Annotated in this window: 54 protein-coding genes (1 of these 54 cut by a window edge); 16 read left to right on the forward strand and 38 right to left on the reverse strand. The window is 71.4% G+C overall.

Going from position 1 to position 55,480, the window contains the following annotated elements:
• A protein-coding gene (locus MCBG_RS14585) for an ABC transporter permease (RefSeq protein ID WP_043326269.1) crosses the window boundary here: on the forward strand, positions 1–232 show its 3' end. It extends 623 nt beyond the left edge of the window; only the last 232 of its 855 coding nucleotides appear in the window; its start codon lies beyond the left edge, outside the window; the stop codon is at positions 230–232.
• Between the two features lie 51 nt (positions 233–283).
• On the opposite strand, the gene MCBG_RS14590 is transcribed toward MCBG_RS14585, so the two are convergent.
• From MCBG_RS14590 to MCBG_RS14610, 5 genes are all read right to left on the reverse strand, one after another.
• Complete coding sequence (locus MCBG_RS14590) at positions 284–3,493, reverse strand: ATP-binding protein (protein ID WP_043326271.1); 3,210 nt, start codon at positions 3,491–3,493, stop codon at positions 284–286.
• A gap of 43 nt (positions 3,494–3,536) precedes the next feature.
• Complete coding sequence (locus MCBG_RS14595; RefSeq protein WP_030501892.1) at positions 3,537–3,944, reverse strand: hypothetical protein; 408 nt, start codon at positions 3,942–3,944, stop codon at positions 3,537–3,539.
• Positions 3,941–4,201 (reverse strand): hypothetical protein, encoded by a 261-nt coding sequence (locus MCBG_RS14600; RefSeq protein ID WP_030501893.1) that lies wholly within the window; start codon positions 4,199–4,201, stop codon positions 3,941–3,943. Before MCBG_RS14600 ends, MCBG_RS14595 begins: the two co-directional genes overlap by 4 nt.
• On the reverse strand, positions 4,156–4,941 hold the full coding sequence (locus MCBG_RS14605; RefSeq protein WP_223201475.1) for a hypothetical protein: 786 nt from the start codon (positions 4,939–4,941) through the stop codon (positions 4,156–4,158). The genes MCBG_RS14600 and MCBG_RS14605 overlap by 46 nt, the downstream gene beginning before the upstream one ends.
• A gap of 138 nt (positions 4,942–5,079) precedes the next feature.
• Entirely contained in the window at positions 5,080–5,466 is a 387-nt protein-coding gene (locus MCBG_RS14610; RefSeq protein ID WP_223201222.1) for a globin family protein, read from the reverse strand.
• Between the two features lie 116 nt (positions 5,467–5,582).
• Between MCBG_RS14610 and MCBG_RS14615 the strand changes: the two genes are divergently transcribed.
• On the forward strand, positions 5,583–6,149 hold the full coding sequence (locus MCBG_RS14615; protein WP_043326273.1) for a snapalysin family zinc-dependent metalloprotease: 567 nt from the start codon (positions 5,583–5,585) through the stop codon (positions 6,147–6,149).
• A 27-nt stretch (positions 6,150–6,176) separates the two neighbouring features.
• Here the strand turns inward: MCBG_RS14615 and MCBG_RS14620 are convergent, their stop codons facing one another.
• From MCBG_RS14620 to MCBG_RS14640, 5 genes are all read right to left on the reverse strand, one after another.
• A complete protein-coding gene (locus MCBG_RS14620) occupies positions 6,177–7,265 on the reverse strand; it encodes a hypothetical protein (RefSeq protein WP_051611214.1) in 1,089 nt (362 codons plus the stop codon).
• Complete coding sequence (locus MCBG_RS14625) at positions 7,262–8,626, reverse strand: hypothetical protein (protein ID WP_223201223.1); 1,365 nt, start codon at positions 8,624–8,626, stop codon at positions 7,262–7,264. The genes MCBG_RS14620 and MCBG_RS14625 overlap by 4 nt, the downstream gene beginning before the upstream one ends.
• A complete protein-coding gene (locus MCBG_RS14630; RefSeq protein ID WP_043326275.1) occupies positions 8,623–8,928 on the reverse strand; it encodes a DUF6403 family protein in 306 nt (101 codons plus the stop codon). The genes MCBG_RS14625 and MCBG_RS14630 overlap by 4 nt, the downstream gene beginning before the upstream one ends.
• Positions 8,929–8,975: 47 nt before the next feature.
• Positions 8,976–9,218 (reverse strand): hypothetical protein, encoded by a 243-nt coding sequence (locus MCBG_RS14635; protein WP_043326278.1) that lies wholly within the window; start codon positions 9,216–9,218, stop codon positions 8,976–8,978.
• A 76-nt stretch (positions 9,219–9,294) separates the two neighbouring features.
• Entirely contained in the window at positions 9,295–10,587 is a 1,293-nt protein-coding gene (locus MCBG_RS14640; RefSeq protein ID WP_043326280.1) for an AAA family ATPase, read from the reverse strand.
• A gap of 73 nt (positions 10,588–10,660) precedes the next feature.
• On the opposite strand from MCBG_RS14640, the gene MCBG_RS14645 reads away from it, so the two are divergent.
• Positions 10,661–11,188, forward strand: coding sequence for a flavoprotein (locus tag MCBG_RS14645; RefSeq protein WP_043326282.1), 528 nt, complete (start codon positions 10,661–10,663; stop codon positions 11,186–11,188).
• Here the strand turns inward: MCBG_RS14645 and MCBG_RS14650 are convergent.
• From MCBG_RS14650 to MCBG_RS14665, 4 genes are read right to left on the reverse strand one after another with little or no spacing between them, the layout of a single operon-like run.
• Positions 11,185–11,565, reverse strand: a complete 381-nt coding sequence (locus MCBG_RS14650; RefSeq protein WP_043326284.1) for a GIY-YIG nuclease family protein — start codon at positions 11,563–11,565, stop codon at positions 11,185–11,187. The genes MCBG_RS14645 and MCBG_RS14650 overlap by 4 nt on opposite strands.
• A 19-nt stretch (positions 11,566–11,584) precedes the next feature.
• Entirely contained in the window at positions 11,585–11,839 is a 255-nt protein-coding gene (locus MCBG_RS14655) for a hypothetical protein (RefSeq protein WP_043326286.1), read from the reverse strand.
• Complete coding sequence (locus tag MCBG_RS14660; RefSeq protein ID WP_043326289.1) at positions 11,832–12,074, reverse strand: DivIVA domain-containing protein; 243 nt, start codon at positions 12,072–12,074, stop codon at positions 11,832–11,834. The genes MCBG_RS14655 and MCBG_RS14660 overlap by 8 nt, the downstream gene beginning before the upstream one ends.
• Positions 12,071–12,301: a hypothetical protein gene (locus MCBG_RS14665; protein ID WP_043326291.1), complete on the reverse strand. Its 231-nt coding sequence runs from the start codon at positions 12,299–12,301 to the stop codon at positions 12,071–12,073. The genes MCBG_RS14660 and MCBG_RS14665 overlap by 4 nt, the downstream gene beginning before the upstream one ends.
• 347 nt (positions 12,302–12,648) lie before the next feature.
• Here MCBG_RS14665 and MCBG_RS34080 point away from each other — a divergent pair, with 347 nt between their 5' ends.
• Together MCBG_RS34080 and MCBG_RS14675 are read left to right on the forward strand one after the other, a co-directional pair.
• Entirely contained in the window at positions 12,649–14,037 is a 1,389-nt protein-coding gene (locus MCBG_RS34080) for a helix-turn-helix domain-containing protein (RefSeq protein ID WP_051611216.1), read from the forward strand.
• Positions 14,037–14,588, forward strand: coding sequence for a GNAT family N-acetyltransferase (locus tag MCBG_RS14675; protein ID WP_043326293.1), 552 nt, complete (start codon positions 14,037–14,039; stop codon positions 14,586–14,588). Before MCBG_RS34080 ends, MCBG_RS14675 begins: the two co-directional genes overlap by 1 nt.
• Positions 14,589–14,913: 325 nt before the next feature.
• Here the strand turns inward: MCBG_RS14675 and MCBG_RS31790 are convergent, their stop codons facing one another.
• The 6 genes from MCBG_RS31790 to MCBG_RS35215 form a co-directional block, all read right to left on the reverse strand.
• The gene (locus MCBG_RS31790; RefSeq protein WP_084789527.1) at positions 14,914–15,348 is read right to left on the reverse strand and encodes a very short patch repair endonuclease; all 435 of its coding nucleotides are present in this window, start codon (positions 15,346–15,348) and stop codon (positions 14,914–14,916) included.
• Positions 15,349–15,376: 28 nt separating this feature from the next.
• Positions 15,377–16,555, reverse strand: a complete 1,179-nt coding sequence (locus tag MCBG_RS14680; RefSeq protein ID WP_051611218.1) for a DNA cytosine methyltransferase — start codon at positions 16,553–16,555, stop codon at positions 15,377–15,379.
• A gap of 125 nt (positions 16,556–16,680) precedes the next feature.
• The gene (locus tag MCBG_RS14685) at positions 16,681–17,676 is read right to left on the reverse strand and encodes a DUF4928 family protein (RefSeq protein WP_043326294.1); all 996 of its coding nucleotides are present in this window, start codon (positions 17,674–17,676) and stop codon (positions 16,681–16,683) included.
• A 119-nt stretch (positions 17,677–17,795) separates the two neighbouring features.
• Complete coding sequence (locus MCBG_RS14690) at positions 17,796–23,234, reverse strand: DEAD/DEAH box helicase (protein WP_181373809.1); 5,439 nt, start codon at positions 23,232–23,234, stop codon at positions 17,796–17,798.
• An 8-nt stretch (positions 23,235–23,242) separates the two neighbouring features.
• Positions 23,243–26,326 carry a hypothetical protein gene (locus MCBG_RS14695; RefSeq protein ID WP_043326296.1) on the reverse strand — a complete coding sequence of 1,028 codons (3,084 nt, stop codon included), beginning with the start codon at positions 26,324–26,326 and terminating at the stop codon, positions 23,243–23,245.
• A 662-nt stretch (positions 26,327–26,988) separates the two neighbouring features.
• Positions 26,989–27,330 carry an MMPL family transporter gene (locus MCBG_RS35215; protein ID WP_043326298.1) on the reverse strand — a complete coding sequence of 114 codons (342 nt, stop codon included), beginning with the start codon at positions 27,328–27,330 and terminating at the stop codon, positions 26,989–26,991.
• Positions 27,331–27,338: 8 nt separating this feature from the next.
• On the opposite strand from MCBG_RS35215, the gene MCBG_RS35220 reads away from it, so the two are divergent.
• On the forward strand, positions 27,339–27,518 hold the full coding sequence (locus tag MCBG_RS35220) for a hypothetical protein (protein ID WP_043326300.1): 180 nt from the start codon (positions 27,339–27,341) through the stop codon (positions 27,516–27,518).
• Positions 27,519–27,759: 241 nt separating this feature from the next.
• Here the strand turns inward: MCBG_RS35220 and MCBG_RS14710 are convergent, their stop codons facing one another.
• On the reverse strand, positions 27,760–28,251 hold the full coding sequence (locus MCBG_RS14710; RefSeq protein ID WP_223201224.1) for an anthrone oxygenase family protein: 492 nt from the start codon (positions 28,249–28,251) through the stop codon (positions 27,760–27,762).
• 226 nt (positions 28,252–28,477) lie between these two features.
• Between MCBG_RS14710 and MCBG_RS14715 the strand changes: the two genes are divergently transcribed.
• Together MCBG_RS14715 and MCBG_RS14720 are read left to right on the forward strand one after the other, a co-directional pair.
• The gene (locus tag MCBG_RS14715) at positions 28,478–29,650 is read left to right on the forward strand and encodes a sensor histidine kinase (protein WP_043326304.1); all 1,173 of its coding nucleotides are present in this window, start codon (positions 28,478–28,480) and stop codon (positions 29,648–29,650) included.
• A complete protein-coding gene (locus MCBG_RS14720; RefSeq protein WP_043326307.1) occupies positions 29,647–30,309 on the forward strand; it encodes a response regulator in 663 nt (220 codons plus the stop codon). The genes MCBG_RS14715 and MCBG_RS14720 overlap by 4 nt, the downstream gene beginning before the upstream one ends.
• Before the next feature lie 22 nt (positions 30,310–30,331).
• Here the strand turns inward: MCBG_RS14720 and MCBG_RS14725 are convergent, their stop codons facing one another.
• Positions 30,332–32,494, reverse strand: coding sequence for an MMPL family transporter (locus MCBG_RS14725; protein WP_043326308.1), 2,163 nt, complete (start codon positions 32,492–32,494; stop codon positions 30,332–30,334).
• Positions 32,495–33,080: 586 nt separating this feature from the next.
• Between MCBG_RS14725 and MCBG_RS14730 the strand changes: the two genes are divergently transcribed.
• Both MCBG_RS14730 and MCBG_RS14735 read left to right on the forward strand, forming a co-directional pair.
• A complete protein-coding gene (locus tag MCBG_RS14730; protein ID WP_043326310.1) occupies positions 33,081–33,446 on the forward strand; it encodes a VOC family protein in 366 nt (121 codons plus the stop codon).
• A gap of 32 nt (positions 33,447–33,478) precedes the next feature.
• Complete coding sequence (locus MCBG_RS14735; protein WP_043326312.1) at positions 33,479–34,213, forward strand: YqjF family protein; 735 nt, start codon at positions 33,479–33,481, stop codon at positions 34,211–34,213.
• A gap of 89 nt (positions 34,214–34,302) precedes the next feature.
• On the opposite strand, the gene yidD is transcribed toward MCBG_RS14735, so the two are convergent.
• Complete coding sequence (gene yidD / locus MCBG_RS14740) at positions 34,303–34,692, reverse strand: membrane protein insertion efficiency factor YidD (protein WP_223201225.1); 390 nt, start codon at positions 34,690–34,692, stop codon at positions 34,303–34,305.
• A gap of 103 nt (positions 34,693–34,795) precedes the next feature.
• Here yidD and MCBG_RS14745 point away from each other — a divergent pair, with 103 nt between their 5' ends.
• Entirely contained in the window at positions 34,796–35,656 is an 861-nt protein-coding gene (locus tag MCBG_RS14745) for an AraC family transcriptional regulator (RefSeq protein WP_043326315.1), read from the forward strand.
• On the opposite strand, the gene MCBG_RS14750 is transcribed toward MCBG_RS14745, so the two are convergent.
• Positions 35,653–36,825 carry a phosphotransferase family protein gene (locus MCBG_RS14750; RefSeq protein ID WP_043326317.1) on the reverse strand — a complete coding sequence of 391 codons (1,173 nt, stop codon included), beginning with the start codon at positions 36,823–36,825 and terminating at the stop codon, positions 35,653–35,655. The two genes, MCBG_RS14745 and MCBG_RS14750, sit on opposite strands and share 4 nt — an antisense overlap.
• Positions 36,826–36,867: 42 nt before the next feature.
• Positions 36,868–38,022: a hypothetical protein gene (locus MCBG_RS14755; protein WP_043326319.1), complete on the reverse strand. Its 1,155-nt coding sequence runs from the start codon at positions 38,020–38,022 to the stop codon at positions 36,868–36,870.
• A 245-nt stretch (positions 38,023–38,267) separates the two neighbouring features.
• On the opposite strand from MCBG_RS14755, the gene MCBG_RS14760 reads away from it, so the two are divergent.
• The gene (locus MCBG_RS14760; RefSeq protein ID WP_043326321.1) at positions 38,268–39,809 is read left to right on the forward strand and encodes a gluconokinase; all 1,542 of its coding nucleotides are present in this window, start codon (positions 38,268–38,270) and stop codon (positions 39,807–39,809) included.
• 22 nt (positions 39,810–39,831) lie between these two features.
• A complete protein-coding gene (locus MCBG_RS14765; protein ID WP_043326323.1) occupies positions 39,832–41,340 on the forward strand; it encodes a GntT/GntP/DsdX family permease in 1,509 nt (502 codons plus the stop codon).
• 4 nt (positions 41,341–41,344) lie between these two features.
• Here the strand turns inward: MCBG_RS14765 and MCBG_RS14770 are convergent, their stop codons facing one another.
• From MCBG_RS14770 to MCBG_RS14830, 13 genes are all read right to left on the reverse strand, one after another.
• Positions 41,345–41,629, reverse strand: a complete 285-nt coding sequence (locus MCBG_RS14770; protein WP_013474158.1) for a putative quinol monooxygenase — start codon at positions 41,627–41,629, stop codon at positions 41,345–41,347.
• 27 nt (positions 41,630–41,656) lie between these two features.
• Entirely contained in the window at positions 41,657–42,415 is a 759-nt protein-coding gene (locus tag MCBG_RS14775; RefSeq protein WP_043326325.1) for a MerR family transcriptional regulator, read from the reverse strand.
• Positions 42,416–42,525: 110 nt separating this feature from the next.
• Positions 42,526–43,158, reverse strand: a complete 633-nt coding sequence (locus MCBG_RS14780; RefSeq protein WP_043326326.1) for a hypothetical protein — start codon at positions 43,156–43,158, stop codon at positions 42,526–42,528.
• A 130-nt stretch (positions 43,159–43,288) separates the two neighbouring features.
• Complete coding sequence (locus MCBG_RS14785; protein ID WP_181373807.1) at positions 43,289–45,568, reverse strand: putative bifunctional diguanylate cyclase/phosphodiesterase; 2,280 nt, start codon at positions 45,566–45,568, stop codon at positions 43,289–43,291.
• Between the two features lie 146 nt (positions 45,569–45,714).
• Complete coding sequence (locus tag MCBG_RS14790; protein ID WP_043326328.1) at positions 45,715–47,220, reverse strand: hypothetical protein; 1,506 nt, start codon at positions 47,218–47,220, stop codon at positions 45,715–45,717.
• A complete protein-coding gene (locus MCBG_RS14795; protein ID WP_043326330.1) occupies positions 47,217–48,287 on the reverse strand; it encodes a hypothetical protein in 1,071 nt (356 codons plus the stop codon). The genes MCBG_RS14790 and MCBG_RS14795 overlap by 4 nt, the downstream gene beginning before the upstream one ends.
• 51 nt (positions 48,288–48,338) lie before the next feature.
• Positions 48,339–48,920 carry an IS5 family transposase gene (locus MCBG_RS14800; protein ID WP_051611226.1) on the reverse strand — a complete coding sequence of 194 codons (582 nt, stop codon included), beginning with the start codon at positions 48,918–48,920 and terminating at the stop codon, positions 48,339–48,341.
• Positions 48,921–48,930: 10 nt separating this feature from the next.
• Positions 48,931–49,467, reverse strand: coding sequence for an IS5 family transposase (locus MCBG_RS14805; RefSeq protein ID WP_369799363.1), 537 nt, complete (start codon positions 49,465–49,467; stop codon positions 48,931–48,933).
• Between the two features lie 419 nt (positions 49,468–49,886).
• The gene (locus tag MCBG_RS14810) at positions 49,887–50,120 is read right to left on the reverse strand and encodes a zinc-ribbon domain-containing protein (RefSeq protein WP_043326332.1); all 234 of its coding nucleotides are present in this window, start codon (positions 50,118–50,120) and stop codon (positions 49,887–49,889) included.
• Positions 50,121–50,198: 78 nt separating this feature from the next.
• Positions 50,199–51,026 (reverse strand): SRPBCC family protein, encoded by an 828-nt coding sequence (locus tag MCBG_RS14815; RefSeq protein ID WP_043326334.1) that lies wholly within the window; start codon positions 51,024–51,026, stop codon positions 50,199–50,201.
• Positions 51,019–51,579, reverse strand: a complete 561-nt coding sequence (locus MCBG_RS14820; RefSeq protein WP_043326336.1) for a winged helix-turn-helix domain-containing protein — start codon at positions 51,577–51,579, stop codon at positions 51,019–51,021. Before MCBG_RS14820 ends, MCBG_RS14815 begins: the two co-directional genes overlap by 8 nt.
• A gap of 91 nt (positions 51,580–51,670) precedes the next feature.
• On the reverse strand, positions 51,671–53,014 hold the full coding sequence (locus MCBG_RS14825; RefSeq protein ID WP_043326338.1) for a class I SAM-dependent methyltransferase: 1,344 nt from the start codon (positions 53,012–53,014) through the stop codon (positions 51,671–51,673).
• Entirely contained in the window at positions 53,011–54,396 is a 1,386-nt protein-coding gene (locus MCBG_RS14830) for an FAD-binding oxidoreductase (RefSeq protein WP_043326340.1), read from the reverse strand. Before MCBG_RS14830 ends, MCBG_RS14825 begins: the two co-directional genes overlap by 4 nt.
• Positions 54,397–54,487: 91 nt before the next feature.
• Between MCBG_RS14830 and MCBG_RS14835 the strand changes: the two genes are divergently transcribed.
• Genes MCBG_RS14835 through MCBG_RS34790 form a run of 3 tightly spaced genes read left to right on the forward strand, consistent with a single transcriptional unit; the run spans position 54,488 to position 55,464 of the window.
• Positions 54,488–54,958: an aminoacyl-tRNA deacylase gene (locus MCBG_RS14835; protein ID WP_043326342.1), complete on the forward strand. Its 471-nt coding sequence runs from the start codon at positions 54,488–54,490 to the stop codon at positions 54,956–54,958.
• A gap of 40 nt (positions 54,959–54,998) precedes the next feature.
• Entirely contained in the window at positions 54,999–55,283 is a 285-nt protein-coding gene (locus MCBG_RS14840) for a DUF427 domain-containing protein (RefSeq protein ID WP_043330617.1), read from the forward strand.
• Positions 55,284–55,341: 58 nt separating this feature from the next.
• Positions 55,342–55,464: a hypothetical protein gene (locus MCBG_RS34790; protein WP_255358605.1), complete on the forward strand. Its 123-nt coding sequence runs from the start codon at positions 55,342–55,344 to the stop codon at positions 55,462–55,464.
• Positions 55,465–55,480: the final 16 nt, after the last annotated feature.

A 55,480-nucleotide genomic window follows, 5' to 3' on the forward strand; every position in this document is an offset into this window, starting at 1 on the left:
GGTGCTGTTCCCGCTGACGTTCCTCAGCAACGTGTTCGTGGAACCGTCCACCATGCCCGGTTGGCTGCAGGCGTTCGTCAAGGTCAACCCGATCACCCACCTGGTCGGCGCGGTCCGCGCGGCGATGGCCGGCTCGATGGACGGCCCGAACACGATGTGGTTGCTGCTCTGGAGCGCCGGTTTCGTGGTCGTCTTCGGCACGCTGACCATGTACCGCTACAACCGCCACTGACCGCCCGCCGGGGTGGCGGGACCCGAACCCGCCACGCCGGCGTACGGCAGGTCAGAGCCGCCAGGACACCGGTTCGGGCGGCAGGTAGCGGCAGGCGCCGCCGGTGGTGACGGACTCACGCAGATGGGCGGCGAGCGCCGGATGCCGCTGGTCGATGCGGCGCAGCGTGTCCCGGATCCGCCCGGTCACCGCCTTGCGTGCCCGTTCGGCCTGGTCACCGAGGCGGCGGCTGCGCCCGGCCAGCCCGGCGGCGGTCCGCAGCTGGTCGAGCAGCGCGGCCCGCTCCGCGTCCAGCGCGGACAGCCGCCGCTCGTCGTGGCGTACGGCGGCCCGGTCGATCTCGTCGTCGAGCCGCCGCAGATGCCGGCGGTAGCGGGCCTTCGCCTCGTCGTCCAGCACCGGGTCGGCGCCGAGGCGGCGGGCCGCGACAAGTTCCGGGCCGGCGGCCGGGTCGAGCAGCTCGACGGCGGGCACGTCGGTGCCGGGCCGGCTCAACAGCAGCCGCAGGTCGTGCAGCCCTTTGGCGTCGGGTAGGTGCACCACCACACCGCCGTACCCGAGGCGCCACACCGGCCCGTCCGGGCGGAACTCCGGCGGAGCGGACACCGCCGGGCGAACAGCGGTCAGCGGAGAGACCGCCACCGCCGGAGGGTCCGCCCGGGCGGCGGCCAGCCGGCCGGGCACCTGTCTCATGCCCAGCGCCCGCGCCTCGGCCGCCGTCGCGGCGCGCAGCCGCCGCGCCTCGGCCGCGTCGCCCGGCCCGTCGCGCCCGGTCAGCGCGGCCGCCAGCCCGACCCGGGCCAGCACCGACCACGGGCGGGCGCCCAGCCGGTCGGCGGCGTCCCGGGCCGCCGTGTAACCGGCGACCGCGTCGTCCCACCGGCCGTCGGCCGCGTCCACCGCGGCCAGCCACAGGTCGACCGGGCCGGCGATGTCGCAGCCGAACAGCGCGGCCATCCACCGTCCCCGGTGCGGCGCCAGCGCCGCCCGCGCCTCGGCGCACCGGCCCGGGTCGCCGTCCACTGCCGCCGCCTGGGCCCGCAGCCGCAGCCACAGCGGCGACACCGACCGGGGGTACGTGGCGCCGGCGGCCTCGATCCCGGCGGTGAGCCCGCGTACGGCGGCCGGGTCGCCGCGTTCGGCGGCGGTGATCGCCCGGAGCAGCTCGGCCTGCGGGTGGCCGGCGCCCACCTTGTCGAGCAGGGCCTCGGCCTCGGCGACGCGGCCGTAGAGAAGCAGCACCGACCAGCGGATGTGGTGCGTCATGAAGGCGTGGTCGGAGTGTTCCGGCTCGGGGTGGCTCTCCACCTCGGCGAAGCACTCCTCGGCGGTGGCGAGGTCGCCCCGGAACGCGGCGATGATGCCGCTGTCCATGGTGGCCGCCATCCGCTGCCGGGGGACCTCGCCCTGCCGGGCGCCGGCCACGAACGAGGCCAGCTCCCGGCGGTATCCCGGGTCGCCCAGTTCCAGCAGCGCGACCCAGCGCAGCGCGGTGGCCCACAGCTCGGTCTCCCGGTCGCCGCCGCGGCGGGCCACCTCCCGGATCTCGGCGGTCACCTGGGCTCGCTCCTCGGCGGTCCCGAGGCCCCAGGTGGTGTCGTGGCGGGCCCACAGGCTGAACGTGAGCGCCTCGTCGTCGCTGCCGTGCCTCGCGAGCGTCTCGGTGGCGGTGATCAGGTCGGTGACCAGGCTACGCACGGACCGCTGCGGATCCGGCTCGCCGATCAACCGCCGGTACGCCTCGCGGACCAGGTCGTCGGCGTCGAGCCGGCGGCGGGTGGCCGAGTGCCGCCGGTGCGCGGTGAGCGCCACCCGGGTGAGCACGCCCGGGTCGTCGGCCTGCCGGGCCAGCGCGGCGGCCTCGGTCAGCAGCCGCTCGACCTCGTCGGCCGGGCCGATGTGGTGCAGCAGCCCGGCCAGTTCCAGCAGCAGCCGGACCCGCGGGACGGGCTCACCGGGAAGATCGAGCGCCCGCCGGTAGTGCCGGACCGACTCGTCCACGGCGAGCCGGCCGGCCGCGTCCCGGGCGGCTGTGACCAGCAGCTCACCGGCGCGTACCGGGTCCAGCTCGGCGCCGGCCAGCCACGCGTGCCGGGCCAGGTGGGCGGGGCTGAGCGCGCCGGCGAGCGCGCCGGACCTGTCCACGGCGCGGACGACGCCCGCGTGCCGGGCCCGCCGCGCGTCCGCGGCGAGCCCGTCGTAGAGCGTCTCGCGGACCAGGTCGTGCACGAAGACGAACCGCCCGCCGCCCCGGGGCAGCACCAGCCGGGCCGCGGCGGCGCGGCCGAGCATGCGGTCGACCTGGGCGACCGGAGCGGGTACGCAGGCCGCCACCGTCCCCCTGTCGAACTCGTGGCCGAGCACCGCGGCGACGGTGAGCGCCTCGACGACCGGGGCGGTCAACTGGTCGAGCCGGCGGCGCACCACCTCCCGGACGCCGGGCGCGATGGTGTCGGTGAGGCCGTCGGTGTGCCAGAGCCGGGCGGTCTGCTCGACGAAGAACGGGTTCCCGCCGGTGCGCCGGTGCACCTCGGCGACCAGATCGGCGCCCGGCTCGCGGCCGGCGGTGCGGGTCATCAGGGCGGCCACGTCGTCCCGGCCGAGGCCGGTGAGCGTGACCGTGGTGGCCTTCGCGCTCAGCGGCACCAGCAACGGGCGCAGCGGATGCTCGCCGGACTCGACCTCGGCGTCCCGGTAGGTGCCGACGAACAGCAGCCGCTCGAACCAGGTGTGCCGGGTGACGAACTGGAGCAGCCGGACCGACGCCGGGTCGGCCCAGTGCAGGTCGTCGAGGACCACCACGACCGGCCGGTGCTGCGCGACGGCGACGAGCGCCGCGGTCACCGCGTCGTGCCTGTCGAACTCGGCCCGGCCGCCGTCCCCCGCCTCGTCGCCGTCGTCCCCCGCTTCGTCGCCCTCTCCGGCGGGGCGCTCGCCGAGCAGCGCGGCCAGCCCGGCGTCGACCGCTTCGCGGGCGCCGGAGGGGTCGTCGGCGAAGCGGGCCAGCCGGCGCAGCACCTGAACCCAGGGCCAGTAGTCGGGGGCGGTGTCGGAGTCCCAGCACGCGGCGCCGAGCACGAGCGCGCCGCTTCGGCGGGCCTCGTCGGCGGCGGCCGAGACCAGGGTGGTCTTGCCGATGCCCGGCTCGCCGGTGACCAGGGCGAGGCCGCCGTGGCCCGCGGTCAGCCGGGCCACCTCGGCGCGCAACAGCGCCGCGGGGTGTTCCCGCCCGATGATCTGCTCGCCGAACCGCGGCTCCATGACCTCCCGACGCTAGTCGAGGGGTCCGACAAGACGACAGCGATCAGGTCCGCGCGTCGGTCACCACGTGCGCGCACGCCGGGCACGCCGACGGCCCCTGCTCGGCGAACCACCGGCAGGTACGCCGGATGGCGCACTTCGGCAGCGCCTCCTCGGCGGGCGGGGCGGTCTCGGCGTACGAGGCGGCCATCCGCGCGCCCAGCCCGCAGTGCGAGCCGGTCCAGAATCCGCAGGACGAGGTGACGCACGGACCGGCGAGCCGGACCCGTGCCTCGACCGGCTCGTCGGAGTCGCCGAGCCCGGCGAGCGCCACCTCGGCCGGTACGGCCGGGGTCACGTAGGCCACCCGGCCCGCCGGAGTGATCATGCCCAGGAACACCGTGGCGTTCGACGCCGGGGTGCTCGGGCACATCCGCTCCGGCGCGCCGGCCGGCCGGGCGGCGTCGGTCACCGCTGGATCCAGAACCCGATGTCGTTGATCTTCTGCCCGAGGTCCTGGGCGAACGGGCCGTCGATGACCCAGAGCCCGTACCACTCGGGGCGCAGCTTGATGTTGCCGTGGCCGACGGTCAGCGGGTTGGTCAGTTTCGCGTCGGCGGTACGCAGGGCGGCCAGGCCGGCCTTCTGGATCTCCGCGGCGATCAGCGTCTGCTGCTCGGCGCTCAGGTCGACACCGTCGACCACGAAGCGGAACTCGTTGCGGGCCATGTGCTTCCTCCGGTCACTCGTACGATTCGGGCCCAGCCCGCGACGCAGGCTGGTTCGGGGAAGGCCGCCCAACCCGGCGTGCGAGGCGGCTTCGGTGCGTTTCCCGGCGCCGGGCGAGCACCCCGGGCGGCGTGTTTCCGCCCCACCGGCCGGGGGGGGGCCGCGGCGTCGGCCCCCCCAGTTTCGCGGCAGGCCGCGACCGCGAAGGGCGGCCCTGCTCCGGCGCGCCCGGTGAACCCCGGCCGGTTCCGTCGGCGACCCGGATCGTGCCCGTCCGGGCCGGACCCGCACGTCCGGAAGTGGTGGTGCAGGCTGGCCAGCGTGGCCAGGTGGGTGGCGTCGCGCCGGCCGGCGGCGAACCCGGCGTGCAGCTCGTCGTCGCGGCGGTGCCGGATCGCGTGCAGCACCAGCGCGTCGCCGGCCGGCTCGACCCGGGCGACCACGTGCACCGGCGTACTCCAGGCCGGCGGCGAGTTCGCCGACCAGAAGGCGAGCCAGGCGGCGAGCCGGGCGTGGAAGTCGGTCTGGACGCCGACCGCGGGCGCGGAGCCGTCGGGCGCGCGCAGCGCGGCGGTGGCGATGCGGTCCCGGGCGATCAGCGGTGTCGCGGGACGGGCGGGAGCCGCCGCGGCGGCGGCTCCGGTGGAGGCGACGGCCAGGCCGGTCACTGTGACCGCCGAGGCTGCCGCCGCGCCGGCGAGCAGTCGCCGGCGGTCGAGCGGGTGTCCGTTGTCGTTCATCGTCGGCCCTTCGTCGACGGCAGTGGCCCGACGTTATCGACCGGAAGCGATCAGAAAAACACCCCGCGTGACGGGAGGCTGACAGGAAAACCGGGGATTCCCGGCGGCGTGAACGACCATTCCTGTGCTGGTGGGCGATCAGGCGTGCAGCAGTCCGGCGACGGCCCGCTGGGCGTCCACGAGCGCGGTCGGCGGCAGGTCGAGCGTCCAGAGCGCGGCGGCCAGGTAGTCCAGGACGCGCCAGCGCTGCTCCTCGCTCAACGGCGGTCGCCGCGCGCCGCCGAGGACCGGCCCGCCATCCGACCCGGTGCCGCCGGGGCTGCGCCACACACCGCCGAGCGCCGCGTCCAGCCGGTCGGTGAGCAGCGCCGCGAGCCGGCGGCGGTCGACCCCGATCAGGCACGGGGCCAGTTCCGCGTCCGCCGCGATCAGCCGCAGCCAGCGGTGCACCGCCTCGCGTACGGCGACCGGGCCGAGCCGGTCGCGCGGCTCGCGGGGACAGGTCACCAGCTCCGTGGTCCGCACGACAAGGGGTACGGATGATCGAGCCCGGTCAGTTCACCGCGACACTTGATATCGATGGATACCAATCTATAGGCTGGCGGCGTTCCGCTCACCCCCCATCCCAAGGAGTGTGAACCATGCGTAAGCCCAAGCTGTCCCGGATCCTCGCCACCCTCGCGGCCGCGACGCTGGCAGCGCTCGGCGCGGTAGCCGTCAACCCGGCTCCGGCCTCCGCCGCCGTCCGCAACGTCTGCTACAACATCAGCCAGGCCGGCCCGTTCGCCAACACGGCGGTGCAGGCGGCGGCGATCTGGAACAACTACACGAACAACATCAACATGGCCCAGTGCGGGTCCAACCTGCGGATCACCTACACCTACGGCGGCGGCTCGTACGCCCAGCGCACCAGCCTCGGCAACGGCCGCGTGGTGATCGACTACAACCAGGCCCAGCAGTACTCGGCACTGCGCATCATGACGCACGAGATCGGCCACATCCTCGGCCTGCCGGACAACTACAACGGCAACTGCGCCATCCTGATGTCCGGCGGCAGCGCCGGCACGAGCTGCACCAACCCGTACCCCAGCTCCGCCGAGGCCTCCCGGGTCGACTCGCTGTTCGGCTTCGCGGCCCGCAGCGCGACGCCCGCCCAGGTCTTCACCGGCAGCTGGCCGGCCGCCGCGACGGTGGGCACCCAGCGCTGACGACGCAGTGACGACGGGGTCGGCGGGTCACCGCCGGCCCCGTCCGCGCGTCCGGCCCTTCCCCGGCGTGCCGGCCGCCGTCCGGCCCGGCCGCCCGCCCGCCGACCTGCCGGCGCTCCCGGCCGGCGGCTTGTCCTGCTTGCGGCCACCCGCGCGATCGGCGCCCCGCCCGGACGCGGCGTCGTCGGCCAGAGCCGCCGCGCGGCGGTTCAGCTCCTCGACCCGCTCCCGGAGCCGGCGCAACGCCCCGGCGTCGTCGTCCACCTCGGACACCTCGTCGAGCAGGCCGACGTAGTCGGCGGCCAGCCGCCGGTGCGCCGGCGCGGCCGGACCGGCGTACCCGTCCAGGTCGATGATCTGCTGGGCGAGCACAGCGGTGGCGGCGCCGAGCGCGGCCCGTTCGTCGGCGCGCGCGTCCCGCCCGGCCCGGCGCGCGTCGGCCAGGCGACCGGCCCGGCGACCGCCGAACCAGAGCACCGCCGCGCCGGCCACCACGCCGGTCACCGCGCCACCGGCCAGCAGGTACCGGGGCAGCGACGGGCTGATGGTACGAGCGCCGTCCGGCACCAGACCGGCCCGGACCAGCCGGTCGTAGTTGAGCACGATCACCTTCAGCGCCTCGACCGGCCGGTCCACGAACGCGTCGGCGCCCCGGCCGATGGTGGTCTCGGCGACCACGGCCCGGCCGAGGTCCTTGGCGCCGTCGCCACCGAGCCGGGAGCAGCCGTAGGTGTCCCAGTCCTCGCCGTCGCGGCTCATCGCCAGCACCAGCGTGCCCTGGGCGGCGCGCTTCGTGTCGGCGCACGCCTCGCGCAGGTCGGCGCCCGGCTCCATGATCAGCACCACCAGCCGCCGGTTGCCGATGACCCGCTCGGCGGCGGCCCGGTCCAGGTCCACCCCGGGAGCGGAGTAGACCGACGAGACGCGCACCTGCCGCGCGACCGGCCCGTCCAGGATGCCGCCGGACCACAGCGCCCAGCCGGCCAGCGCCAGGCAGGCGAGCGTCGCCCGGCCGAACGCGGTGCCGACCAGGCGGCCGAGCAGCCGGCGCGGACCGGTCGCCGCCGCGCCGCGCCGGGCGGGCACCCGCGCGGGCCGGGTCGCGACGCCGCTCACGACAGCCTCGCCCGCAGGTAGACGTCCGGCCGGTAGCCGGGCATCCGCACGTCCCGGGCCACGTCGTCCAGCTCGGCCGCCGCGTCGGCCAGCAATTCGCGTACGTGCCGGTCGGGCAACCCTTCGCCCAGCGCGTCCCGGGCCGCCCGCAACCGGCCCACGCCCCGCACCAGCGCCGGGTCGGTGCGGGCGTCGGTGAGCAGCGACAGCTCCACCGCCAGCGCGGAGAGCCCCGCCAGCCGGGCCGGCGTACCGCCCGGACCGACGTCGGTCGGACGGCGACCGCTGCCCCGCACGGTACGGATCGACAGCGCCACGAAACCGGCCACGCAGGCGGCGAAGATCCAGGGCAACGCCGGCAGCGCCACCCGCAGCGGATCGAACGGCCGGTACGGCAGCGGACGGTCGAACAGCCCCGCGTACCGCACGTCGGTCACCTGGCCAAGGTACGTGGCGAGCACGTTCTGCTGCGGGTAGGCGTACCGGCCGAGCCGGCTGCCGAACTGGGCATAGAAGCTCGCGCCGGCCACCTCGGCGAACTCCGCCGCACTCGGACCGTGGTACTCGATCCAGTCGCCGTACATCACCAGGAGCGGCTGATCCGGGGCGAGCCGGTGCAGCGCCGGCCCGTACGCGGGCAGCGGCTCCCCGTACGGCTGCGCGGGCAGCACCACGAACCAGGCCCCGTCCGGGAACGCGCTGCTCGCCGCCTTCTCCGGCAGCTTGGTCAGCGTGGCGCCGGGGCCCACGTACCGGCCGGTGGCGCGCAACGCGGCCACCATCGGGGCCAGCTCCGGACCGGTCGGTTCCCGCCAGCGCAGGTCGTCGCGGTCCGGCGGCGTCGGCTGGTCGTGCAGCGTCGCCAGCAGCGTGAGCAGCGGGCCGGTCACGTCACGGGTGGCGAACCGGGCCCGCCAGCCCGGCAGGTCGTCCGGCGAAGCCACGTAGAGCCCGCCGCTGACCTCGGTGCCGACGATCCGGATCTCGGCGTTCTCCACGTCCTTGACCCGGCGGCGTTCCGCCTCGTCCAGACCGGGCGGGGCGACCAGGATCCGGGTGCCCCGGTCACCGATGGCCGCCCGTACCCGCTGCTCGTCCCAGCGCGCGACCGCCCCGGGCAGCCGCACCACGGGTTCGGCCGCGACCAGCGCCGTCATCTCCTCGACCGACGGCACGCTCGCGTCGCTCAGCTCCCCGGCCGACCCCTCCTGCGGCAGCGCGCCCGCCGACGGGGACCGCCCGTAGCTGACCTCCACGCTCTGCCGCTGCGCCCCCAGGAACACCACGAGCACTGCCGCCGCGGCGGCCAGCAGCGACCAGCGCACCAGATCCCGGCGTACCGGCAACCTCGGCGCGGTCACCGGCCGGCCCGCCACAGCTCGTCGGCCCGGCGGGCGTGCTCGGCCGCGGCCCGGGCCGCGTCGGCGCCGCCCCGGGCGGCGGCGAGCATCTCGGCCCGGGCCAGCAGCCGCTCCGCCTCCGGCACCGCCGTCGGGGACGCGTCCCGGCTCACGGTGGCGTCGTGGATCGCCGCCCGCGCCGAGGACCAGGCGACGCGCCGGCCCTGCGCGCGGGCGCGGCGCCGGGGCAGCAACGCGGCGAGGAACCCGGCCGCCAGGGCCACCACGCCCCCACCCAGCCAGGGCAGCACACTCGCGGTCATGATCCCTTCCTAACGCACCGCCGCCAGCGGCGCGCGCCGAGGTACGCCTACGACGACGAATAGCCCTCGTTGAACCCCTCGATGAACCCGCCCGCGAACCCGGACGCGACACAGCCGGCACAGCAGAGGATCACCAGCAGCGCCGGCAACGCCACCCACAGGACGATCGCCCACCTGTTCGTCGGCTGCTCCGGCTGCGGCGCGTACGCCTGCGGCGGGTACTGCGGGTACTGCGGCGGCGGATACTGCTGCTGGTACGGATCCTGCTGATACGGGTCGTGAGGGTACATCCGGCCATCGTGCCCACCGCCCTCCACCGCCCGGAAGATCCGTTCGGTTCGCCGGACATGCCACGACGGCCCGTCGTCACGCCCGGTGCGCGTCCAGATGGGTGAGCACCGTCTGGTTGGCCTCCCAGCCGTCCGGGAACTTCACCGGCACGTCCAGGTGCACCCGCTCGGTCGACGGGTACGCGTCGAGCAGCTCACCGATCCCCGCCCGGGCCACCACCACGCAGGCGTGCCGGTGCCGCGACGCCAGCACGCACAGCCGCCCCGACTCCAGGTGGAACGCGGTCGCGTCCCGCCGGCCGGAGAGCGGGTGCAGCACTATCGTCACGTCGTACTCCCGGCCCTGGAGCCGGTTGGCGGTGTCCACGGTGATGCCCGCCCCGGCCGTGCCCAGCCGGGACCGGATGGCCGCGACCTGGTCGCGGTGCGCGGCCCCGACGGCGATCCGGTCCGCGGTGACCGGCGCGCCGCCCGGCGCTGCTTCGCTCACCGCGACCGCGCCGCGCGCCAGCACCCGCAACGCCAGCTCCGCGCAGGCCGCGGCGGCTTCGGCATCGGTACGCACGGTGTGCCGGGCCGGCAGCTCGTGCAACGCCCAGCCGGTCGCGGCGGCCACCTCCACCGAGGCGTCGTAGGCGTCCCCCGGACCGGGCTCGGTGAACGTCAGCACCCGGTCGGCTGGCCCGGTGCCGGCCCGGAACCCGGTGAACGGGTAGAACGCGGCGGACACCACCGGCGCGGCCGAGTCGGGCAGCCGCCACGACACCGGCAGCCGGTGCACCGGCAGCTCCGGGTTGTGCCGCAGCAGCGTGGCCACCGCCGACTGCATCGGATCCCAGGTCAGCCCGGTCCAGCGGAACGTCTCCACTGTGGAGAACGGATCGAGTTGCCCGGGATCGCCGACGAACAGCGCCCGCTCGAACCGCCCCGCCACGCGCAGCAGCGCGTCCGCGCGCATCTGGTACGCCTCGTCCACGATCGCCCACGGCCAGCTCCCCTCGGTGACGGTGGCCCACTTGGCCGCCGTACCGATGGTCACCGCCGGGCCGCCCAGGTCGGCGACCTTCGCCGCGACCCGGACCGCCGGATGCCCGGTGACCCGCCCGGTGGGCCGGTAGTCGGTCGCGGAGAGCCGCCCGACGCGCAGCTCCGGGGCCTTACGGCCGAGCCGGTCGATGAGGTCGTCGACCTGCTCGTTGGTCTGCGCCACGATCATCAGCGGGTCGCCGGTGGCGGCGATCTCGACGGCGGCACGGACGACGAGGGTCGACTTACCGGCACCGGGAGGCGAGTCTACGACGACGCCGCGGTGCGCCCCCTCCCGGAGGTCCCGCAGCACCCGTTGGATCACCTGCTCCGCTTCGTGCAAGGAAGGGCCCCCTTTTAACGTCTCCGGTAGAGGCGGGGCCCCTTCTTAACACGCGCCGGGTAAAACTGCGGGCATGAGTCAAGCGCCGGTGCTCTACCTCATCGTCTGCGCCGCTCCCCCGGCCCAGCGGATCGGCGAACTCGTCGAGCTGCTCATGGCCGACGGGTGGCGAGTGTGTCTGATCGCCACGCCGATCGCTGCGAGCTGGCTCGACTGTGACGCACTCGCCGACCAGACCGGATATCCGGTACGCGCGCAGTGGCGCCGCCCCGACGACCCCGAGCCGCACCCTCCGGCCGACGTCGCTGCGGTCGTGCCCGCCACGTTCAACACGCTGAACAAGTGGGCAACCGGCGCGAGCGACACACTTGTCCTGGGCATCCTCAACGAGCTGCTCGGCTCCGGCCTGCCGATCCAGGTGTTTCCCCGGGTCAAAGCCGTGCTTACCGCGCATCCGGCATACCAGCCGAACCTGGAGCGGCTGCGTGAGGCGGGGGTGGTGGTGCACGACGGGGACGTGCTGCGGACGCCGGAAGAGATGTCGCCGAACCGATGGGCTGTGGTGGTGGACGCGCTGCGCGCGACGCGATCCGACACCTAGCGGGGCCGGGGCACCTGGCGGTTGAAGCGGGGACGCAACGCCAGGACCAGCGCGTCCTTCGTACCCTCGGGGTGGTCGGTCTTCAGCCACCGGACCTCGCGCCGCCCCAGCCACCCGGCGATGTCGTCGCGGGTCGCGGCGCGGCCGGGCGTGTCGAGGAGCTGGCCGACCTGGTCGTGCAGCACCGACGAGTCGCGGTTGCCGGTGAGGTGCTGCCGCAGCCGGGAGCGCAGGTTGCCGGTGTAGCCGACGTAGACCACGACGCCACCGTCGAGCACCAGGTGCACGCCAGGCGCGGCCGGCGCGTCGGCGACGACCGCCATCGTGTACGGGCGGGGCGACGTGAACTCGGCGAGTAGTTCTTCGGTGTCCAGCACGCCGGGGACGGTACCGGCGTCAGCGCAGCTCCGTCGCCCCGCACGACCCACCGTGACCGTCCCGCAGCCCACAGCGTCCACCCTCTGGTAACCGTTGATCACACCAGACCCGGTGCCGCAGGTGCTGTGCGTCCTCCTCGCTGAGCGTGGTCTCGCCGAAATCAACGACGTTGACGTGCCCGAGCGACCCGGCGAGCGCGGCGGCCAGGTCGGCGGCGGCGTCCCGGCTGGTGAGCGTGGTCGGCAGGTGGATGATCCAGCGAGGCTCAGTCATCGTGGCCGCGTCGCCGGCACCCGTTGTGGCGGGACTGCCACTGCCGCAGGGCCTGACGGACGCGCTCCGACTCGGTCCGGGCGGTGGCCAGTTCGCGGTGCAGGCGGTCCATCTCGTCGGCGACCCGGCACAGGTAGTCGTGCACCTGCGCCGGGTCCAGCCCGCGCCAGCGGGTGTCGAAGACGGCGCTGCGCACCTGGTACGCCTGCACCCGCTCCCCGGTCACGTAGATCACAACGCCACCATCCCGGCCGCCACGGCCTCGTCGGGCAGCCCGGCCGCGGCGAGCGTCGCCCTCCCCCACCGGGCCAGCCGGCAGGGGTACGGGACGCGCTCGCTGCGACACAGCGGTCCCTGCGGCCAGTGCTCGGGAACGTGTACGCGCACGGCCAGCGCGGCGACGAGCAGATCCTCGTCGGTGACCGGGGTGAGGACGGGAAAGTCGGCGAGTACGGCGGACATCGGCTGGCGCCTCCGGGTCGGTTCTCGTGGAGTGGCACCGGAGCGGGCGGGGACGGCGGGAGCCACGATCGGGGGACGCGGTGCCACCGGAGCCCGGCACCCGCCCCGGGCCATGCGCCGACTCTCGGTCCCTCCCGGCAGGAGCCGCATGCCGTGGTGATCGTGGCTGTCATGCACACAACGCATACGCTCGGTCACCGCCGCGAGACATCCGGCGATATGCGCGGTGCGTATACCAGGCCGCTCCGGAACGGGTTGAATGGCTAGGCTCGACTTCGGACACAGGTTCTCCGCGAACGGCGAGGTTGCCGGTGACACCTGCGAACTGCCCCCGCTGCGGCGGGCGCTTGGCGCGCGACAACGACACGGGGCGCTGCGCGCCCTGTCAGGCCGCCGAGCGCGACCGCCTCAGCACGCCGCCCGCCGTGCCCGACTCGTTCTGGGACCATGAGCCGCTCCGGGCGGCGCTGGCCGGACGGCACCTCGGGCAGGTGATCCGGGCGTACCGACACCACCCGTACCACGGGCGGAGCCCGCTGCCGCAGAGCGTCGTCGCGGGGTGGCTGGGGATCACGCAGGCGCAGTTGAGCCGGATCGAGAACGGCCCCGCCCTGGTGCATCTCGACCGGCTGGCGCACTGGGCGACCGTGCTCGGCATCCCGCCTCCACGCCTCTGGTTCGCGCTACCTGGTCAACCCACACCTATCGTGGTCTCAAACACGAGCATCGAAGAAGGTGGTAGTACGAATCGCCGGCGATTCAACGCCCTGGCCGCGCTGGCTGGCATTCAGGCAAGTGACGTCCTCAACCTGCTGAACACAAGCGCCGGACCGCCGTCACATCTGGGCATGGAGCAGGTCCGGTACGCGGCCTCACTGGTTGATCAGTTCCGCGTAGCGGATGCGGCAGTGGGTGCGGACGCGATCTGCGATATCGCTATGCACGTACACGATCGCCTGTCCACGTGCGCGGCAACGGCCGCTTACGGCCGTTCGGTGGGCGAGGCATTACAGAGCGCGCTGGCCGAACTTGCGATCCAGGCGGCCTGGCTTGCCATCGACTCCGACCGGCGGACCGAGGCGAGGCCCTACTTGAACGAGGCCATCACGCGAGCCCGTATCGCGGATGACTCACGGGCCGAAGTACGTGCTCTGGCCTGCATGTCGCTGTTACTACGTCAGGATCGTCCGGCCGAGGCGGTGCACTGCGCCGAGGCTGCCTTACGAACCGCTGCCGGCTGGGCCACTCCCCGCTTGACCACTCTTCTGCACCTCCGCTCAGCCCACGCGCATGCCGCTCTCCGGGATGCCTTCGGCTTCGATCGCGAGATGACCAAGGCACGGCGGGCCTTCGACGGCGGCAGCCACGATGACGACCTTCCGTTCCTCTCCTTTGTCAGCGAGCAGGAGGTCAGCGGCATCCAGGGCCTCGCTTACCTCGAACTCGACCGGCCGGACCGTGCTGCCGCCTGCTTCCGCACAGCCACGTCCGGTCCAGCCAACGCCTACCGTCGCAACCGTGTCCACTACATGGTTCAGCTCTCGCGCGCGTTGGTCAGGCAAGGGGAGATAGGTGGTGGCGCCGGAGCCGGGTTCAGCGTGCTGTCGGAGCTTGGTCGGGTGCGATCCGGGCGGACGCTTCGGGTGCTTTCCGAGGTCCGCTCCAGTCTGACGGCCCATCGAATGGTGCCGGAGGTACGGCAGTTTGTTGATGCCTATAACGGGACGCTGGTTTGATGGTGGACAAACTGCGACTGCGTCACCACACGGCCGCAGAGGCCGAAGTGCTGGTGGACCAGCTTGTCGACGTGTACCTCGACGCGCACGCCGACGACGGTCCGCGTTACACAGCCGAGCGGTACGAACAGCAACTCGCGGCGCACATGCTCAGGGAAGGCTGGGAGCTGGTAACGGCCCGAGCCGATGACGAGCTGGTTGGCTATATCTACGGATTTCCGCTCGCCGCCGATACACGTTGGTGGGACGGCATTCATGAGCCAGTACCGGACGGCTTCACGGACGAAGACGGGCACCGGACTTTCGCGGTCTGCGAATTGCTGGTGCGGCGCTCGTGGCAACGCCGGGGGATCGCCCGGACACTCCACGACCGGCTCCTGAGCACGCGGCGGGAACGACGCGCCACGCTGCTCGTACGGCCCGACAACGCCCCTGCCCAGCGCGCGTACGACTCCTGGGGATGGCAGCCGGCCGGCCGGCTGCAGCCCGCGCGGGATGGCGCACCGCTGTTCGAGGTCCGCACCAAGCCCATCGGGCCAGCGCGTCGATGAGGTATCCCGGAGACCGTGTCGATGATCTGACAGACGGCGGACGAAGTCCCTGACACCTACCGATTGCACTAACGCATTGGCTTTCGCGTGGCCTTTATCGCGACTAGTGCCTCGTCATGCATCCTTGAATGGTAATCGGGGTGACGGATCTTGGAGTTGGTGGCGAATCCGGTCTTGGACCGGACGCGCTGGTTGCACTAGCGGATGTGGGCACCGACCGCGGCGTACCGGCCAACACCTCGCACCACGAGTATTGGGGACAGCCTGCCGGAGGATCCTCAGAATCAGCGGATTTCACGATCAACGTTCCAGGACGAGGCACTAGCTAGGGCCGTCGTGCTCGGACTGCGTCGGTGATCCTTTCCGCGGCAAGCTCAACATCATCATGTTCCCACACGGTGATTAATAGCCAGCCAGCTTGCTCAAGCTGCTGACGGGTCTGCCGGTCGCGATTCATATTCCTGGCGAGCTTGTCATGCCAGTACTGGCTATTCGCCGATGGTCGACGGTGATGTTCGGGGCAGCCGTGCCAAAAACAGCCATGGACCTCAACGGCGACGCGAGCCGGCCTGAAAACGATGTCGATCTTCCGACGCAGATCGGGTAGCGGATGGGCGCAGACGCGGTAACGCAACCCTTTGGCGTGAAGGGCTCGCCGCAGCGCCATCTCTGGCGTGGTGTTGCGACTGCGATTGCCCTGCATGGCACGTCGGGTCGCGGGGCTGGATGCCCAGGATGCTTCTGGTATACCCCTCACCATCTGCGGGTCCTAGCCCTCCCCGGGGATGTCAGGCACCCACCACCGCCAGATGCGGCGGGTCGGCAGCTCGCAGCTCCCCGCGCACGAGCGGCATGAGGTACTCACGGGCAAGCCACGACACTACCGGCACGCATACAGCGTCACCGAAGCCAAACAGGGCCTGGTTGGTGCGGAGCCCTTCGAGGTGGTAGTCACCGGCACCCATGAGGCGGGCGTATTCCCCGGGAGTCATCCACCGCACCCGCACCTTGCCGTGACCAGCCTCCACGACGGCCTGCTTCGAGGAGCCACCTCGCGCGGTGCGCAGGCATCCCGAGATGTCATCTGGACGGATTTCCCAGGTCGGCTTGCCGCCTCGTGTCCGGCGATACGCGGTCCGACGCGAGATCCTGCGCAGTTTTCGCAAGGCTTCCAACCGCTCTGCCTGGATGGGCGACAAGGACTCGATGAAGGCAGCTCTGCGCAGCCCGTCCCACCACAGATCGCTGTCGAGCGGCAGCTTGTCAGCCAGCTGAGTCAATCCGGTGGTCAGGGGAGGCGGGGGCGCAGGCAACATCGCCCGGTGAGTTCTCAGGCTGGAATCACCGAAAGGCGCCTGGAGCCAGTCCGGCCGCAACTCGCTGTTGGGCACGGGCTCGTCTGCTGGTGGATCGATCGCACCGACGAGGAATAGCCGAGGCCGTGACTGCGGCACAAACCGGCGCGCGTCGAGCGTAAGGACATCCACGGAGTAGCCAAGATCATTGAGCGCACGGATGGCCGCAGCTAGGTCCTCGCCCCCATGGCTGGTGGCCAGTCCCACCACGTTCTCGAGCGCCACGACGGGGGGGCGCCGCTCGCCCATCTCTTCCAGCACGCGAACCAAGTGCCAGAACGTCCCCGACTCGCTGCCCGCCAGGCCCCGTCGAGCGCCCGCCAAAGACAGGTCAGTGCATGGGAACGATGCCCAAGCGAGACTCAGCCCCTCGGGCATCTCGCCTCCTGTCACCTTGGCCACGTCACCGAGTTGGAAAGTGTGCTCGTGCTCCAGGTCTTGGAAGTGCCGAACGTACATGTCCCGCTTGTCCGGTTCGATGTCGTTCGACCAGATGACTCTGATGCCAGCTTCTTCCAGGCCGATGCGGACGAGCCCTATCCCGGCGAAGAACTCGGCAGCGGCGGGCTTGGTAACGCCGGCATCGGAGGGGATCAACGCTAGCTGGGTCACGTGCCAACCTTACTGACCTAATCTTGATCAACCACGTAGCGGGGCCGCGCCAACTCGGGACCAGGGCTCGTTCGGGGTCGCGCCGGCCGACCGGGCAGCCACGCGGCCAGTCGCGGGTCGACGGGCTACAGGTTCTCGGGTAGCTCAATCAAGAGTGAGGGGTCGGTCTCTGCTTCGGCTGTGCGTTTGTTGTATGTCTCCAGCAACCTTCGCAGCCCTGACCGGATGCTCTGATCGCGGAACTCCGCCATCTCCTCCACGTTGGTGCCTACGAAGTCCTCCACAGCCTGGATCGCGACGTAATCCCCTACCTGCCCAAGCTCCGACAGCTGCAGAGCGGCGGCGAGCTTCGCCTCTGGGACCAGCACCCGGCACCGGTAACCCGCAGCGCGGTTGGCTTTGCACCGCCCCTCGAACAGCGATTGCCCGGGGCTCATCGTCACGTGAATCACCGTGTCGCCCACAAGGAAGTCGCCCGGCCGAGCAGTCTGAGCATCGGCAGTCGTGTAGCTTTCGTTACCGATAGTCAGGGCAGGGAAGCGGAGGGCGAGCTTTGCGCCCACAAGGTGCTGCGCCACAGCGCCCGCCGTATTACCCCCTCGCTCGTGGGCTGCCCTCAGCACAGCGGCGACGACCAGCTTGATCGGGGTCGCCGGAACAAACTCCGTTTTGAGCCGCTGCTTTCCGAAGTACTCGACCTTGATCTGGTCGACGAACCATGCCTGCAAGGTCGTCGCAACCTGGCCCAGCTCCTTCTCGGAAAGGGCACGGAGATCGTCCGACCGGGGATGTCCGTCGATAACGCTTACGAGTTCGACAGCGATTTCCTTAGTCATTCGAGAGGTCCTGCCGCCCTCCTTCAAGAAAGGCCGCTCCTCCCCGTGCTTCCTCAGGATGCGCTGAGCCTGCGGACCACCTGCGCCTTTCACCTGGGATTCCGAAAGGTAGTCAGATCGGCTCAGCGGATAATGCCGCCCGAGATGTTCGGTCACGTAAAGCCCAGCGCAGAAGACATTCGCGTCGATAGCACCCTTCCTGTTGCGCTTGGTCTCCCGCCAGTCCTCCAACGAATTGATCAGGTCCTCAACGATTGGCTCTGCTCTCAGCCAAACCAAATCCACTACGCACCTCAATCACATAGACAGCTCGGGCAGCTTACGCTAGCGCTGAAACTTGTTCGACCCCGTAACGGCCGAAGAGGTCCCGACGCGGCGGTGTCATTGTGGAGGGAGAGTGCCCGTCATGCCGAAGACAGCAAACGCCCAGCTACCGCAACGGGCGTCCGATCGAGCTCGAAGAGATCCGCCGTCTTCACACTCAGGAACGTCTCCTGTACCTGGCGCATTGCGTCGGTCTGCTCCGGACGGAAGAGCGACGGATCGGTACGCCACAACGGATGAATGAGGACCACCGCCTTCTGCCGGGCGAGGCTCGACAGCACCCAGAGGCCGTTAACCCGGTGTCGCTCGATGCCGTACTGCCCGAAGGAGTTGATGAAACCCCGGGTTAGGACGTCACCGCGATCAAGCCAGCGGCCCCAGTCGACCTCTCGGGCCAGTCCAAGTTCGGCCATGTCGAGTGCAAGCCGCCAGTCCAGTGCGCCATGGATCCGTTGGTTGTCAAAAGACCTAAGGCAGTCGGGACACGACACGGTGCATTCCGCGGCGTGCCGGCTTGCCTGCCACCGCTGTCGCAGATCGTCGAGCACGCGGTTGAGCACCTGTGCGAACAACTCGGGTTGGCCGAGGAGCGATGCATAGCCAGCCCCGTTCTCTAGGCTATCCGCGACGAAGATGCGATGGGTCTGTTCGTCGCCTACCCGGGCCGGGCTCAGACCCACGGTTAACTCGCTGGAGTCCACGTCTAGCTCTGCCTGGAAGCCCTTGCGGAGCACTTCGGCCAGCGACCATAGCGCCGGAAGCCCGGCAGGCTGGACCTCGCGTGCGGTCGGGATGATGCCACCAGGCAGAGCCAGCCGGTTGAGAGTCACGACGAGAGCGTCGGTCTTACGCACATCGCCGATAGCGGCGTCGCTGCGGCGTCCCCGGGTTTTAGGGATAGAGACTTCGTTGCTGTAGAGAGATTCATCGGTCACCACGACGCTGCGGTCGACCGCGTCCTCCATGGGAAAGAGCCGACCGAGGTTGTCATTGATTCGGAGAATGTCGGCCATCTCATAGACCTCGACCAGGAGGCCCCCAACCGATGACGAACGGCTCGGCGCCGAGGCGATCGCCAGCTCGGGCGCACCCACAACGGCGACGGTCTCGCCGTCGACGTCGTAGTCGCGGGGCCGATAGTCGGTGCGGAAGCCGAGCGGCTGGTACATGTCAAAGGTGTTCACCCTTCCGCCACAGACTGCGCAGGCAGGGGCCGGCGCGGCCAGTGATGTGCTGCCGCAGTCCTCGCATCTGCTAACGCTGATTGGCGGGCCGAGCGGGTCGACGGGCAAGACGGAGTTCCCTCTGACGTCAAAGGCGGCAAATCCCACCGCGGTGTGAATTTCGTCGTCCCGGACGACCTCTGCGCCGGGAACGAAGCTGGCGATTGCCATGTCCAGCGATCGGTCGGAGACCGCCGCCGCCTCGAGCTGCCGCTTGTCCCGGGGGTGGCTCTTGTAGAGATAGCGCACCCGCGTCGGGAAGCCGAACATCGGCAACACTCCCGCATTGGCCAGGATCTGGCTGAGCTCCTTCTGTTGGTAGAAGGGGTTGGAGACAGCTGCATCGATGTCGCCGATTAGATCGCTGGCGGCCCACCGCTCCAGTTCCTTGATCTCGGCGGAGGCAATGCCCGATCGGACCGTCAGCGCGGCGATGATCGCGGGGACGTCCGCCGCTGCAGCCAGCCATGCCTGGACCTGCGGGCGGTATGCCGGCCAGTCATCGCGGGTGCCGAAGATCCCATGGATGCTGTCCGGCGTGCGTTCCGGGACTGGTTCGCAGGCGGCGAAGGCGCGGCGCAGCAGCTCAGCCGCGACCACGCGCCGCGCGATCCGCGTCCGCCGCAGGTCGAGGAATGGCTGCGGGGGTGTGTCCCCGGTCATTCGCTCAGTGGCGTTGAAGTAGTAGTCATCATGGGTGCGGGAGCGGGCGACGGTCAGGGCGTATGAGTAAGGCTGTCCCTGCCGGCCGGCCCGGCCCACGCGTTGCTGATAGTTGAACCGTTGCGGCGGAACGTTCGCCATGATGGTCGAACGTAGGGAGCCGATGTCAACGCCCACCTCCATGGTGGTTGTCACGCTAAGGACGTCCAGCGGCGTGGTCAGGTGGTTCTCGGTCGGCGGCTTGAGCAGTGCCTCCTTGAACCAGCGCTGGCGCTTTCGCTGCAACGTCAGCGGCTTTGTCTGGCCGGTCAGCTCCGCGACCGCCATACGTCGCGGAGACAGGTCGGCGAGCCAGGCATAGTAATCCTGCTCGATTTGATCTCCGTGGCGCTGCTCGAGTCCGACATGGTGGCAGCCGCGTGCCGCGCAGACGCCTGCAGACGCATGCAGGTGCCGATAGTTACATCTCGGGCAGACCCAGACTGCGTCACCACCCTTCACCAGCACGAAGGGCGCGTCGGCACTGCTGACCCGAAGTCCCCAGTCCGGGGCGATTCGGTCACGGATCTCGCGCGTCACCCAAACCTCGAGTCCGCTTCTGTCGACGCCTAGTTTGTCCGCGACGGCGTGGACGTAGGCCCGGACAGGTCGCGGCATGTCGGTCTGCGGGCTGAACCAGCGACCGCCTGCGTACCGCCCTTGGATGCCCATGATCCGAATGACCGAGCGCAGAATCTGCAGGCTGAGTTCGGCGTCAAGGCCGCTGCCAGAGAGCTGCGGAGCCCGCGGCTCGACCATCACCAGCCCGGTGGACTCTAGGTCGCGGTGAGCCCGGTCGAACACCGCCTCCGCCATGGCAGTTGCCAGCATTTGCCGGTAGAGCTGGATGCCCGCCATGCGTGTATGCGGGGCAAGCGGGCTCCACAGCTCCGGCTCAGGAGGATCGAAGATTCGATACCACGGCTCGCCCTGCCACTCCCGCACAGATCGCGCGGGTCCAGCCGGGTGGACCCCGCGAGCGAGCATCCTCGTTTCCAGCCGAATGGCTGCTTGCGTCCAGGGGATCCGCGCCGTGGGATCGCTCGCCTGACGGTATTCGGCGATGAGTGCGTGATCACTCGGCGACGCCGCGCCAGCAGCCGCCCGAATGGCCGCGCCGTAGACATCCGGATGCTGCTGCTGGAACGTCATCAGGGGAGGGAGCTCATCCGGGGCGAGCGGCTCCTTTACCGACTTGAACACCAGATCGACTGGATCTGGCTGGCGCTCCTCTAGCTCGTGCCGGATGAGCTGACGCACCAGGTCCCGATGATGGTTCCGGGCCACCGCAGAGGCGGTGCGGGCGGCATCATCGCGGCTATCGGTGAAGAGAATCGTGCGAGACTCAGCCGCAGTGGAGCCCATGCTCCGAAATAACTGCGAGAGGTACAACTGGATCGCCTGCGACTGACCGGATCGGTGGCCACGGATTGGCGACCGCACAATCCCGCGCCAAAATCGCCGCAGGTCCCCGTTATAGTTCTTGGCATCGCACCGCGGGCAACGTTCTGGAAGCGCTGGTGGTTTCGCCGTTGCGCTCGAGCCGAGACCGGAGACGGCCAGGGTGAATCCGGTCGCGCTTGTCATCGTCTCGATGATGCGGCCGGATGTGGGATCCAGCTCCACGGGCCGGAAGCTGAAGGTCGCGCTCCGGCCCTGCGGCGTCTTGTGCTGCCAGGCGCCCGTGGCGGATTGTCCCGGCCAATACCATATGTACTGGTTGAGGGGTCGCATGTTGACCGGACGGGTCTGCGGTGACGGAATCTCGATGGGATTAGCGCCGATGACCAGCTCCGGTGGGTTGCTGGCCGTATGCCGTTCGATGATGTAGCCGCCTAGGCTAACCTCGCCACAGTCGAAGCAATACAGTACCTCCAGAACCCGACCGCCACATGGGCAGGTGGTAGCCGGGCGGCTGAATAGTTTGCCGATCGCGCGCCCAGCGTAGACGTGCTCGGACGAAACCTGGCTGCAGTTCGGGTTCGCGCAGGCCCAGAGTCCGCTCGCGGTGCGGACAAACATATGGGCGCGCAGCGGGATGCTGGCCGGGCCGCTTCCCGCTTCGGCGACCGCCGACAGTACGACGTCCATCGCGGCGCCGGCGTCCACAGTCTTATCGAACAGTCGCCCCTCGATGACAGAGAGACGTGTGGCTCGCAGCGGCTGGTTCGGCTTCTCTCGACAGGCAGCGGCTATCGCCTCCGAAAGGCGGTGCTTGTCCGCAATAGCGGCCAGGGCCGCAGAACGGACCGTCGGTTCTTCAGGAAGGGTTCGCGCGATTTCCTCGAATTCTATGCGTGACAGCGGCTCGCGGTTTGGCACTGGTCGCGGCACCCCGGCCGTGACCTGGAAACTCGAGCGAGGCACGCCGAAGAACTGCTCCAGATACTCGCCGCCCTTCTCGTCGTCGCTCAGCGACGCGCTAGTGGCGAGGCACCGCAGTTGCGGCGAGTCTGCGTCGAGACCGATGCGGGAAAGCAGATTGCGAACGACCATCGCAACCTCGCTGCCCTGTGTCCCCCGATACAGGTGCATCTCGTCGATCACAATGGTGAAAAAGTTGTTCTGCCGGTCGGCAGCGAGCCAGTCTGCCGTCTTCTGAAAGAGCTCCTGCTCGATGTCCCTCATCAGCATTGCGTTGAGCATGGAGTAGTTGGTCACCATGAGGTCGGGTGGCGAGGCGACCATGTCCCACCTCGTGACCATCTCACCAAGAGCGGGGTCGGAGAACTGAGACAACATGTGCTCGACCGCACGTCGATCCGTGTCATCCTGATAGGCACGCACGAGTGCCTGATAGTCCTGCTCGGCGCTCCTAATCTCGGCCGCCGCTTCACGGACTTTCGACCCGTCTCCGGAACCCGGCCGGTTGCCGGACCCGAGGGTGGCACCCGTGTACCGACCGAACCACAGCTGTGGGACTTGCCCTGTCGCGGCGATTCGCCGCAGAGCCCGGCGAAGTCGGCCGATCTGGTCCTCGACGAGTGCATTCGTCGGATAAAGGACAACTGTCCGTAGGGCGGCAGGGCGGTTCTCGAGGTCGCGTAGCGGCCGCCACTGCAGCGCGTTGTCCGGTGCCTGCCACCAGCGGTCGGGTGCAGGCTGACTGCGCCAGGTAAGTGCCTCGCGAACGAGCCGGGCGAGTACCGGGAGCAGGAAGGACTCAGTCTTACCGGAACCTGTGCCGGACGTGACGACAACATTCCGCCGTCCTTCGCCAGGGCGAAGCGAGTGGATGAGCGCCTCGGCCTGGTGGGACCGCAGAAATATCTCTTCGCCAGGGGCAACGAAATCGCCGAACAAAGCCTCGCCGACAATGCGAGCCGCAGCAGGATCGAGACCTGCTGCCTCTGCCGCCTGCTTCAGCGGGTAGTCCGCATCGTATGGGACGACCGGCTCGAGCAGGATGTCGGTGAAGATGAGGCCGGGTTCTTGCAGTAGTTGTCGTCGCTCCCGCCGGAGCGGTTCGTCCCGCAACCAGAATGCCGTATCGAAGTACCTAAGGTAGGCGTCCCGGAGCTCACCGTAAACCTGGGTAGGCACGGGGAACGTCGACGATCGGTTGTTACTGGCGGACAAGGTGCGATCAGTCATGTTGTTCCTCAGCGGGCGAGACGGGTAGCTAGCATGTCTGCGACGTCGGCTGGCACGTTGTAGTAGCGAAGGAGCCGACGCTCTTTGATCGGAGCAGGTGGACGCCCTGCACATAGGACCGCCGCCCGCCCATAAAGCCCTGGCAAGTCGGCACCGAGCGGCACATCAAGCGCCTGGGCCGCTGGGTCGTATGCCAGCAACGGCCGGCCCGCCCTGAGCGCCTCAAGGTGTTTGACGAGTTGCGCTGTGCCGACGCGGGCCGTTCCGTTCGCGAGCTCAACGTCCCGTCGCACGATGTAGGTGCTGCCGAATGACTCGAGGCGGAAGGCACCCAAGGTTTCGGCATGACGCTGGGGGACCCAGGCGGCCGAGCCAAGATGAAAGTGTTGGATCCGACGAGCACCTGGCATGGTGATTGTCGGAAGCGACGCCTCCACGGCGGTGAGATCCGGAGCAGCGCGGAGGATGGCCCGGGCGGCATCTGCGGCGACCGTCACCTCCCCTATCGCGCTGGCCAGTTCCTGGGCGGTCTTCGGTGCCAATCCGCTGAGGGTCCGTCGGCTCGGTCCCGGGCTGGTGGTTTCGATCCCGACCTTGGCCCCAGCCTCGGCCGCCAGCTCCTCAAGGGTTTCGACATAGCTTGGCGGCCAGTAGCCGGTTAGCAAGTAGGCACCGTCGGCGAGCTGGGCCAAGGCCGGTGGGGCGATCTCCCACTCGACCGCCTCTAGAGTCCGCTCATCCCGTCGGACTGCGATGTGAGCAAGCGCTTCAAGAGTCCGAGTAAAGGTGTCGACGAAGAGCAAGGAGCCTTCAATTTGCAGCGCGATGCCCTCAAGCGCAGAAATTGGGCCGCCGCCAGCGTGCATGAGCCCATCGAGGCCAACGTCCCAGGTCAAAGGCTCCGCCCGCACCGGCTCCACGTCGTGGACGTCGACGCGATACATTGCCTCGACCTTGTCTCGAGCCCGCTTGCTTTTCTGAGCCGCCCAATGATTGTTCGGAAATCGCTTCACAAGGCCGCAGTTACGGCATACCCCGGATACAAACGAAGTGCTCGCGTAGGGCAGCTCGTAATAGTGAGCGCCGGTGACAAGACATGATCTCGCGTCAGGGGTGGTCAGGACCGCGCTGGCGACCTCGCCATACTGGGTTGGCCGCTGCTGCGTCCACCAGACGGAGCGGGGTGCCTGCACGGCTGGAGATAGCGGTGACGCCTCGGTTGCGACAGCCCCATCGATGACTGGCGACGACTCTTCTTCATACGGTTCTGCGCTCAACGCAGCCCACCCCTGGTGGACCGCCGGCTGATGCGCCAGGCGCCGGCAGCGGGTCCACATTGCGAGGTCAACCGAGTCGGCCGACCGCAGCAGGAAGGGCAGGCGCTGTGTGGGATCGTTGGCACCGTCAACAAACAGCAAAGCCTCGTAGTCACCCACGGGGAGATGCTCATCGGCCGTATGCAGAATTAGCGCAGCCCCCTCACCCTCACGTTCGCAGGCCACCCGCTCGAGGGCGTTTGGGTCGACGTCGCCCACAATGCTCTCGGCGTCTCGACGCGCTACCTGAAGGCGGATGTGCTCTGCACCGGTCGACACTGCTCGGATCTCCGGCGGCGCATATGCCGAGAACTTACGCAGCCGGCCCGGAAGCTTGAGCCCTTCGGAGAAGGCCACCTGCGAGGAGACCGACGGCAGGAGCACATTGACGTCGGCGCGCGCTCGGGACCTAGCCTCGGACGGCAGCAATCCCAGGATCTGCACATCCCGGAAGAGGACCCAACCGGCTGGCACACCTTCAGATCCGCCCTGCACTCTCTGGAATCCCGGGCGGGCCACGTGCTTGAGCACATCCGCGACCTCCCCTGCCAGCGAGTTGGACGCAAAGACCAAGCCGTCCTCGGCCAGCTGCAGTCGCTCCACTTCGAGGAACAGGCCGAGGGTCTCGTCCTTGCGCAGCGGCACCACTCGTCGGGGCCGTCGTTGGACGGTCTTGCCATCTTCACTGGACAGGACCAGGACACCATCGAGGATCGAGGACTTCTCAAGGCCCGCAGGCCGTGGAAGGCGGTGCCAACCATTTACCCACGGCATGAGTTCGAGGACCGGCTTATCGTCACCAATCGCGCTGTCGATCTGCATGCAGTGGGGCTCAGCAGGCCCCGGGATGCGAGCCACGACACTGAGCTCCAGGCTGCTGCCGAACATGCTCGATCGAGTCAAGGCAACCAGCCTAACCTCTCCACGCGGCCGAAGCGCCTCTGCAGAGAGCGGAATTACCTCGGTGCTGCTGCCGTCCCAGTTCTGCAACTCGAGCGAGACGACACTGGCAATACGTTCCCGCGTGGCCGCATGCCGGATCCAGAGCGAAGCGAGATTCTTACTGATCGGAGGCGGGTCTCGCCGGATCCACTCGTCAAGGAGTGGCTGCATCTCCTGGGGTGCCACCTCCTGCCCGGGATGGAGCCCGTAGTCGGCGAAAAATCGCGGCAGCTTACTGCGGTCATGTTCGCGAACCAGAGCCTGCGAGATGGAGAGACCAATGTATCGGTGGGAGATGGCCACGGCCGACGGGAGGCCGCGCATGCCGTCAAGGCCGGTGAGCCAGGTCGCCAGCACATTCCAGAAAGTCACGACGTGCTGGCGGTAGTGCGCCTTAAGGCGCTGCTTTTCGTGTTGGTCCCGAGCCCCGAGGAGCTGCGCTAGCCTGCCGAAGTAGTTATTGGGTCCCATATCGGCGTCACGGCCCATGCGCTCCGCAGCCATGCTGAACACCGCCAACAGGGCCAGGATAGGGGGTGGACTGAGGGTTGGACGCGAGGTATGGGCAGTGCGGCGCCACGCTCCAAGCCAGGTGGTGAGATGCGTGAGGATCTCACCGAAGGTGTGCCGACTCCCCGCGAGGCACAGAACCTCCCGTACAGCAGTGGCGAGCGCCTCCTCAACCTCATCAGATGGAGTCCCGGTCTTCTCACCGAGCAGCGGAATGGTGTCACTGTCGACATCGATATAAACCGGCTGGCCTCCTAGCTCTTCCGAGAAGAAGACCTCGGCTATCGCTTCATTCCAAGCGTCATACGCTTCCCAGCGAGACATCCTAGATCCCTCCCTGCAGAACGGGCCCAAGTTGCGGCATGGCTTGACGCCTTGCAGGGGTTGCGAGCTCAACGACAGCGCGCATGACCGAGGTCGACCCGCAGGCCGCGGAGGACAGAACGTCGGCCCCGCCGCGGCATTCGCCCGAGCCCACTTTCGCCAGGACCGCTAGGAGCGCACGCTCGGCCCTACCCCCCGGCGAGAAAGGCACCTTGGTAAGCACCGTCACCCCACTCCCCACTGACGGTGCTCGGACCATATCGCCCCGCGTCCTGTCAGCGGGACCCCAAGTCTTCAGCCGTTCAGCCGGTCCCCACCGCCCTGTCTGCACTGTCAATAGCCTTGCAAGTTGATATCGCTGCGGGGAAAGCAATCAGGTCTTGGTAGCGGTTTGCCCTGCTCAAGGGCAGTCTCCTCCCCTCGCCGTGAGGCAAAGCCGTAGCTATGACCGAGCGGGCACAGGTCTCCCCGGTCACCAAGGCGTGTGAGCAAGACCCTCGTTTTTGTCGGAGATTCGACAGCGAGGATCGTCCTGCACTCCTCATGAGACTCGTTCGGGGAGGCGTGCCGTGCCGGAAGGCGGCGCGATGAAGGTGTCCCGTGGACGACCGCCGGCTGCTATAGCTGCGCAGAGTGTGTCCCCGGTCTTGCGATCGGCCAATCTATGCCAGTGGATCAGGACAGCGGCGGGCACCCGGTCTCGAATGCCCACCGCCGCCCGCTCCACCCGGCCCACGCCCACCGACTCCGGCGGGACTTCCGGACTCACTCGCCCGTCGCCGGTAGTCGTGCCCTGGCCGCCACGCTGTGTGCCCGATCATCGCCGTCACCGCCGGTACGAAGAACATCGACATGGCGGACGCGGACAGCACGATGCCGATCGCCGCCGCGAAGCCCATCTGCTGCAGGAACGAGATTGGCGCGAGGATCAGCGGCAGTGAACTGAGCCGGTTGAGGATGCCGGGATCCAAGCGGACGCTCAGCAAGAGCGCGACCAGCAACATCGGAACGTTTGCGCAGCACCCGGCTCAGCAACACCGCCACCCCACCGGCGATCACCCCGACCACCGTCCCGGTGACCAGGCTCGACATCACCGCCGCACCCCGCAACAACGCCTCCCGCGCACCCGGCGCCAGCCCCGCCAACCCCGACGCGTCCATCCCCAGCGACGAGTCCCAGAAGACCTGGTGACCGGCCGCCAGGAACACCCCGTACAGCGCCCCGACCACGACAAGCGTCAGGAACGGGCGCGGCGGTCGCCGCCACAGCACGGCGGCGACCCAGCACAGCGGCGGCCCGACCGCCAGCAGCGCGGCCACGATCGTGCCCTCCGGCACCACGCCCAGGTCGTGCAGAGCTACGCGCGGGGCGGCCAGCGCGGCGAGCGCGACCAGCGCCGGCCAGGAGAATCCGAGGGTACGGCGGGCCCCGCTCATCGCGTCGCCGCCGAGGCGGCCGAGGCCGGCGCGGGAGCCGAAACCGGGGCCGGCGCGGTCGAGCGCACGAACTTCAGCAGCGCGACGAACGCCAGGACGGCGGTGACCGCCCCTCCGGCGACGCGCACCCAGTGACCGGCGACGAACTCGGCGGCGACCTGCCGCAGGTATTCCGGCGAGTGCGTCCCCACCGGGTCCACGAACATGATCTCGTTGCGTGGCCAGAAGAAGACGGCCGAGAACAGGAACTCGCAGACGACGAAGACGGCTGTGGCGCCGGCGATCCACCAGCGCAGCCGGCGGTCGCGCCAGGTGAGCAGGGTCGCGGCGACGCTGCTCAGGATCACCGACGCGCCGAGCGGCGGGAAGTAGTCGTGCGGGCCGCCGTGGACGAGGAACTCGCGGGCCCGGTCGAGGGAGGCGGGCGCGTCGTTGAAGATGTTCGGGTAGAGCATGACTGTCTCGGCGGCGACCCCGCCGAACGACATCATCGAAGCCCAAACCATCGCAATTAGGGCTATCCAGGTCAGTCGTGTGCGTACCACGAGGGTTCTCCTCACGAATTGGGGACGCCATCGACGCTAGGTCGGGGGCCGGGCACCGTCGTCCGCGTGGCCGCGCGACCGGTTGTCGCTTCTCGGCGTACGCCTCGGGGTTGTCCCTGACGCCTGCGGACGACAGCGGCGGAGGGCCGCGCGGACCTAGGCTCGAAGCGTGCCCGACGCCCTGTCCACACGTGCCGACGCGCTGCTCGCCGCTGCCACGCTCGGCCTGGTCGCGGTGGCCGTGGCGGCCGAGCGGCCCGCTGCCGGCGGCGCGGCGCTCGCCGTGGTGTTCGGCGCGGGGCTGGGCGGGCTGGTGCTGTGCGCCAGGCGGTGGCCGGTGCCGGCGCTGCTGGCCACGGCGGTCGCCATCCTCCTGTACTACGCGCTGGACCTGCCGCCGGTCGGCGTGGCCGCTCCGGCCGCCGCAGTGCTCTACCGGGCGTCGGAACGCGGGCGGGTGGTTCCGGCCGCTGTGGTCGCCGGGAGCCTGCTGGCCGTATCGGTGGTCGCGCGGTTGGCCGAGGGCGACGACGTCGGCGTCGTCGTCGGTACGCAACTGGGCTCGGAGGCGGCGTTGCTGCTCGCCGTCATCGCCCTCGGTGATGCGGTACGCAACCGCAGGTCGCTCCGGGCGGCGTTGATCCGCCAGGCGGTCGCGGCCGACGAGGAGCGCCACCGGGAGGCGGCCCGTCAGGTCGAGGCGGAACGGCTGCGCATCGCCCGGGAGGTGCACGACACGCTCGGCCACACGATGTCGGTGATCACGTTGCAGTCCGCCGTCGCCCAGGAGGCGCTCGCTGACAGCGATCCGGCGCAGGCGGAGAGCGCGCTCGCAGCGATCCGGTCGGTGAGCGGCAGCGCGATGGCGGAGTTGCGGGCCACGCTCGGCACGCTGCGCCGCGAACCGGGGCCGCGGGAGCCGGCCCCCGGCTTCGACCGGCTCCCGGCGCTCGTGGAGGGCGTACGCCAGGGCGGGCTGGCAGTCGACCTGCGCGTCGAAGGGCCGGTGGACAGACTGCCGGCGGTGGTGGGCAGCACCGTCTACCGGGTCGCGCAGGAGGCGCTGACGAACGTGCTGCGCCATGCCGGGGCCACCCGGGTCACCGTCACGGTGCGCGCCACGGCCGCTCGGCTCACGCTTGAAGTGGTGGACGACGGTCGCGGCGGCCCACCCGCCGGCCGGGCGGACGGCAGGGGTCAGGGCCTTCGCGGCATGGCCGAGCGGGTCGCCCTGCTGGGCGGCACCGTCGAAACCGACACAGTCCAGAACGGCACCGCCGCATCCGGCGGCACCGGTTTCCGGGTGGCGGTCAGCCTGCCGCTGGCGGGAGTCGCCGCGTGAGCCCGATCCGCGTCGTCCTCGTGGACGACCAGCACCTCGTCCGTACCGGCCTGCGGGCGCTGCTCGACCGGGCGCCGGACATCGAGGTGGTGGGCGAGGCGGGCGACGGCCGCAGCGGCCTCGCCGTGGTACGCGAGCAGCGGCCCGACATCGTGCTGATGGACGTACGGATGCCCGGCGGGGACGGGCTGGAGGCGACCCGCCGGATCCTGACCGACCCGGCGCTGGACGGCGTGCAGGTGCTCATGCTGACGACGTTCGACGACGACGAGTACCTGTTCGAGGCGATCCGCGCCGGGGCGGCCGGTTTCCTGCTCAAGGACACCCCGCCGGACGCGCTACGGGACGCGGTGCGGACGGTGGCCGGTGGCGACGCGCTGCTGTCTCCCGCCGTCACGCGGCGGGTGCTCGCGGCGGCGGCCCGCTCGCCGGTGGCCGACCCGGCGCGGCTGGCCGGACTGACCGCCCGGGAGCGGGACGTGCTCGCGCAGGTGGGCGCCGGACGGTCGAACACGGAGATCGGGCAGGCGCTGTTCCTGAGCCCCGATACCGCCCGCACCTACGTGAGCCGGCTACTGCAGAAGTTGAACGCCCGGGATCGGGCGCAGCTCGTCGTGATCGCGTACGAGAGCGGGCTGGTCCGCCCCGGCGAGGGCTGAGCCGCGCCGGGGCGGGTGAGTGTCAGACCGGCGTCGCGTCGGCCGGCTCGGGCGCGGCGTGCCGGCCGCCACCGCCGTTACGCCGTTCGTCGCCGTGCCCCGGCCACCACGCCGTGTGGCCGATCAGCCCGGTCAGCGCCGGTACGAAGAACATCGACATGACGAACGCGGACAGCACGATCCCGATCGCCACCGCGAAACCCATCTGCTGCAGGAACGAGATCGGCGCGAGCATCAGCACCCCGAACGTGCCGGCCAGGATCAGCCCGGCCGCGGCGACTGTCGGGCCGGCGTGTTCCACCCCGATCGCGGCGGCCTCGTGCGGTTCGTGCCCTTCGCGCGCCTCCTCGCGGAGCCGGGCGATCATCAGGATGTTGTAGTCGGTGCCGATCGCCACCACGAACAGGTAGAGGATGATCGGCAGCTGGAACGTCACGCCGGGGTTGCCCTGGAGCCCTTGGAACACGTACACGGTCGCGCCGAGCGTGGCGGCGAAGTTGAGCAGCACCGCGATCACCAGGTAGACCGGCGCGACGAGGCTGCGCAGCAGCAGCCCGAGGATGAGCGCGATCAGGCCGGCGGCAACCGGCAGGATGACCGAGAGGTCCCTGTTGTTCGCCGAGTTGATGTCCGCGAAGATCGCGGTGGCGCCGCCGACCAGGGCCTTGGTGCCCGGCGGCGCGGCGGCGTGCAGCGCGTCCCGCAGGTCGTCGCGGACCAGCGTGATCGCCTCGTTGGACATCGGGTTCTCGTTCAGCAGCAGGCTGATCCGGGCGACGCTCGGGTCGGTGGCGCTGCGCTCCGGCGGCTGCGCCCGCCCGACGCCCGGCGCCTTGGCCGACGCGGCGGCGAAGTCGTTCACCTGCTGGTCGGTGAGCGGGGTGCCGTTGCCGGTGGTCAGGTAGACCTCGGTGGGCGCGAGCGCACCGGCGGCGAAGCCGCGCTGGAGGTCCTGGGCGGCCCGCGCCGACTCGGTGTCCTGCGGGAAGCCGGCGCTGAAGTCGTAGTCGGCCTTGTAGCCGAGCACCCCGGCGGCTAGCGCGACGAGCAGCACACCGGAGGCGGCTGCGACGACAGCCGGGCGACGGCCGACGGCGGCGCCGAGCCGCCGGGACAGAGTCGCCTTCGGTGGGCGCTGCCACGCCTTCGACGGCCAGAACACCCACCGGCCGAGCAGCGACACCAGTGCCGGGATCAGGGTCAGCGAGGTGACGAGCATGACGCCGACGGCGATGGCGAGCGCCGGGCCGAGCGAGCCGAAGAAGCCGAGCGAGGCGAGCAGCAGCACCAGGAACGCCACGATGACGGCACCGGCGGCGGAGGTGATGACCTCGCCGACCCGCTGCACCGAGACGACCATCGCGGTGCGCTTGTCGTCACCGGCGCGCAGCCGTTCCCGGTAGCGGAACAGCAGGAACAGGATGTAGTCGGTGCCGATGCCGAACAGCACGATCAGCAGGATGGTCTGCAGGTCCTGGCTGACGTTGAGGTCGAACGCCTTGCCGGCGGCGGCGACCAGGCCGGTGGTGACGGACATGACCACGCTGATGACCACCACCGGAAGCAGCGCGGCGATCGGGCTGCGGAAGATGATCAGGATCAGCCCGATGATGAGGATGATGGTGGCGACGCCGACCACCGCGAACGCGTCGTTGAACGTGTCCTCGTTGTCGACGAAGCTGGCCACGTCGCCGGCCACCCCGGCGGTCAGGCCGCTGCCGGCCAGGTCCGGCCCGAGGGCGGCACGCAGATCGCGTACGGCGTCGAGCAGGCCCGGGTCGTCGGGGCTGTCGGCGTCGAGACCGACGGTTACCACCTGCACCGATTTGTCCGGCGCGACGGCCTGCGGCCCGGTCAGGTAGCCGGAGGTCTGCGGGATGTTCCGCGCCTTGAGCGCGGCGGCGAGCTGCCCCACGCGCGCCTCGTCGGCCGCGGTGAGCGGCTTGCCGTCGCCGCGTTTGACCACGACGGTGGCGGTGGCGGTGGCCGCCTGTGGAAACGACTTCCCGGCCAGCTCGGTGGCCTGCACAGACTCGTAGGAGCTCGGCAGGAAGCTCTCCTGGTCGGCTGAGGTGATGTCGCTCAGTGACGGGCTGGCGGCGATGATCGCTATCGCGGCGACGACCCAGCCGCCGATCACCCACCACGCCTTGCCCACGACGAATCTGCCCAGGCGCTCGAACATCGTTTCCCCCGTGTGTTCGGCTGTGTCGCACGCGATCCTACGCTGCGTGAGCAATCCCTTTCGGACGGCTCGCAGACTTCGTCGATGATCCGGTCTCCACCGCGCTGTGTGGCCCGTGCTCGCGGCGCCGGTGCTCGCCCCCGTGCTGGCGGTCCACCAACCCCGACGCCCCGCCGCTGGTCGGGTACGCCGTCGTGTTCGGCGCGCTGCTGGCGCAGAGCACGGTACGGCTCGGCGCCGAGGACAGAACCCACGTGGTGGGTGGCGTGCGGAAATCCGGGGCGCGGTGGGCGAGTTCATTCACCGCCCGGCGGCGACAGCATCCCGCCCGACGGTCCTTACCACCGCCGGAAATACATGGAGGCAGAAGCGATATACCTCAAAGTCATAATCATGACTCTGAGGTATATCGCTCTGGATGGCACACATCTTCAACGAGGCTGGACCACCGAGCCAGGGCGCTCGACGACGGCTGGCGTCACCGCGACGGCTGCCCGGCAGCGGCGGGCGCGACCAAACCGGGCGGCGGAAGTGTCGTAGAGGGCTCGTAGCCTGGCGCGGTCAACGACGATCGCAGGGAGGCGACGTGCTCGACCACTTCTCCGTAGCGGTGCGCGACCTGGCGGCCAGCGGCGCCTTCTACGACACGGTGCTCGCCCCGCTGGGCGCGCGGCGGCTCATGGAGCCCGGCCCGATCGGTTACGGCGTCGACAAGCCCGACTTCTGGGTGGAACCCGCGCCGTCCGACGCCACGCCGGTGCCGGTGCACATCGCGTTCACCGCTGCCGACCGTGCCACGGTGCGCGCGTTCCACGACGCGGCTGTCGCGGTCGGCGCGGAGGTGCTGCACGCGCCGAAGGAGTGGCCGGAATACCACGCCACCTACTACGGCGCGTTCGTCCGCGACCCGGACGGCAACAACGTCGAGGCGGTCTGCCACCGTCCGGAGTGAGTCCGGTTGCGTCGCGGAGGCAGGATGGACCGGTGGAGATCGAACCGGTCGAGCACGCTCCGGTACGCGCCATCCGCCGGTCCTGGCTGGCACAGCGCTGGCACGACCTGACGTTCCTGCACTGGGCGGTCCCGCCGGAGCGGGTGGCTCCACTGCTGCCCGCCGGCACCCGGCCGGACACGTTCGACGGGCTCACCTACGTCGGGCTGATCGGGTTCCAGATGGTCGGGCTGGGGCTCGGCGTCGGCCCGGGCGTGCCGTACTTCGGCACGTTCTGGGAGACGAACGTCCGGCTCTACTCCGTCGACGGCTCCGGGCGGCGCGCCGTCGTGTTCCGCTCGCTCGACGCGTCCCGGCTGGTGCCGGTGCTGGTGGCCCAGCTGAGTCTGCGCCTGCCCTACAAGTGGTCGGCGATGCGGCTGGACCGCTCCGGCGACACGCTCACCTACCGGTGCCGCCGCCGCTGGCCCGGTCCGTCCGGCGCGTCCAGCCGGATGACGGTGCGCGTCGGCGCGCCGATCGCCGAGCCGACGCCGCTGGAGCACTTCCTCACCGCGCGCTGGGGTCTGCACACCCGCGCGTACGGCCGCACCCTTCACGTGCCGAACTGGCATCCACAGTGGCCGCTGCACCGTGCCGAACTGCTGCACCTGGACGACGAACTGGTCACCGCCGCCGGCCTGCCCGCGCCGGACGGCCCACCGGTGAGCGTGCTCTACTCCCCCGGCGTCCCCGTCGTCTTCGGCGGCCCCACGTCGGCCGGATGACCGCCACCGCCTTGATCGACACCAGGTCGCCGGAGTGGCGGCATCCGGCGCACCGGGACACCGCCACCTCCCCGACGTGGCGAGCGCGGTCAGCGCAACGGGTCTTGGGTGCCGTGCGGCACGTCGGGACGGCATCGGCGTACCCGGTCGGCGGCCATCCGACCGCCCACCGCCAGCCCGTACCGCTCGACCGCTGCGAGCCCGTACGCGCTGCACGTGGGCGTGTAGCGGCAGGTCGCCGGCCAGCGGTGCGACAGCCAGCGCCGGTAACCGAGGATGGCGGCCCGGCCGGCGCGGTCCACGGCGGGCCGCCGGACGACGCCGGCGGTCACCGAACCGAGGGTGAGCAGCATCGAGAAGAGGCCCAGGTCGCAGCAGCCCGGCCCGTCACAGGTGGGCACGTCGCAGTTGCACCAGTCCCGGCTCTTCTTCTTGTGGCGGTGCCGCTTCCGGAAGATCACCACGTCATGATGCGACACGCCCGCCAGTGTCGAATGAGGCGACCGGACCGGGTCCGGTGTGATCGGGTCTGTGGACGGCCGGGAACCTAGCGTCGAGGTCGTCACCAGGAAGGAACATCGGGTGCTGGATCGGCTCAACGCCGCGTTGGATTACCTCGAACAGCGGCTCGAGCAGCCGCTCGACGTGGCCGCGCTGGCCCGGATCGCGGGCGTCTCGGAGCATCACTTAGGCCGGCTGTTCTCGGCGTTGGCCGGGCTGCCGCTGTCGGAGTACGTCCGCCGTCGCCGGATGACGCTGGCCGGCGCGGACGTGCTCGCGGGGCGGGAGTCACTGCTCGACGTGGCGGTCCGCTGGGGTTACGGCTCGAACGAGGCGTTCGCCCGCGCGTTCCGGGCCGTGCACGGCGTCGGGCCGACGCAGGCCCGGCAGGCCGGGGCGGTGCTGCGGTCCCAGCCCCGGCTGTCCTTCCGGCTCGTCGTCGAAGGGAACACCAGCATGGACTACCGGATCGTGACCAAGGACGCCTTCCGGCTCGCCGGGCTGAAAGCGCGGGTGCCGCTCGTGCACGAGGGGATGAACCCGCACATCGTGGCGTTCGTCAGGGGCATCGACCCGGCCACCGTACGCCGCATCGAGGCGCTGTCCGACCAGGAGCCGCGCGGGATCGTCAACGTCAGCGCCGAGCTGGCCGGTTCCCGCGACGAGGGTGCCGAGCTGGACTACTGGTACGCGGCGGTGACCGGCGCGGAGGTGCCGGACGGCCTGGACAGCCTGCCGGTCGAGGCCGGTGACTGGGCGGTGTTCTCCAGTTCCGGGGCGTTCCCGGTGGCGGTGCAGCACCTGTGGCGGGCCGTGTTCACGTCCTGGTTCCCGTCCAACCCGTACGAGGCCCGCCCGGGGCCGGAGATCTCGCGGGTGCGGGTCGCCGAGGACGGCGGCACCGCCGACGCGGAGCTGTGGATCCCGGTCCGCCGGGTCTAGGGAGTAGCTGCCGCTCGCGCCAGCGCGGCCGGCACGTCGTGTACGTGGTACGGATGCTCGCTCGGCTCGATGGCGGCGAGGAACATCGCGTACACGGCGGCCAGCCGCAGCGGCGCGACCGGCCGGAGCAGGTCGACGGCCCGGTGCGGGTCGCTGCCCGGCACGTCGGTGCGCCAGCGCCGCGCCCACGCGCCGATCAGCCGGGCGGCGGCGTCCGCGTCGACGTCCTCGGTGAGGCGCAGGATGTCGAAGGCGGGGTGGCCGACGAACGAGTCCGCCCAGTCGATCACCGTCCGCCGCCGCCCGTCGCCGCGCACGTTGCCGGGGTGCAGGTCACCGTGCACGAGCGTGTCGGGCAGGCCGCAGTCACGGACCTGCTGGAGCCGGTGGTCGAGCCCGTCGAGCAGGCCGGCGGCCGCCGACACGTCGTGCCCGGCGAGCCGCTCGCGGATCCAGTCCGCCAGCCCCGTCCCGCGCAGATCCGGCACCCCGGCGGCGACCAGCTCACCGACGACCCCACACGCCCGCCACTGCACCACGTGATGCCCGGCCGCGATCGCGGCACGCTCCCCCTCCCCGGCCCCGTACCGGTCCTGCCCCGGCACGTCCGCCAGCAGCATCCGCCCCTCCCCGTCGGCGGCGAGCACCATCGGCCCGTTGACCAAGGAGTTCGGGTCACCGGGGAACGCCAGGACCGTGGGCTCGTGGCGGGCGAAGGGCGGGAGCTGCTTCAGCCACGCCGGGCCCGCGTCGGTGTCCAGGCGCCAGATGGCGGAGAGGTTCCAGGTGCGCTGCTGCGCCACCGCCGTCACCCGGCGGCCGAGCCGGCGCAGCTCACCCGCCGCCCAGCCGACGCTGCGCGCCGGGCCGCCGGCCCGCGCCCACGGCTGGCGCAGCGGGTGCGGCGCGAGGTCCACGGCAACCCGTTCCAGGGGTACGGCGGGCGCGTCGGCGGTCTGCCCCACGTAGCGGACGTGGCCGCCGGGCGGCGCGGGACGGTCGGCGTCGAGCAGCCGCAGCACGGCGACCGCCAGACCGTGGCGACGACGAACCTCGGCCACGATCGAGGCGACCTCCTGCCACCACGGCTCCGGCACGCCGAACGACGGCAGCGCGCCGAGCGGACGGCCGGCGGCGTCGAGCAGGATCAGCGTGACGGTGCGGGACACGGCCGGACGGTAGCCGGACGCCCCGACGGGAGGCGAGCGGATTCAGCGCCAGACGGTGCGGCGCAGCCCCTGGTGCCCGGCGCACACGTCGCGCTGGCCACCCGTGCGGCTGATCGAGCCGTCGCGGCACTGCACCAGCCAGCCCCGATCGGACCAGAACCCGGGTACGCACTCGAACCAGTCGCACACCCCGGCGGCCGGCCTGCGGATCCGCTGGCCGCCGCAGAAGTCGTACCCGAAGGGGTTCGCCGGGGCGCCGCAGCGGCGCTCGACCGGCGGCTGGGGCGTGCCGCGCGGCGGCGCGGGACGGGCGCGCGACGGCTCGGGGCTGGTCGTGGGCCGGACCTGGACGGCGGGCGCGACCTGCGGCGGCGCGGGAGTGCCGGTGGCCGCCGGGGTGGCCGCGACGGCGCGCTCCGAGCCGGCCCGGGTCGGCGGGTTGGACTCGAAGAGCATCGCCGGGACGACGAGCGCGAGCGCCGCGCCGACGGCCACCGTGCGCCGGCCGCCGGGCACCAGCGCGGAGACCCGGGCCTGGGCGGGAGTGAGCACGGGCGGTCGCTGGGGGCGCTCCGCCGCGTGCTCCTCGATCAGCTCGTCCAGCTCGGCCACGACCGCGGCGCGCTGCTCGATGGCGTCGGCGAACGCGAGCGTGAGCGTGAACCGGAAGTCGGCCACCGCGCCGGTGGGCAGCAGCAACCCGGAGGTACGTCGCCGGTCCAGCACCTGGATCAGGGTGACCGGCGCGCCGGGGTCGTGGGACAGGCCGGTCATCCGGCCGTACGCCCAGTCGCGCCGGCCTCGCCCGCCGAGCAGCACCAGCCGGCGGTTGGTGAGCACGGCGAGCCCGGCGTCGACCACCTTGACGCCCTCGGGGCGGCGCGGGCGCAGCACGGGCGGGTCGGGGTCGACCGTCAGCTCGGGGGCGGGCAGCACTGCGGTGTGCCGGACCTCCACCAGTTGCGCGGCCGGGAGCGTCCAGAAGACCACCTCACCGGGGGCCAGCTCCATCGGCAGGCCGACGCCCGCCTGGGCCGAGCCGTGGAAGGACACCGCGAGCGTACGCAGGCGGCGCAGCTCGTCGTCGCGGCGTCGCCACGCCTCGTCGGCCGCGCGGAAGGCCCGCTGCCGCCGTTCGTTCTGCCGGTGCGCCCACCGGTACCGCCATGTGGAACCCGTCGAATCAGTCTTCGTCACGCCGACTCCTCCGCCGCGCGAGCCCACCAATCGGGGTGTCATTCATGTCAACGATCCGGCAGGGGTACGAAGACACGCGAAAGTCGCCAATTAGACCGATCGGCTGATTGACCGACACTATCGACGGAAACTCCCCCGCGCTTCCCGGCGGCGCTGCTTCGTCATGCGCGCGCGGGAGCACGTCGGTAACGTCAGCCGCACAGCGGGGCGTAGCGCGGCCCCCCGGGCGGCGAGGAGGTGCACCGGTGGGCGACCCGGCCGTCGTGGTGGGCGTGGACATCGGCACCACCAGTTCCAAGGCGGTCGCGTTCGACACCTCCGGCCGGCAACTGGCGAGCCACTCGATCGGTTACCCGCTGGAGGAGCCGAACCCCGGCTGGGCCGAGCAGGACCCGGACCTCATCTACGAAGCGGTGCTCGGCGTCATCCGCGCGGTCGTCGACGAGCTGGCCGCGCCGATCGCCGGCCTGTCGTTCAGCACCGCCATGCACAGCCTGATCGGGCTGGACGCCGACGGCACCCCGCTGACCCCGTCGATCACCTGGGCCGACTCCCGGGCCAGCGCGCAGGCCGAGCGGCTGCGGGCGGTGCCGTCCGGGCTCGCGCTGCACCGCCGCACCGGCACCCCGGTGCACCCGATGGCGCCGCTGCCCAAGCTGGTCTGGTTCGCCGAGCAGGAGCCGAAACTGCACGAGCGGGTCGCGCACTGGGTCAGCATCAAGGATCTGGTGCTGCGGCGGCTCGCCGACGCGCTCGTCACCGACCACTCGGTCGCCTCCGCCAGCGGGCTGATGGACATCCACCGGCTGGCCTGGGACACCGAGGCGCTACGCCTGGCCGGCATCACCGAGGAGCAGCTCCCCCAGCTCGTACCCACCACGCACGTGCTGCCCGGGCTCACCGCCGAGGCGGCGCGGGCCACCGGCCTGCCGGCGGACACCCCGCTGGTGGTGGGCGCCGGCGACGGGCCGCTGGCCAACCTCGGCCTCGGCGCGGTACGCCCCGGCGTGGTGGCCTGCTCGATCGGCACCAGCGGCGCGATGCGGGTGATGGTGGAACGCCCCGGCGTGGACCCGCTCGGCGGCGTTTTCTGCTACGCCCTCACCGAGGACCGCTGGGTGGTCGGCGGCGCCATCAACAACGGCGGGATCGTCCTCCAGTGGGCGAACGACGCGCTCGCCCCCGAACTGGGCGAGCACGCCGAGGAGGAACTGCTCGACCTGGCCGCCCAGGCGCCGGTCGGCTCCGGCGGGCTGATCATGCTGCCGTACCTGCTCAGCGAGCGGGCGCCGCACTGGAGCGCGCTGCCGCGCGGCGCGTACGTCGGGCTGACCCACGGCCACGGCCGGGCGCACCTGGTCCGGGCCGCGCTGGAGGGCGTCTGCCAGCAGCTCGCGCTGGTCCTCACCTCGGTCCGGGCGGCCGGGAACGAGGTACGCGAGGTCCGCGCCAGCGGCGGCTTCGCCCGCAGCCCGCTGTGGCGGCAGATCCTCGCCGACGCGCTCGGCATGCCGGTGCGGTTCCCCGCCGGGCACGAGGGGTCCGGCTTCGGCGCGGCGCTGCTCGGCATGCAGGCGCTCGGCCTCATCGAATCGATCGAGGTCGCCGCCGACCTGGTCCGGATCGAAGAGACGGTCCGCCCGGATCCCGCCTCCGCCGCGACGTACGCGGCGCTGCTCCCGCTCTTCTCCGAGCTGTACGACGCACTGGTACCCACGTTCGCCTCACTGCGACGGATGGCGCCGAGCCTGCCGCCGGAACCCCCACCCACCGCACCACCCCGCTGACCGACCGAAGGGCGTGATAGCCGTGGTCACACTGCTCGCCGCACCAGCGGAACCGCTCACGAACGCCGGTGACACCCAGCTCGTCCTCGCCGCCCTGCTCGGCATCGCCGCTGTCGTCCTGCTCATCGCGTGGGGCAAGGTGCACCCGTTCCTCGCGCTGATCCTCGGCGCCGCGGTGCTCGGGGTGGTCGCCGCCGTACCCGTCGACAAGATCGTCACGTCGTTCAGCGGCGGGGTCGGCTCCACGGTCGGCGGGGTGGGCCTGCTGATCGCGCTCGGCGCGATGATCGGCGGCCTGCTGGCCGAGTCCGGCGGCGCGGACGGCATCGTGGAACGGGTGGTCGGCAGGGTCTCCGGGACCGCGCTGCCCTGGGCGATGGCCGGCGTGGCCGCGCTCATCGGCCTGCCGCTGTTCTTCGAGGTCGGCGTGGTGCTGCTGGTGCCGATCGTGCTGCTCGTCTCGCTGCGGGTGAACGTGCCGCTGATCAAGATCGGCATTCCCGCGCTGGCCGGCCTGTCGGTGCTGCACGGCCTGGTGCCGCCGCACCCGGGCCCGCTGGTGGCCATCGACGCGCTCGGCGCGAACCTCGGTCAGACGCTCGCCCTGGGCCTGCTGGTGGCGATCCCCACGGTGATCATCGCCGGGCCGGTCTTCGGTAACTTCATCGCCCGGTACGTGCCGGCCACCGCCCCGGCCGAGCTGCTGCCGACCCGGCGCGACGCCGACGACCGCAGCCCGACCCGGCCCGGTGACGGACGGCTCGACGCCGACGGCGACCTGGTCACCGAGGACGACCTGGTCAACCCGGGCACCGGGCGGCCCGGCGGCGCGATCGACGAGCCGGCCGGCCGGCGTTCGCGCCGCGCCCCGGCGCTGTGGGCGGCGGTGGTCACCGTGCTGCTGCCGGTGGTGCTGATGCTGCTGCGGGCGATCGGCGAGCTGACGCTCGGCGAGGACACCACCGGCCGCAAGGCGCTGGACATCGTCGGCACCCCGATCATCGCCCTGCTCGCCGGCGTCATCTTCGCCATGATCTTCCTGGGCTACCGGTCCGGCTTCAGCCGTACCCAGGTCTCGGGTTTCCTCGGCGGCTCGCTGCCGCCGATCGCCGGCATCCTGCTGATCGTCGCCGCCGGTGGCGGCTTCAAGCAGGTGCTCGTCGACGCCGGCGTGGGCGACCTGGTCGCGAACGCCGCCGACGGCGCGAACCTCTCCCCGCTGCTGCTCGGCTGGCTGGTAGCTGTCGGCATCCGGGTCGCCACCGGCTCGGCCACCGTCGCCACCATCACCGCCGCCGGCATCGTCGCGCCGCTGGCCGACACGCTCGCCGCCCCCGAGGTGGCGCTGCTGGCGCTGGCCATCGGCTGCGGGTCGCTGTTCTTCTCCCACGTCAACGACGCCGGCTTCTGGCTGGTGAAGGAGTACTTCGGGTTGACCGTCGGGCAGACCATCAAGAGCTGGTCGGTGATGGAGACCATCATCTCGGTGGTCGGTTTCCTCGGCGTCCTGCTGCTCGACGTCTTCATCTAGCGGGTCAGGGAGCCTCGACGCCGGAGATGCGGAACTTGTGCACCTCGGCGCCGAGGATCTCCGTCACCTGCTCGGCCTCCGGGCCGGAGCCCCGGAACGCCAGCAACTGCTCGTCGGACTCCCACCGCTCGTAGACGTTGATCCGGCCCGGCTCGACCAGGTCGGCGCTGACCGCGAAGTCCACGCAGCCGGGCGCGTCCCGGGCCGCGCGGACGGCAGCCTCGCAGGACGCCAGGTAGGCGTCCCGCCGGGCCGGATCGACGTAGAGGGTGCCGGCGACGATGAGCATGCCGGCCATCCTGCCACCCGCTCCCGGTCAGGACCGGGTGATCGCGTTGGCGTGGATCGCCTCGTTCAGGTACGCGGCCATCCCCGGCCGCAGCGCCTCGAAGTACGCGGTGAACCGCGGGTCCGCCACGTACATGTCGGCCAGGCCGGTGTGGATCTCGTACGAGCAGTCGTACCACCACTTGGTGATGAGCTGCCGGTGCTCCTCGGCCAGCGCCATCGCCTCCGGGCCGTCAGCCGGCGCGCCCGAGTCCATCAGCGCGGCGAACCGCCGCCCCCACTCCTCGTTCTCCGCCTTGTTGCGCAGCCAGTCCTCCTTCGAGTAGCGGCCCGCGCGCTCCTGCGACTGCCGGTACGCCTCGGTGCCACCCCAGCGCTGCTCGGCCTCCTCGGCGTGCTCGTCCGGGTCGAAGTCCCCGAACACCTCGAACCGCTCCTCCGGCGTCAACTGGATCCCCAACGTCCTCGCCTCCATCGCGTGTTCGATCGCCGCGACCATCTCCTGGAGCTTCCCGATCCGCCCGGACAGCAGCTCGTGCTGCCGGCGCAGGTGCGCCACCGGGTCGGCGTCCGGATCGTCCAGGATCTCGGCGATCTCCTCCAGCGGGAACCCCAGCTCCCGGTAGTAGCGGATGAGCTGCAACCGGTCCAGGTCCGCCTCGTCGTAGCGGCGGTAGCCCGCCGACGTGCGCCCGCTGGGCCGCAGCAGCCCGATCTCGTCGTAGTGGTGCAGCGTCCGGACCGTCACCCGGGCCGCCCGCGCCACCTGCCCCACCGTGTACGGCATGGTTCCCTCCCTTCCGCGACCAAGGCTGCCGCCTTCCGCTGCGTGAGGGTCAAGCCGGAAAACACGACGACGCCCCCGACCAGGATCGGCCGGGGGCGTCGTCGGTGCGGTCAGTTGGTGACCTTCTCCTTCTCCGGGGCGGCGAAGGTCGCGGTCGGCGGGGTGCGGAAGGCGTGCACCAGGCCGGCGGCGGAGAGCAGCAGGAGCAGGCCCGCGCCGAGGTACACGGCCAGGGCGCCCTGCTCGGCCTTGCGGCCGAACTCGCTGAAGCCGTACGAGGTGAGCAGCAGGCCGCGCAGCGTCTCGCCCTTGAACACGGTCTCCCGCTGGGCGGTCACCTCGGCGAGCTGCTTCTGCAGGTCGGCCAGGTTCGCGGCGTTGCTCTGCTCGGCCTGGGCCACCTGCTCACGAAGCGCGCTCTGCGGCTCGCCCAGGTCGGCGTAGGTCTTGCCGCCGGCCATGTTCTTCAGGTGCAGGCCGATGTACTCGTTGGCGTAGCACTCCGCCTGCTTGCCGGTGGTCATCTTCTGGCCGGCGTACTCGCGCAGGCAGTCCGACTTCTTCTCCTCGTCGGAGAGCTTGTCCGCCGGGGTGAAGGTGATGTTCTGCTCGCCGAGCTGGCTGCGTACGTAGTCGTTGGCGAAGTTGGCGTTCGTCGTCAGGACGACGCCGACGACGAGCAGCAGGACCGCCAGGCCCAGCCCACCGATGCTGAACAGCAGGTCGAGAGTCCGTCGCTTCATATCAAGCTCCCGTGTGGAGGGTGTGTTCGTCTTGTTGACGAGAACCATCATGGCGGTGCCGGACCGCCCGTGAGCAGGGTCGAACCCCCTGTCCCGTCCGGGACCTTCGGCCCCCGTGGACCCGGGCCGGTCAGCGGTCCGCGCCCGCCCCGGACAACGCGGGAAGCAGATCGGTCAGGGCGGCCGGGCGGCCGTACCGCCAGCCCTGGCCCTGCCGGCAGCCGATCGCGGTGACCGCCGCGTGCTGCGCGACCGTCTCCACCCCCTCGGCCACCACGGCCAGGTCGAACGCGCCGGCCAGCCGGTTCACCATCTCGACTGTGGCGTACGCGCGGCTGTCCCCGGCGTCCAGCCGGGACACGAACGACCTGTCGATCTTCAGCTCGGTGGCCGGGATGCGGTGCAGATAGCTCAGCGAGGAGTACCCGGTGCCGAAGTCGTCGATGGCGATGCGGATGCCGAGGTCACGCAGCTGGGACAGCCGGTCCAGCACCGCCTCGCTGCCCTCGATCAGCGCGGACTCGGTGAGTTCCAGGGTGAGCGCGCGGGGCGGCAGGCCGGCCGCGGCGACCGCGCCGGTGACGGTGGCGATCAGGTCGGGCCGGCACAGGTGGGCGGCGGCGATGTTGACCGCGACCGTCACCTCCGGCGCGTGCGCGCGCCAGGTCGCGGCGGCCCGGCACGCCTCGTGGATGACCCACCTGTCGATCGCCACGATCAGCCCGGTCTCCTCCGCCAGCGGCAGGAACCGGGCCGGGGTGAGCACGCCGAGGCGGGGATGCCGCCAGCGCACCAGCGCCTCGGCGCTGCGTACCGCGCCGGTGTCGAGGTCGACGATCGGCTGGAACTCCATCAGCAACTGGCCCTCGTCCACCGCCCGGCGCAGGTCGGCGATCAGCTCGGCGCGGCTGACCGCCGACTCGCGCAGTTGCGGCGTGCACGTGCGGTACGCGGCCTTGCCGGCTGCCTTCGCCGCGTACATGGCGATGTCGGCGTCGCGGAGCAGGTCGGTGTGCGAGGCGTGCTGCGGCCCGTACTCGGCGATGCCGATGCTCGCCGACGGGTGCACTCCCAGGTCCTCCTCGCCGGGCAGCGGCTCCAGCGCGGCCAGCAGCCGGATCGCGAGCCGCTCGGGCGGCACCGCGCGGTCCCCGGCGACCAGCACCGCGAACTCGTCGCCGCCCAGCCGCGCGATCATCCCGTCCGGGCCGACCGCGTCCCGCATGCGCTCCGCCGTGGCGGTGAGCAGCCGGTCCCCGGCAGCGTGCCCGAACCTGTCGTTCACCTGCTTGAAGCCGTCCAGGTCGAGCAGCACCACGGCGACCGGCCCGCCGGTGCGCAACGCCCGCCGCAGCCGCCGGACGAACGTCAGCCGGTTCGGCAGGCCGGTGAGCTGGTCGGAGTACGCGAGCCGGCGCAGCCGGCCGACCAGCCGCAGGTTCTCGTTCGCGGCCAGCCCCTGACGCAGCGCCAGTACGCCGAGCAGGGCCATCATGCCGACGAAGACCACGTGCGGGGTCTGCCCGCTGGGCCGCCGCGACAGCATGACCGCGACGATCGCGCCGCCCACCGGCAGGTACGGCAGCGCCACCCGCCACCACGGCGGCAGCGGTGACTCGACCACGTCGTCGTCGCCGTCCTCGTCGACCGGCGGCGGATAGCGGGTGGCCAGGCCGACCAGCAGGTAGCTCAGCGGCCAGCAGATGTCGACCGGGTGACCGGGCGTGTAGTTGCCGTGCGCGACCAGGGAGACGTAGACGGCGTCCGCGCCGGCCCGGATCGCCAGGCCCGCCCCGATCACGGTGAGCGCCCGCCACATCGGCCGGCCCGGACCGGCGACCGCCACCAGGATGGTGAGCTGCATCAGGTCGAACATCGGGTAGAGCAGGCCGAACGTACGCATCGGATCGGCCAGGCCGGCCTCGGTGATCTCCTGGAACACCACCACCCAGCCGATCGGGAGGAGGGCCAGCCCGACGATGACCCCGTCGAGCAGGGTGCGGGCCCGGCCGATCAGGCTGCGCGGGCCGGCGCGGAAACTGAGCAGGGCGGCGGTGCCGGTGACGATGCCGCCGGCGAACAGTCCGGCGACCAGCGGCGTGTGCGGCAGCCCGAGCCCGCCGAGACGTTCGACCGTCCACACCGTACGGCCGAGCGCGGCGAGGACCATGGTGACCGCGAGCAGCTCCCAGAACCGGCGTAGCGCGACCGGGTGGCGCCGCGCCGCGCCGACGCAGAGCACCGCCGCGAGGCTCGACACCGCCACCGCGCCGAGGTCGCTGACCAGCGCCGCGCCGGGCAGCCGGGCGACCAGCCAGGCCGTCTCCCCGAGTACGACGACGGCGGCCGCGACAAGTCCGACACGGCCGGCGAGCGGATGACGGGCCGGCGCAGCGGCGGCGAGGCTCACGTCGAGCTGGGGTACAACGATGCGCTCCGGCTCTCTTCCAGACGTGCACCCTCGACGCCGAGGGCAGGACGACGGACGGCGCAAGCCTAGTCAGCGCCGGGGGCCGCCGCCAGAGTCGACGGCTGTCGGTCAGCGGACCGTGACGGTCAGGACCAGTCCTCCGCCGGGGCCGGGTCCGGCGTTGCGGCGGCCGTGCCGGGCGGGCCGCCGTGCGTCCACGGCGTCTCCTCCGGCGCGGGGAACGCGCCACCCGGCAGGAAACCGTCGGAGAGGCTGGTCAGGCAGATCCGCTCGCCCACCTCTGGGACGCTGCCGGGCGGCGCGGTCAGCCCCCGGCCCATCCCGCCGGACAGTTCCAGCACCACCTCGGTCTTGCCGTCCGCGCCGGGCGTCACGAACACCACAGTCGCCTTCTGCGCCGGGCGCTGCGGCGAGTACAGCCTCGCGCCCACCGGCATCGGCACCGGCTCGGTGGTGACCACCTGGATGCGCGGGCGCAGCACCGGCCGTTTGCCGGAGTCGTCCACCCGCGCCGGGTCGGCGAGCGTCACCTCGCCGACGAACGCCTCACCGGACAGCCGGTGCTCGGCCATCACCAGCGGATCGTCGTAGGCGCGCTGCACCGCCCACGCGGTCGACGCCCGTTCCAGCCGCTGCAACCGCAGCGCCGCCGCCACCGCGCCGTCGCGCCGCGGCTGCGGGCCGCCCCCGGCGTCGACGTGCTCGGCGTGCGCGGTGAACGCGTCCCGGTCACCGGCCCACCGGCCGGCCACCCGAGCACCGGCCGGCAGCGTCCGCAGCAGGCCGACGCCGCGCCACATCAGCTCCCAGGTGGGCGCGAGCTGGTCGCGCAGCAGGCCGGCGAGCTCGTCGTACGCGGCCGCGCGGGCCGCCGGGTCGTCCCCGGCCCGGGTGTACGCCTCGATCGCCGGGGCGAGCCGGCGGTTGTCGAAGTCCGGGTCGGTGGCCGGCCCGGCCGGCGGGCAGTGTGCCGGGTCCTCGGCGCGGGCCGCCGCCTCGGCCCCGGTCAGCCCGGCCGGCGGGTCCAGCCAGCCCAGCACCGCCGGCAGATGCAGGTCCTCCACCACGCTCTGCCCGGTCGCCCAGTGCAGCGTCAGCGCCTCGGTCAACGCCAGCAGCGCCGACGAGCCGGGCTGCTCGGCACGCTCGGCGAAGAACGTCAGCCAGCGACCCAGCAGCGGCACCGACTGGTGCACCGGATAGTCGCCGTCGGTACGGCGGAACCGGGTCGAGCGCCCGAACAGCCGCAGGAACGTGATCCCGGCCGGGTTCGGCACCAGCAGTTGCGGCGCGTCGACGTACCGGTGGCGGACGTCGCGGCCCCGGTCCACCGGCACCGCCTCGGTCAGGTCACGGAACTCGTCCAGGTACGGCAGCACGATCGCGGCCAGCTCGGCGGCGAACGCGAACCGCTGGTCCCGGTTGCGCGGCTGCGGCACCACCAGCAGCCGGGCGTCGTCGGGCGCGGCGCCGACCATCGCGGCGAGCGGGGCGTTCGCCTCACCGGCGAGCGCGAGCGGCACCAGCACCAACGGCCGCTCCGACAGGTGCAGGTGCCGGACGGTGGCCACCGGCTGGGCCCGCCCGGAGGCGACCGCCTGCGCCCGGGCGAGCGCGCGCAGCGTACTCATGCGGTCTGCCCGGCGAGGGCGTCGGCGCGCAGGCGCGCGGCGGCCCGCAGCAGCGCGGCGGCCTCCGCCTGCCCCGGCTCGGGCGCGGCCGAACCCTCGGCGAGCGCCAGCACGTCGGCCACCTCCTCGACGCCGCCCAGCGCCTCGCGGACCGGCCGGCCCAGCGCGCCGGTCTGCCCGCGCGCCTCGTGCCGGCAGAAGTACGCCAGCTCGCACGCGGCCAGGCAATCAGGCGCGTAGCGGGCCGGCACCTCGTGCAGCGCGGCGGCGAGCGTCGCCGGATCGGCCGCCGGATCGACCGTGAACCCGGCCGGTACGGCGGCGAGCAGGTCCTCGACCCGGGCCATCCGGGCCAGCTGGCGGCGCAGCACCAGCAGCTGGCGGCGCACGTCGAGCAGGCTGGCCACCGGCTGGTTGGCGAAGTCGCGCGGGCAGACCAGCACCACCTCGTGCGACACCAGCTCCGGGTCGTGTCCCTCGGCGGCGAGCAGCTCGCGCAACGCCAGCACGTAGACGGCGGACTGGATCGCGGCGGCGGCGACCTTGCCCGGGTCGGCCTGCCCGTCGATCACCGGGAACGACTTGATCTCCACGACGTGGAACCGGCCCGCCAGCCGGGCGGCGACCAGATCCGGTTCCAGGTGCACCCGGGTACCCGCCACGTCCAGGCCGAGCAGCGGGTGGTCGAACAGCGCCGGGCCGTCGCCGCTCGCGGTGAGCGCCGCCCGGGACCGTTCCGGCCGGTCGTCGTCGGCGCCGAGGTCGGTCCAGGTCGCGCCCTCCGGGACGGGTACGCCGAGCCGCTCCGCGACCAGGCGCAGCAGTTCCTTCCCGCCGTCGGCCTTCACCTGCGCCTCGAACGCGTTGCCGCGGGTGATCGCGAAGCGGGACTGACCGAAGCGGGCCGGGAAGCCGAGTCGTTCGGCCAGCGCCGGCTTGTCCGCGCCCGCGCTGTCCAGCACGGCGCGGCGGGTGCAGCCGGGGTTGCCGGTCAGCGCGGCGATGGTACGGGCGTTGTGCCGCCGGGGCGGCCCACCACCCCTGATCCGTGCCAGCCGATCTTCCACCCGATGAAGTGTAAGGAAGGGCCCCTGTTAGTGAGTGTTTGAGATTCCGGCTCAGGTGTGGGTTGCCTGGGCCGGTTTCGTGTGTCGGGCCAGGCGGGTGACCATGACGTGGATCATGGCCCAGGTGACGAAGGCGGCGTGGCTTGTGGGTAGGTGTTCGTAGTCGCGGACGCAGCGGCGTTTCTTGCTGATCCAGGCGAAGGTGCGTTCGACGACCCAGCGTCGGGGCAGCACGACGAAGGTGTGTTGTCCGGGGAGTTTGTGGACCAGGTGCACGGTGAGGTCGAGGGCGTGGCGGGCCCAGGTGCTCAGGGTGCCGATGTAGCCGCCGTCTGCCCAGAGCAGGCGTAGGCGGGGGTGGAACAGCCGGGTGCGCCAGAGCAGGTCACGGGCGATGGTGCGGTCGTTGACGTGCGCGCCGGTGATCATGACGGCCAGGAGTAGGCCCATGGTGTCCACGACGATGTGGCGTTTACGGCCGTTGACCTTCTTCGCGACGTCGAAACCGCGGCTGTGTCGGGGCACGGTGTCCGCGGCGCGCACCGACTGAGAATCGATCGCTCCGGCGCTGGGATGCGCGTGCCGTCCGGCGGCGGTACGGCACTGCTCCCGCAACCGGTCGTGCAGACGCATCAACGTGTGGTCATCGCGCCATCGAGCGAGGGTGGAACAGCCGGGTGCGCCAGAGCAGGTCACGGGCGATGGTGCGGTCGTTGACGTGCGCGCCGGTGATCATGACGGCCAGGAGTAGGCCCATGGTGTCCACGACGATGTGGCGTTTACGGCCGTTGACCTTCTTCGCGACGTCGAAACCGCGGCTGTGTCGGGGCACGGTGTCCGCGGCGCGCACCGACTGAGAATCGATCGCTCCGGCGCTGGGATGCGCGTGCCGTCCGGCGGCGGTACGGCACTGCTCCCGCAACCGGTCGTGCAGACGCATCAACGTGTGGTCATCGCGCCATCGAGCGAACCACCAGTACACCGTCCCCGGGGGCGGGAACTCCCGCGGCAGGGCCCGCCACGGACAACCGGTGCAGGCCACATACAGGATCGCCGTGACGATTGCCCGCATCGGATGCGACGGCGGCCGCCCCCGCCGACCGACCGACACCGGCGTGACCAGCGGCGCGATCAACGCCCACTGCGCATCGGTCAGATCACTGGGATACCGCCGCCGCACCGCCCGTTCCCGTTCCCGCCGCACCCGCTGCGACGGATAACGGCGGGGCGACGCGGACGGCGTGACAGTGATCGGGTACAACGTCATCAGAAGGCCCTCGGTATGGAAACGGTTGGCTCGACACCACCGGACCTACCGAGGGCCTTCCCTCACCTCAACCCGACACGCCGCCGCACCCCAAATCTCAAACACTCACTTAACGCCTCCGGTAGAGGAAGGGCCCCTTATTAACACGGTGCGTCAGCGGTCGGCGGAACGGTTCCAGGGCGAGCGGGGCGACTGCGCGCCCGCGACCCGGCGACGCCGGCGGTGGTGCCGCCGCCCGGGGGTGCAGGGTGGACGGGCGGCGGAGTGCACCGGCGGGGCGACCGGAGCGGCCGGCTGCCGGCCGATCAGCCAGTAGAGGAAGCGGGTCACGGTCAGCCGACCGGGAGGCGCTCGGCCTCGGCGCGGGAGATGTCGTACTCGGCGCCGCAGAACGTGCACTGCTGTGCGTACCGGGTGCGCAGCGGGATCAGCGGGACGAAGAAGAGGCTGAACTTGGTGACCCGGCGAGTGATCACCTGGGCGGCCTGGTTGCCGCAGTTGCGGCAGACCTCGGTGACGACGCCGGACCGGACGACCTTGGTCCGCAGCCCGAAGATGAAGAACATCGCCCGGCATTACCCACCCGGGCGCCGTGTTAAAAGGGGCCCCCTCCTCTACCGGAGGCGTTAAGAGGGGGCCCTTCCTTACAGCCAGATCGGCTTCCAGTTGGGCACCTCGTGGAAGCGCCGCAGCTCGGCCCACCCGGCCACGTTCCCGCTCCACGCCGCGTACGGCGGGTTGCCCTCGTCGAAGCCGGACTGCACGAACGTCAGCTTCGTCCTGCCGTCGGACTCCGCCAGTTCCCAGGACGTCACGCCGACGGGCCCCCAGTCGATGGACAGCGCCCGCCCCGGCGTCACGTCGAACACCTTTGCGGCCTCACCGGCGTCGAGGCCGCCCATCGCGTACCGGCCGCCCTCCCAGGGCTCCACGCCGATGGGATAGCCGAACCAGGCGGTGACCTGCTCCGAGTCGGTGAGCGACGTCCACACCTTGTCCATCGGTGCGTCGATGACCACCTCGCCGCGCAGGTCGGCGGAGGTGAAGTCGGTACGCGGCAGCAGCGGCCGGCCGTCCAGGTGGTCGTTGAGGTGGGCGATCGCCAGGTACCAGTACGTCTGGAGCACGCCCCGGATGCTGCTGCCGCTCATCGCCTCCGCGTAGTCGAAGTGGCTCTGCCGCAGCGTGAGTATCGTGCCGTCGCCGTCGGGCTCCAGTTCGAACTCGGTGGTGGTCTCCACCCCGTCGAGCGTCCACGCGAAGCGCAGCGTCCGGTCGTCGACGTGCAGCAGCCGCTGGTGTGGCGCGTCGCCCTCGGGCGTGTAGCGGCCCCAGAACTCGTACCGCCGGGGCAGCTCGACCTCGGCGTGCTCGGCCAGCCAGACGCGCAGCTCGGCGGGGTCGGTCAGGGCTCGGCGGACGGTCGCCACGGGTGCGGCGAGGCGGGCGCGGATGGTCATCGGCTCACTCATGCTTGTCGCCTTTCGGGTAGCAGGCCACGGCGAGTTTGAAGGCGTCGCCCTCGGCGCCGCCGTAGCGCGTGAACAGGTCCTGCAGCGTCGTCTGCAGGTCGTGCAGGAACTCCTGCCGTCGATCGGCGGGCACCCGGATCTCGCCGGAGACGCCGACGGACGGCAGTTCGGGGGCGGCGCGGTCGAGCGCGGCGATGTCGGCCTGGACCTCTTCCATGAGGTCGAGCAGGTAGCCCAGGCTCAGCTCGTCGCGGGCGCGGCGGGCGCCGCCGATGCGGCCGACCAGGCGGGGCGAGAGCCAGTACGACCGGGCGGCGGCCTGGTAGATGCCCTCGGTGATGCCGCGCACCTGGCGCTGCGCCACCTGCTCGGCCAGCCCGGCCGCGACGAGCTGCTTGACGTGGTAGTAGACGCGCTGCGGCGTCTGCTCCAGCCGGGCCGCGACCTCGGTGCAGGTGCGGGGTTCGGCCAGTTGCCGCAGCACCTCGATGCGCTGCGGCTTGAGCAGGGCTTCGGCCTGCTCGCGCTGTTCCAGGTACAGGACGTCTCTCATGGCAAAATCAGTTTGTACGTACAAAACTTCTTTGTCAATGACTTCGACGAGAGGCCGCGCGGTCCGCGCGGCCTCTCGTCGGTACGACCGGTCAGGGCGTCCAGTCCGGACGCAGCGGGTACCCGTTCACCCCTTCCGGGCCGTTGTGCGTGGCGAGCACGTGGTGCAGCTGGATGCCGTTGCGCTCGAACGCCAGCCGGGAGCCGGCCATGTAGAGGCCCCACACCTTGGCGGTGCCCGGCCCGACCTCGCCGACGCAGAAGTCCCAGTGCTCGACCAGGTTGCGGCACCAGCCGGCGAGCGTCAGCGCGTAGTGCTGGCGCAGGTTCTCCTCGTGGTGCACCTCGAACCCGGCGTCGTGGATCTCGCTGATCAGCCGGCCCGGACCGGCCAGCTCGCCGTCCGGGAAGACGTACCTGTCGATGAACGCGCCGGAGCGGTGCGGCGCCCGGTTGTCGGCCCGGGTGATGCAGTGGTTGAGCAGCCGCCCGCCGGGCTTGAGCCGGGAGCGCAGCGCGCCGAAGTAGGCCGGGTAGTTGCGCACGCCGATGTGCTCGGTCAGCCCGATCGAGGAGATCGCGTCGAACTGCTCGTGCGGCGCGTCCCGGTAGTCGAGGTGGCGCACCTCCGCCAGCTCGCTCAGCCCCTCCCGCTCGATCGCGGCCCGCGCCCACTCGGCCTGAGCCTTCGACAGCGTCACACCGAGCGCCTTGACGCCGTACTCGCGGGCCGCGTGCCGGACCATGCCGCCCCAGCCGCAGCCGACGTCCAGCAGCCGCATCCCCGGCTTGAGCGCCAGCTTGCCCGCGACCAGGTCGTACTTGGCCCGCTGCGCCTCTTCGAGGGTGTCGCCAGGACTGCGGAAAACCGCGCAGGTGTACGTCATGGACGGCCCGAGCACCTTCTCGTAGAAGGCGTTCGACACGTCGTAGTGGTGCGAGATCGCGCTGCTGTCCCGGGTACGCGAGTGACGCAGCCCGGTCATCAGCCGCCGCCAGCGCGGGGCCGCCTCCTGCGGCGGGGGCGGCGGCGGACGCAGCCGTTCCCAGCCCAGCCCGCGGACCAGCGCGAGCGCCTCGCTCATCGCCGGGATCCGCAACGGCACCTCGTCCTTGATGACCCGCAGCGCCTCGTACGGGTCGCCCGGGTGCACACCCTCCAGCCCGAGGTCGCCGCTGACGTAGGCCCGGGCCATGCCCAGGTCGCCGGGCGCGGTGAGCAGGTAGGACAAGCCGCGCTCGGTGTGGATCGCCAGGGTGATGCCGGCGTCGGCCGGGCCCACCGCGCTGCCGTCGTAGCCGGTCACCCGGACGGGCAGGTCGCCGGTGGTGACCGCGCGGACCACGTCCGCGACTGTGGGTCCGGTACGCCGGCCGCCCGCCGGCGGGCCGGCCGGGGCGCTCGCCGCCCCCGGTGTTCGGTCGGTCAGACTCATGCTCGGGATACCGCCTTCTCGTACAGTCCGGTGAGTCGGTGGTCCGGGTCGTAGCGGTCCTTCACGGCGCGCCAGGTCTCCCCGCCGTAGAGCCGGTCGAACTCGCCCCGGTCGTAGTACGCGTCGGAGTAGAGCGACTTGTGACCGCCCACCTCCGACACCATGCGCTCGATCTGGCGGTTGACGTCCCCGTCGGCGGCGCCCGCCGCGATGGGCACGCTTCCCCAGAAGCCGATGTTCACATACGTTTCGCCCGGTCGGAGCGGATATAGCGGCCACGCCTTCGCCGACCCGGGGCCGGCGGGCTCGCGCAGCCGCAGCGGGCACAGCCACACCGGCGTCATGCCCACGTTCGCCGCGAACCAGCGCAGGAACTCGGGCGTGCGGTCCAGCGGGACCTCCACGTCCTGCACCACCCGTTCGCGGGCCGGGCGGCCCCGCCACCTGTCGACGCGCGCGGCCACCTGGTGCCGGTGCTCCAGCCGCACGATCCGGTGGTAGACGTCGCTGCGCCGGTAGCGCCGCGGCCACAGCCTCCGCACCACCGGGTGCTGCACCCCGAACGCCGCCGAACACCAGAACCAGTCGGTGTCCCAGCGCCAGAGATAGTCGTACGCGGTGAGCGTGTCCCGGGTGCGCCGGCGCAACGAGCGGTAGTAGATCTCCTGGCCGGTGTAGTCGGACGGACCGTCCTCGGCCTCGTCGGTGAACGTGCCGAGCACGAGGTACGCCTCGCCGGGGCTGAACATCACCCCGTCCATGGCGTCGACCGGCTCGCCGCCCCAGGCGCCCTTGGCCACCACCTCGCCGACCGCGTCGACCAGTTCCTCCAGCCGGGTGAACCGGATGTTGCGCAGCGCCATGTGACGGCGTACCGGTTGCAGCTCGATGCGCAGCCGGGTGGCGTAGCCGAGGCTGCCCAGCGAGTTGGGGAAGGCCCGGTGCAGCTCGGCGTGCTCGCCCCGGGGCCGGGTCGTGACGATCTCTCCCGAGCCGGTGAGCACGTCCATCTCCAGCACCGACTCGTGCGGCAGGCCGTTGCGGAAGGAGGTGGACTCGATGCCCAGCCCGGTCACCGCGCCGCCCAGCGTGATCGTGCGCAGCTGCGGCACGACAAGCGGCATCAGGCCGTGCGGCAGCGTCGCGTCGACCAGATCCTCGTAGGTGCACATGCCCTGCACGTCGGCGGTGCGGGCCGCCGGGTCGACGGAGAGCACGCCGGTCAGGCCGCTCACGTCCAGACCCGGGGTACGCGGTGCGGAACGTGGCCGGAAGAGGTTCGAGGTCTGCTTGGCCAGCCGTACGGGTTCCCCGGCGGGCACCGCGGCGTAGGAGCGCCGCAGCGTGTCCACCGCCCGTTCATGATCACGGACAGCGTGCATGAGATCACCTTACGCGCGGGTACGACAATTCGGGGGACGTCCACGATGGCCTCGCCGACTCACGGTCGGCGCGCGCGTTACCGTGACCGCCATGGCGAATCCCGCGCTGACCGCTCTCGACCACACCGGCCTGCCGTACCGGGTCATCCGGCACGGCCCGGTGGCGAGCCTCGCCGAGGCGGCCGCGGCGCGCGGCGTCGAGGTGCCGGACGTGGTCAAGACGATCGTGGTCCGCCGCGGCGAGGGCGACCTGCTGTTCGTGCTGACCCCCGGCGGCCGGGTGATCTCCTGGCCGAAGCTGCGCGCCCTGCTCGGTGTCAGCCGGCTGTCGATGCCGGACGCCGAGGCGGCGAAGGCCGCCACCGGGTACGCGCGCGGCACCATCACGCCGTTCGGCTCCACCACCGCCTGGCCGGTGGTCGCCGACGAGCGGCTGCGCGGCCGGGAGATCACGCTCGGCGCGGGCGAGCACGGCCTCGCCGTCGCCGTCGACGCGGACTCAGCGCTGGCCGCGCTCGGCGCGACTGTGGCCGACGTGACAGACGAGGAGCCGACGCGCTGAGCGGTGGCCGGTGGAGAGCCGGCGGCATAGCGTGGAGGACATGCCGAAAGCCGTCTGGAACGACCTCGTCGTCGCCGAGAGCGACGACACGGTGCTGGTCGAGGGCAACCACTACTTCCCCCGTACGGCCCTGCGCGAGGACCTGATCCGCCCCTCCGACACCCACACGGTCTGCCCGTGGAAGGGCACCGCCTCCTACTACACGCTCGAACACGGCGGCGTGACCAGCCCGGACGCCGTCTGGTACTACAGCGACCCGAAGCCGGAGGCGGAGATGGTCCGCGACCGGGTGGCGTTCTGGAAGGACGTCCGGGTCGTCGACTGAGTCACCGTGCCGCCGGGGTGACTGGCACCCGGCGGCCCCGGTGGGTCACCATGCTCCCATGGCCGACCCGCACTCCGACCCGTCCGGCACCGTCTACGGGGCCCGCCGCGCCCGTGGCGCCCGTGGTCTCCGGCTGCCGCAGAACCCGCTGATGCGAATCGGCGCTGGGGCGTCGGCGTGACCGGCGTACTCCTCGG

This window comes from Micromonospora sp. M42 (assembly GCF_000568915.1).
Classification (GTDB): domain Bacteria; phylum Actinomycetota; class Actinomycetes; order Mycobacteriales; family Micromonosporaceae; genus Micromonospora; species Micromonospora chalcea.

Coding starts and splice junctions, on each gene's coding strand:
- MCBG_RS14590 (WP_043326271.1), bottom strand. CDS start 3,493: ATGGAGCCGCGGTTCGGCGAGCAGATCATCGGGCGGGAACACCCCGCG.
- MCBG_RS14600 (WP_030501893.1), bottom strand. CDS start 4,201: ATGGCCCGCAACGAGTTCCGCTTCGTGGTCGACGGTGTCGACCTGAGC.
- MCBG_RS14605 (WP_223201475.1), bottom strand. CDS start 4,941: ATGAACGACAACGGACACCCGCTCGACCGCCGGCGACTGCTCGCCGGC.
- MCBG_RS14615 (WP_043326273.1), top strand. CDS start 5,583: ATGCGTAAGCCCAAGCTGTCCCGGATCCTCGCCACCCTCGCGGCCGCG.
- MCBG_RS14630 (WP_043326275.1), bottom strand. CDS start 8,928: ATGACCGCGAGTGTGCTGCCCTGGCTGGGTGGGGGCGTGGTGGCCCTG.
- MCBG_RS14635 (WP_043326278.1), bottom strand. CDS start 9,218: ATGTACCCTCACGACCCGTATCAGCAGGATCCGTACCAGCAGCAGTAT.
- MCBG_RS14645 (WP_043326282.1), top strand. CDS start 10,661: ATGAGTCAAGCGCCGGTGCTCTACCTCATCGTCTGCGCCGCTCCCCCG.
- MCBG_RS14655 (WP_043326286.1), bottom strand. CDS start 11,839: ATGACTGAGCCTCGCTGGATCATCCACCTGCCGACCACGCTCACCAGC.
- MCBG_RS14665 (WP_043326291.1), bottom strand. CDS start 12,301: ATGTCCGCCGTACTCGCCGACTTTCCCGTCCTCACCCCGGTCACCGAC.
- MCBG_RS14675 (WP_043326293.1), top strand. CDS start 14,037: ATGGTGGACAAACTGCGACTGCGTCACCACACGGCCGCAGAGGCCGAA.
- MCBG_RS31790 (WP_084789527.1), bottom strand. CDS start 15,348: ATGGTGAGGGGTATACCAGAAGCATCCTGGGCATCCAGCCCCGCGACC.
- MCBG_RS14690 (WP_181373809.1), bottom strand. CDS start 23,234: ATGACTGATCGCACCTTGTCCGCCAGTAACAACCGATCGTCGACGTTC.
- MCBG_RS14695 (WP_043326296.1), bottom strand. CDS start 26,326: ATGTCTCGCTGGGAAGCGTATGACGCTTGGAATGAAGCGATAGCCGAG.
- MCBG_RS35215 (WP_043326298.1), bottom strand. CDS start 27,330: ATGTTGCTGGTCGCGCTCTTGCTGAGCGTCCGCTTGGATCCCGGCATC.
- MCBG_RS14710 (WP_223201224.1), bottom strand. CDS start 28,251: ATGTCGTTCGGCGGGGTCGCCGCCGAGACAGTCATGCTCTACCCGAAC.
- MCBG_RS14725 (WP_043326308.1), bottom strand. CDS start 32,494: ATGTTCGAGCGCCTGGGCAGATTCGTCGTGGGCAAGGCGTGGTGGGTG.
- MCBG_RS14770 (WP_013474158.1), bottom strand. CDS start 41,629: ATGCTCATCGTCGCCGGCACCCTCTACGTCGATCCGGCCCGGCGGGAC.
- MCBG_RS14775 (WP_043326325.1), bottom strand. CDS start 42,415: ATGCCGTACACGGTGGGGCAGGTGGCGCGGGCGGCCCGGGTGACGGTC.
- MCBG_RS14780 (WP_043326326.1), bottom strand. CDS start 43,158: ATGAAGCGACGGACTCTCGACCTGCTGTTCAGCATCGGTGGGCTGGGC.
- MCBG_RS14790 (WP_043326328.1), bottom strand. CDS start 47,220: ATGAGTACGCTGCGCGCGCTCGCCCGGGCGCAGGCGGTCGCCTCCGGG.
- MCBG_RS14800 (WP_051611226.1), bottom strand. CDS start 48,920: ATGCGTCTGCACGACCGGTTGCGGGAGCAGTGCCGTACCGCCGCCGGA.
- MCBG_RS14810 (WP_043326332.1), bottom strand. CDS start 50,120: ATGTTCTTCATCTTCGGGCTGCGGACCAAGGTCGTCCGGTCCGGCGTC.
- MCBG_RS14815 (WP_043326334.1), bottom strand. CDS start 51,026: ATGAGTGAGCCGATGACCATCCGCGCCCGCCTCGCCGCACCCGTGGCG.
- MCBG_RS14820 (WP_043326336.1), bottom strand. CDS start 51,579: ATGAGAGACGTCCTGTACCTGGAACAGCGCGAGCAGGCCGAAGCCCTG.
- MCBG_RS14825 (WP_043326338.1), bottom strand. CDS start 53,014: ATGAGTCTGACCGACCGAACACCGGGGGCGGCGAGCGCCCCGGCCGGC.
- MCBG_RS14830 (WP_043326340.1), bottom strand. CDS start 54,396: ATGCACGCTGTCCGTGATCATGAACGGGCGGTGGACACGCTGCGGCGC.
- MCBG_RS14835 (WP_043326342.1), top strand. CDS start 54,488: ATGGCGAATCCCGCGCTGACCGCTCTCGACCACACCGGCCTGCCGTAC.
- MCBG_RS14840 (WP_043330617.1), top strand. CDS start 54,999: ATGCCGAAAGCCGTCTGGAACGACCTCGTCGTCGCCGAGAGCGACGAC.
- MCBG_RS34790 (WP_255358605.1), top strand. CDS start 55,342: ATGGCCGACCCGCACTCCGACCCGTCCGGCACCGTCTACGGGGCCCGC.